The organism is Streptomyces glaucus (genome assembly GCF_039533365.1).
Taxonomy (GTDB): domain Bacteria; phylum Actinomycetota; class Actinomycetes; order Streptomycetales; family Streptomycetaceae; genus Streptomyces; species Streptomyces glaucus.
Genome location: NZ_BAAATK010000020.1, coordinates 57,672 through 113,761 on the forward strand (window position 1 = coordinate 57,672; position 56,090 = coordinate 113,761).

55 protein-coding genes and 2 pseudogenes (2 of these 57 cut by a window edge) are annotated in these 56,090 nt (G+C 73.0%); 42 read left to right on the plus strand and 15 right to left on the minus strand.

Features of this window, described 5'->3' with window-relative positions; translation table 11 throughout:
* On the plus strand, positions 1-1,177 hold the 3' portion of the coding sequence (ftsY, locus tag ABD363_RS16880; protein WP_344604362.1) for a signal recognition particle-docking protein FtsY. Its footprint begins 29 nt before the window's first position; the window shows 1,177 of its 1,206 coding nt (coding positions 30-1,206); its start codon lies beyond the left edge, outside the window; the stop codon is at positions 1,175-1,177.
* Positions 1,178-1,325: 148 nt separating this feature from the next.
* Here ftsY and ABD363_RS16885 read toward each other — a convergent pair whose 3' ends face one another.
* Positions 1,326-1,991: a bifunctional DNA primase/polymerase gene (locus ABD363_RS16885; protein WP_344604248.1), complete on the minus strand. Its 666-nt coding sequence runs from the start codon at positions 1,989-1,991 to the stop codon at positions 1,326-1,328.
* A 443-nt stretch (positions 1,992-2,434) separates the two neighbouring features.
* On the opposite strand from ABD363_RS16885, the gene nsdA reads away from it, so the two are divergent.
* The 5 genes from nsdA (at position 2,435) to ffh (ending at position 10,204) form a co-directional block, all read left to right on the plus strand.
* Positions 2,435-3,919 carry a transcriptional repressor NsdA gene (gene nsdA, locus ABD363_RS16890; protein ID WP_344604250.1) on the plus strand — a complete coding sequence of 495 codons (1,485 nt, stop codon included), beginning with the start codon at positions 2,435-2,437 and terminating at the stop codon, positions 3,917-3,919.
* 325 nt (positions 3,920-4,244) lie between these two features.
* Positions 4,245-5,585, plus strand: a complete 1,341-nt coding sequence (locus ABD363_RS16895; protein ID WP_344604252.1) for an ammonium transporter — start codon at positions 4,245-4,247, stop codon at positions 5,583-5,585.
* Positions 5,582-5,920 (plus strand): P-II family nitrogen regulator, encoded by a 339-nt coding sequence (locus tag ABD363_RS16900; protein ID WP_344604254.1) that lies wholly within the window; start codon positions 5,582-5,584, stop codon positions 5,918-5,920. Before ABD363_RS16895 ends, ABD363_RS16900 begins: the two co-directional genes overlap by 4 nt.
* Before the next feature lie 23 nt (positions 5,921-5,943).
* Positions 5,944-8,439, plus strand: a complete 2,496-nt coding sequence (locus ABD363_RS16905) for a [protein-PII] uridylyltransferase (protein WP_344604255.1) — start codon at positions 5,944-5,946, stop codon at positions 8,437-8,439.
* A 214-nt stretch (positions 8,440-8,653) separates the two neighbouring features.
* Positions 8,654-10,204, plus strand: coding sequence for a signal recognition particle protein (gene ffh, locus ABD363_RS16910; RefSeq protein ID WP_344604257.1), 1,551 nt, complete (start codon positions 8,654-8,656; stop codon positions 10,202-10,204).
* An 86-nt stretch (positions 10,205-10,290) separates the two neighbouring features.
* Here ffh and ABD363_RS16915 read toward each other — a convergent pair whose 3' ends face one another.
* Positions 10,291-11,157, minus strand: coding sequence for an SAM-dependent methyltransferase (locus ABD363_RS16915; protein ID WP_344604259.1), 867 nt, complete (start codon positions 11,155-11,157; stop codon positions 10,291-10,293).
* 198 nt (positions 11,158-11,355) lie between these two features.
* Here ABD363_RS16915 and ABD363_RS16920 point away from each other — a divergent pair.
* The 18 genes and pseudogenes from ABD363_RS16920 to ABD363_RS17005 all read left to right on the plus strand — a co-directional run.
* Positions 11,356-11,622 (plus strand): annotated as a pseudogene (locus tag ABD363_RS16920) (proline--tRNA ligase); the annotation flags it as partial.
* Between the two features lie 369 nt (positions 11,623-11,991).
* Complete coding sequence (locus ABD363_RS16925; protein WP_344604260.1) at positions 11,992-12,594, plus strand: hypothetical protein; 603 nt, start codon at positions 11,992-11,994, stop codon at positions 12,592-12,594.
* A 315-nt stretch (positions 12,595-12,909) separates the two neighbouring features.
* Positions 12,910-13,329, plus strand: coding sequence for a 30S ribosomal protein S16 (rpsP, locus tag ABD363_RS16930; RefSeq protein ID WP_344604261.1), 420 nt, complete (start codon positions 12,910-12,912; stop codon positions 13,327-13,329).
* A 2-nt stretch (positions 13,330-13,331) separates the two neighbouring features.
* A complete protein-coding gene (locus tag ABD363_RS16935) occupies positions 13,332-13,571 on the plus strand; it encodes an RNA-binding protein (RefSeq protein ID WP_003973401.1) in 240 nt (79 codons plus the stop codon).
* A gap of 83 nt (positions 13,572-13,654) precedes the next feature.
* Complete coding sequence (rimM, locus tag ABD363_RS16940; protein WP_344604263.1) at positions 13,655-14,197, plus strand: ribosome maturation factor RimM; 543 nt, start codon at positions 13,655-13,657, stop codon at positions 14,195-14,197.
* Positions 14,197-15,030 (plus strand): tRNA (guanosine(37)-N1)-methyltransferase TrmD, encoded by an 834-nt coding sequence (gene trmD, locus ABD363_RS16945; RefSeq protein ID WP_344604265.1) that lies wholly within the window; start codon positions 14,197-14,199, stop codon positions 15,028-15,030. Before rimM ends, trmD begins: the two co-directional genes overlap by 1 nt.
* Before the next feature lie 135 nt (positions 15,031-15,165).
* Entirely contained in the window at positions 15,166-15,516 is a 351-nt protein-coding gene (rplS, locus tag ABD363_RS16950; RefSeq protein WP_344604267.1) for a 50S ribosomal protein L19, read from the plus strand.
* Between the two features lie 45 nt (positions 15,517-15,561).
* Entirely contained in the window at positions 15,562-16,278 is a 717-nt protein-coding gene (gene lepB / locus ABD363_RS16955; RefSeq protein WP_344604269.1) for a signal peptidase I, read from the plus strand.
* Positions 16,271-17,356 (plus strand): annotated as a pseudogene (lepB, locus tag ABD363_RS16960) (signal peptidase I); the annotation flags it as partial. The gene lepB (ABD363_RS16955) and the pseudogene lepB (ABD363_RS16960), both read left to right, overlap by 8 nt.
* The gene (lepB, locus tag ABD363_RS16965; RefSeq protein ID WP_344604271.1) at positions 17,247-18,230 is read left to right on the plus strand and encodes a signal peptidase I; all 984 of its coding nucleotides are present in this window, start codon (positions 17,247-17,249) and stop codon (positions 18,228-18,230) included. The pseudogene lepB (ABD363_RS16960) and the gene lepB (ABD363_RS16965), both read left to right, overlap by 110 nt.
* Positions 18,231-18,395: 165 nt before the next feature.
* Entirely contained in the window at positions 18,396-19,172 is a 777-nt protein-coding gene (gene lepB, locus ABD363_RS16970; RefSeq protein ID WP_344604273.1) for a signal peptidase I, read from the plus strand.
* Entirely contained in the window at positions 19,162-19,686 is a 525-nt protein-coding gene (locus ABD363_RS16975) for an NUDIX hydrolase (protein ID WP_344604275.1), read from the plus strand. Before lepB (ABD363_RS16970) ends, ABD363_RS16975 begins: the two co-directional genes overlap by 11 nt.
* A gap of 56 nt (positions 19,687-19,742) precedes the next feature.
* Positions 19,743-20,051 (plus strand): DUF2469 domain-containing protein, encoded by a 309-nt coding sequence (locus ABD363_RS16980; RefSeq protein WP_003993268.1) that lies wholly within the window; start codon positions 19,743-19,745, stop codon positions 20,049-20,051.
* Between the two features lie 234 nt (positions 20,052-20,285).
* Positions 20,286-20,648 carry a YraN family protein gene (locus ABD363_RS16985; RefSeq protein ID WP_344604277.1) on the plus strand — a complete coding sequence of 121 codons (363 nt, stop codon included), beginning with the start codon at positions 20,286-20,288 and terminating at the stop codon, positions 20,646-20,648.
* On the plus strand, positions 20,648-22,273 hold the full coding sequence (locus ABD363_RS16990) for a YifB family Mg chelatase-like AAA ATPase (RefSeq protein WP_344604279.1): 1,626 nt from the start codon (positions 20,648-20,650) through the stop codon (positions 22,271-22,273). Before ABD363_RS16985 ends, ABD363_RS16990 begins: the two co-directional genes overlap by 1 nt.
* A complete protein-coding gene (dprA, locus tag ABD363_RS16995) occupies positions 22,270-23,430 on the plus strand; it encodes a DNA-processing protein DprA (protein WP_344604281.1) in 1,161 nt (386 codons plus the stop codon). The genes ABD363_RS16990 and dprA overlap by 4 nt, the downstream gene beginning before the upstream one ends.
* A gap of 286 nt (positions 23,431-23,716) precedes the next feature.
* Positions 23,717-24,559: an RNA polymerase sigma factor WhiG gene (whiG, locus tag ABD363_RS17000; protein WP_344604283.1), complete on the plus strand. Its 843-nt coding sequence runs from the start codon at positions 23,717-23,719 to the stop codon at positions 24,557-24,559.
* A 73-nt stretch (positions 24,560-24,632) separates the two neighbouring features.
* The gene (locus ABD363_RS17005; protein ID WP_344604364.1) at positions 24,633-25,190 is read left to right on the plus strand and encodes a TetR/AcrR family transcriptional regulator; all 558 of its coding nucleotides are present in this window, start codon (positions 24,633-24,635) and stop codon (positions 25,188-25,190) included.
* 127 nt (positions 25,191-25,317) lie between these two features.
* Here the strand turns inward: ABD363_RS17005 and ABD363_RS17010 are convergent, their stop codons facing one another.
* Positions 25,318-25,911 (minus strand): murein hydrolase activator EnvC family protein, encoded by a 594-nt coding sequence (locus ABD363_RS17010; RefSeq protein ID WP_344604285.1) that lies wholly within the window; start codon positions 25,909-25,911, stop codon positions 25,318-25,320.
* Positions 25,912-26,185: 274 nt separating this feature from the next.
* Here ABD363_RS17010 and rpsB point away from each other — a divergent pair, with 274 nt between their 5' ends.
* The 9 genes from rpsB (at position 26,186) to ABD363_RS17055 (ending at position 36,135) form a co-directional block, all read left to right on the plus strand.
* On the plus strand, positions 26,186-27,052 hold the full coding sequence (gene rpsB / locus ABD363_RS17015) for a 30S ribosomal protein S2 (RefSeq protein WP_344604287.1): 867 nt from the start codon (positions 26,186-26,188) through the stop codon (positions 27,050-27,052).
* A gap of 194 nt (positions 27,053-27,246) precedes the next feature.
* Positions 27,247-28,083, plus strand: a complete 837-nt coding sequence (tsf, locus tag ABD363_RS17020) for a translation elongation factor Ts (RefSeq protein WP_344604289.1) — start codon at positions 27,247-27,249, stop codon at positions 28,081-28,083.
* A 191-nt stretch (positions 28,084-28,274) separates the two neighbouring features.
* Complete coding sequence (gene pyrH / locus ABD363_RS17025) at positions 28,275-29,033, plus strand: UMP kinase (RefSeq protein ID WP_344604291.1); 759 nt, start codon at positions 28,275-28,277, stop codon at positions 29,031-29,033.
* Positions 29,034-29,215: 182 nt separating this feature from the next.
* On the plus strand, positions 29,216-29,773 hold the full coding sequence (gene frr / locus ABD363_RS17030) for a ribosome recycling factor (RefSeq protein WP_344604293.1): 558 nt from the start codon (positions 29,216-29,218) through the stop codon (positions 29,771-29,773).
* Complete coding sequence (locus tag ABD363_RS17035; protein WP_344604295.1) at positions 29,773-30,906, plus strand: phosphatidate cytidylyltransferase; 1,134 nt, start codon at positions 29,773-29,775, stop codon at positions 30,904-30,906. The genes frr and ABD363_RS17035 overlap by 1 nt, the downstream gene beginning before the upstream one ends.
* Positions 30,907-31,066: 160 nt before the next feature.
* Positions 31,067-32,173 (plus strand): dual-specificity RNA methyltransferase RlmN, encoded by a 1,107-nt coding sequence (gene rlmN / locus ABD363_RS17040; protein WP_344604297.1) that lies wholly within the window; start codon positions 31,067-31,069, stop codon positions 32,171-32,173.
* Between the two features lie 220 nt (positions 32,174-32,393).
* Positions 32,394-33,473 carry a thiamine ABC transporter substrate-binding protein gene (locus tag ABD363_RS17045; protein WP_344604299.1) on the plus strand — a complete coding sequence of 360 codons (1,080 nt, stop codon included), beginning with the start codon at positions 32,394-32,396 and terminating at the stop codon, positions 33,471-33,473.
* Positions 33,449-35,113, plus strand: coding sequence for an ABC transporter permease (locus ABD363_RS17050; RefSeq protein WP_344604366.1), 1,665 nt, complete (start codon positions 33,449-33,451; stop codon positions 35,111-35,113). Before ABD363_RS17045 ends, ABD363_RS17050 begins: the two co-directional genes overlap by 25 nt.
* 2 nt (positions 35,114-35,115) lie before the next feature.
* Positions 35,116-36,135 carry an ABC transporter ATP-binding protein gene (locus ABD363_RS17055; protein ID WP_344604301.1) on the plus strand — a complete coding sequence of 340 codons (1,020 nt, stop codon included), beginning with the start codon at positions 35,116-35,118 and terminating at the stop codon, positions 36,133-36,135.
* Positions 36,136-36,291: 156 nt separating this feature from the next.
* Here ABD363_RS17055 and ABD363_RS17060 read toward each other — a convergent pair whose 3' ends face one another.
* The 7 genes from ABD363_RS17060 to ABD363_RS17090 all read right to left on the minus strand — a co-directional run bounded on the left by ABD363_RS17060 (position 36,292) and on the right by ABD363_RS17090 (position 43,021).
* A complete protein-coding gene (locus ABD363_RS17060; protein WP_344604303.1) occupies positions 36,292-37,002 on the minus strand; it encodes an LAETG motif-containing sortase-dependent surface protein in 711 nt (236 codons plus the stop codon).
* Positions 37,003-37,163: 161 nt separating this feature from the next.
* Positions 37,164-38,288 carry an LOG family protein gene (locus ABD363_RS17065; RefSeq protein WP_344604305.1) on the minus strand — a complete coding sequence of 375 codons (1,125 nt, stop codon included), beginning with the start codon at positions 38,286-38,288 and terminating at the stop codon, positions 37,164-37,166.
* A gap of 26 nt (positions 38,289-38,314) precedes the next feature.
* Positions 38,315-38,731, minus strand: a complete 417-nt coding sequence (locus ABD363_RS17070) for a VOC family protein (RefSeq protein ID WP_344604307.1) — start codon at positions 38,729-38,731, stop codon at positions 38,315-38,317.
* 107 nt (positions 38,732-38,838) lie between these two features.
* On the minus strand, positions 38,839-40,158 hold the full coding sequence (locus tag ABD363_RS17075) for a hypothetical protein (RefSeq protein ID WP_344604309.1): 1,320 nt from the start codon (positions 40,156-40,158) through the stop codon (positions 38,839-38,841).
* Positions 40,140-40,889, minus strand: a complete 750-nt coding sequence (locus tag ABD363_RS17080; RefSeq protein ID WP_344604311.1) for an ABC transporter ATP-binding protein — start codon at positions 40,887-40,889, stop codon at positions 40,140-40,142. Before ABD363_RS17080 ends, ABD363_RS17075 begins: the two co-directional genes overlap by 19 nt.
* 237 nt (positions 40,890-41,126) lie before the next feature.
* Positions 41,127-42,506 (minus strand): aspartate aminotransferase family protein, encoded by a 1,380-nt coding sequence (locus ABD363_RS17085; protein ID WP_344604313.1) that lies wholly within the window; start codon positions 42,504-42,506, stop codon positions 41,127-41,129.
* Positions 42,503-43,021: an Lrp/AsnC family transcriptional regulator gene (locus tag ABD363_RS17090; RefSeq protein WP_344604315.1), complete on the minus strand. Its 519-nt coding sequence runs from the start codon at positions 43,019-43,021 to the stop codon at positions 42,503-42,505. The genes ABD363_RS17085 and ABD363_RS17090 overlap by 4 nt, the downstream gene beginning before the upstream one ends.
* A 165-nt stretch (positions 43,022-43,186) precedes the next feature.
* Between ABD363_RS17090 and ABD363_RS17095 the strand changes: the two genes are divergently transcribed.
* Together ABD363_RS17095 and ABD363_RS17100 are read left to right on the plus strand one after the other, a co-directional pair.
* Positions 43,187-44,626, plus strand: a complete 1,440-nt coding sequence (locus tag ABD363_RS17095) for a gamma-aminobutyraldehyde dehydrogenase (protein ID WP_344604317.1) — start codon at positions 43,187-43,189, stop codon at positions 44,624-44,626.
* Between the two features lie 171 nt (positions 44,627-44,797).
* Positions 44,798-45,322: a hypothetical protein gene (locus ABD363_RS17100; RefSeq protein WP_344604319.1), complete on the plus strand. Its 525-nt coding sequence runs from the start codon at positions 44,798-44,800 to the stop codon at positions 45,320-45,322.
* Here ABD363_RS17100 and ABD363_RS17105 read toward each other — a convergent pair.
* On the minus strand, positions 45,312-46,475 hold the full coding sequence (locus ABD363_RS17105; protein WP_344604321.1) for a serine hydrolase domain-containing protein: 1,164 nt from the start codon (positions 46,473-46,475) through the stop codon (positions 45,312-45,314). The genes ABD363_RS17100 and ABD363_RS17105 overlap by 11 nt on opposite strands.
* A gap of 133 nt (positions 46,476-46,608) precedes the next feature.
* Positions 46,609-46,992, minus strand: coding sequence for a winged helix-turn-helix transcriptional regulator (locus tag ABD363_RS17110; protein ID WP_344604323.1), 384 nt, complete (start codon positions 46,990-46,992; stop codon positions 46,609-46,611).
* 68 nt (positions 46,993-47,060) lie between these two features.
* Between ABD363_RS17110 and ABD363_RS17115 the strand changes: the two genes are divergently transcribed.
* The gene (locus ABD363_RS17115) at positions 47,061-47,696 is read left to right on the plus strand and encodes an NADPH-dependent F420 reductase (RefSeq protein ID WP_344604325.1); all 636 of its coding nucleotides are present in this window, start codon (positions 47,061-47,063) and stop codon (positions 47,694-47,696) included.
* Here the strand turns inward: ABD363_RS17115 and ABD363_RS17120 are convergent.
* Together ABD363_RS17120 and ABD363_RS17125 are read right to left on the minus strand one after the other, a co-directional pair.
* On the minus strand, positions 47,665-48,378 hold the full coding sequence (locus tag ABD363_RS17120) for a glycerophosphodiester phosphodiesterase (RefSeq protein WP_344604327.1): 714 nt from the start codon (positions 48,376-48,378) through the stop codon (positions 47,665-47,667). The two genes, ABD363_RS17115 and ABD363_RS17120, sit on opposite strands and share 32 nt — an antisense overlap.
* Positions 48,378-49,439: an adenosine deaminase gene (locus ABD363_RS17125; protein WP_344604329.1), complete on the minus strand. Its 1,062-nt coding sequence runs from the start codon at positions 49,437-49,439 to the stop codon at positions 48,378-48,380. The genes ABD363_RS17120 and ABD363_RS17125 overlap by 1 nt, the downstream gene beginning before the upstream one ends.
* 267 nt (positions 49,440-49,706) lie before the next feature.
* On the opposite strand from ABD363_RS17125, the gene ABD363_RS17130 reads away from it, so the two are divergent.
* The gene (locus ABD363_RS17130) at positions 49,707-50,420 is read left to right on the plus strand and encodes a DUF4190 domain-containing protein (RefSeq protein WP_344604331.1); all 714 of its coding nucleotides are present in this window, start codon (positions 49,707-49,709) and stop codon (positions 50,418-50,420) included.
* Positions 50,421-50,595: 175 nt separating this feature from the next.
* Positions 50,596-51,042 (plus strand): DUF4190 domain-containing protein, encoded by a 447-nt coding sequence (locus ABD363_RS17135; protein ID WP_344604333.1) that lies wholly within the window; start codon positions 50,596-50,598, stop codon positions 51,040-51,042.
* A 66-nt stretch (positions 51,043-51,108) separates the two neighbouring features.
* Here ABD363_RS17135 and ybiA read toward each other — a convergent pair whose 3' ends face one another.
* On the minus strand, positions 51,109-51,690 hold the full coding sequence (gene ybiA, locus ABD363_RS17140) for a riboflavin biosynthesis intermediates N-glycosidase (RefSeq protein ID WP_344604335.1): 582 nt from the start codon (positions 51,688-51,690) through the stop codon (positions 51,109-51,111).
* Between the two features lie 549 nt (positions 51,691-52,239).
* Between ybiA and ABD363_RS17145 the strand changes: the two genes are divergently transcribed.
* The 4 genes in view from ABD363_RS17145 to ABD363_RS17160 are tightly spaced (at most 5 nt apart) and all read left to right on the plus strand, a layout consistent with a single transcriptional unit that may run on beyond the window.
* Positions 52,240-53,478, plus strand: a complete 1,239-nt coding sequence (locus tag ABD363_RS17145; protein WP_344604337.1) for a polyamine ABC transporter substrate-binding protein — start codon at positions 52,240-52,242, stop codon at positions 53,476-53,478.
* A 5-nt stretch (positions 53,479-53,483) separates the two neighbouring features.
* Positions 53,484-54,644: an ABC transporter ATP-binding protein gene (locus ABD363_RS17150; protein WP_344604368.1), complete on the plus strand. Its 1,161-nt coding sequence runs from the start codon at positions 53,484-53,486 to the stop codon at positions 54,642-54,644.
* Positions 54,641-55,576: an ABC transporter permease gene (locus tag ABD363_RS17155; RefSeq protein ID WP_344604339.1), complete on the plus strand. Its 936-nt coding sequence runs from the start codon at positions 54,641-54,643 to the stop codon at positions 55,574-55,576. Before ABD363_RS17150 ends, ABD363_RS17155 begins: the two co-directional genes overlap by 4 nt.
* Before the next feature lies 1 nt (position 55,577).
* Positions 55,578-56,090: the 5' portion of an ABC transporter permease gene (locus ABD363_RS17160; RefSeq protein ID WP_344604341.1), read on the plus strand. It continues 303 nt past the right edge of the window; only the first 513 of its 816 coding nucleotides appear in the window; it begins with the start codon at positions 55,578-55,580; the stop codon falls past the right edge of the window.

A 56,090-nucleotide genomic window follows, 5' to 3' on the forward strand; every position in this document is an offset into this window, starting at 1 on the left:
CGCCGTGGTCGTGCTCGGCGCGCTCGGCGGGCTCGTCGTCGGCGGTCTGCGCAGGAAGCAGCTGCCCCCGCCGCCCCCCGCCGCGCCCGACATCACCGCCCCCCCGGCCGAGCCGCACGTCGGCGACGAGGCCGAGACGCCGCAGGAGGAACCGCGGCGCACGATAGAAGAGGTGGATCTCCCGGACGGCGGCACGGCTCCCGTCGTGGTCGAGGAGCCGCCGACCGTCGAGGCCCCCGGGATCGAGATCCCGGAGCCCACCGCGGGGCGCCTCGTGCGCCTGCGCGCCCGCCTGTCCCGTTCGCAGAACGCCCTCGGCAAGGGCCTGCTCGTCCTGCTGTCGCGCGAGCACCTCGACGAGGACACCTGGGAGGAGGTCGAGGACACGCTGCTCACCGCCGACGTCGGCGTGCAGCCCACCCAGGAGCTGGTCGAGCGGCTCCGCGAGCGGGTGAAGGTGCTCGGCACCCGCACCCCCGCGGAGCTCCGCGGCCTGCTGCGCGAGGAGCTGGTCAAGCTGGTCGGCCCCGAGATGGACCGCACGGTCAGGACCGAGCCGGAGACCGGCGGGCCCGGCATCGTGATGGTCGTCGGCGTCAACGGCACCGGCAAGACCACCACCACCGGCAAGCTGGCCCGCGTCCTGGTCGCCGACGGCCGCAGCGTCGTCCTCGGCGCCGCCGACACCTTCCGCGCCGCCGCCGCCGACCAGCTGCAGACCTGGGGCGAGCGGGTCGGCGCCCACACCGTGCGCGGCCCGGAGGGCGGCGACCCCGCCTCCGTCGCCTTCGACGCGGTCAAGGAGGGCAAGGAGATCGGCGCGGACGTCGTCCTCATCGACACCGCGGGCCGGCTGCACACCAAGACCGGGCTCATGGACGAGCTCGGCAAGGTCAAGCGCGTGGTGGAGAAGCAGGCCCCGCTGGACGAGGTGCTGCTCGTGCTCGACGCCACCACCGGCCAGAACGGCCTGGTGCAGGCCCGGGTCTTCGCCGAGGTGGTCGACATCACCGGCATCGTCCTCACCAAGCTGGACGGCACGGCCAAGGGCGGCATCGTGGTCGCCGTGCAGCGCGAGCTGGGCGTGCCGGTCAAGCTGGTCGGCCTCGGTGAAGGACCCGACGACCTGGCGCCGTTCGAGCCGGAGGCGTTCGTCGACGCCCTCATCGGGGAGTGAGCGACCGCCGCCCCGGGATTCCTGGAAGAAGCGCCCGTTTCCGCCTCGTGGCGGGGACGGGCGCTTTTGTTCGCACGGCTGAGCCGGCGCTCCGCGTGCGCGCAGGGGCCCGCCGGAGCCCGGAATCCTCCCGTGGGGACGCCGGGGGTCAGGCCCGCGACCGATGGGCCAGATACGCCAGCGTGCCCAGCAGCAGCCGGGCCGCCGGAGGACGCGTCGCCGAGTCGAGGGCCGGCGGGCGGAGCCAGCGGACCGGGCCGAGACCGGCGCGGTCGGAGGGCGGGACCGTGATGTGCGCACCCGGGCCGAGGCCGCGCAGGTCGAGGGAGGACGGGTCGTCCCAGCCCATGCGGTAGAGCAGCCGCGGCAGCTCGGCGGCGGCGCCGGGGGCGACGAAGAAGTGGGCGCGTCCCTCCGGGGTCACGGTGACCGGGCCGAGGGGCAGGCCCATGCGCTCCAGCCGGGGCAGGGCGCGGCGCCCGGCCGGCTCGGCCACCTCGATCACGTCGAAGGTCCGCCCGACCGGCAGCATCACCGAGGCGCCCGGAACCTCGCCCCAGGCCTCGGCCACCTCGTCCAGCGTCGCCCCGGCCGGGATCTCCGGCGCGAAGCCCAGCGGATGGGCGCCCGGCGCGCTGCAGTCGGGGCGCCCGCAGGAGCAGGCGCCCGCGGCGGCCCGTGCCCCCGGCACGACGTCCCATCCCCACAGCCCGGTGAACTCGGCCACGGCGGTGCACTCCGACGAGCGGCCGCGGCGGCGCGAGCCGGACCGGATGTCACGGATCACCCGACTGCTGCCGATCGTGAAGCCCATACCCCCTCCAACGGGTCCGGCGCACCGAGGGTTACGCAGTGGACGTACGACGTGACTTTCTGTATTCCGCATCCCCGGTGCCGCGCGTTCCAGACAGCGCCTTGAAGCACTCGGGTGACGCGTTCGGTGACACGCGCCCCTGTATGCACCGCTGCGCCCGTTCCCGGTCGCCGGTGTCAAGTGAATCGCGTGGAGGTCGCCATGAGTTCATTCGAAGGGGTGGCGAATGGTGGCGTTTACGCATGGGGCGCGGCTGGACGGGTGATCGTAGAACTACTTTGTGTGCACGAGCCCGGAGGCACATGCATCCGCGAGTATGCCGGAGGCAAGTCGATTTTCCGCCCGAGGGGCGGGAACCGCCGGACACGCGGCCGCGGGCACCGGCATCCTGGCAGGGCTCGGCGCACTCGACGACACGTGGTCTCAGGGATGGGGGCGTTCCAGTGAGCGGCAACGGCGACGGCGGGACGAACGCTTCGGCGACGCACGCCGACAAACGTCCCAACGAGCTGCTCACCTCGTGGTTCGTGCGCAGCGGCTGGTCCAAGGGCGAACTCGCCCGGCAGGTCAACCGCAGGGCACGCCGGCTGGGCGCCCATCACGTCTCCACCGACACCTCGCGGGTGCGCCGCTGGCTGGACGGCGAGATGCCGCGCGAGCCGATCCCCCGCATCCTCTCCGAGCTGTTCTCGGAGCGCTTCGGCGTCGTCGTCTCCGTCGAGGACCTGGGACTGCGCACCGCACGGCAGTCCCCGTCCACGACCGGCGTCGACCTGCCCTGGACGGGCCCGCAGACCGTGGCCCTGCTCAGCGAGTTCTCGCGCAGCGACCTGATGCTGGCGCGGCGCGGCTTCCTCGGGACCTCGCTGGCCCTGTCCGCGGGCCCGTCCCTCATCGAACCCATGCAGCGCTGGCTCGTCCCCACGTCCCCCGCCCCGCGCCAGGAACCCGAGCCCGCCGCACACGCGCGCGGCCGCCTGTCCAAGCCGGAACTGGACCTGCTGGAGACCACCACCGTGATGTTCCGGCGGTGGGACGCCCAGTGCGGCGGCGGCCTGCGCCGCAAGGCGGTCGTCGGCCAGCTGCACGAGGTGACCGATCTGCTGCAGGAGCCCCAGCCCGAGACGACCACCCGGACGCTGTTCAAGGTGGCCGCCGAACTCGCCGAGCTGGCCGGCTGGATGTCGTACGACGTCGGGCTGCAGCCCACCGCGCAGAAGTACTTCGTCCTCGCGCTGCACGCCGCCAAGGAGGCGGGCGACCGGCCGCTCGGCTCGTACATCCTCTCCAGCATGAGCCGGCAGATGATCCACCTCGGCCGGCCCGACGACGCCCTGGAGCTGATCCACCTCGCGCAGTACGGCAGCCGGGACTGCGCGAGCCCGCGCACCCAGGCGATGCTGTATGCGATGGAGGCCCGCGCCTACGCCAACATGGGCCAGCCCGGCAGGTGCAAGCGCGCCGTGCGGATGGCCGAGGACACCTTCGCCGAGGCCCAGGAGTGGGACGAGCCGGAGCCCGACTGGATCCGCTTCTTCTCCGAGGCCGAGCTGTACGCCGAGAACTCCCACTCCTTCCGCGACCTCGCCTACGTCGCCGGCCGCAGCCCCACGTACGCCTCCCTGGCCGAGCCGCTGATGAGCCGGGCGGTGGAACTCTTCGCCGAGGACGGGGAGCACCAGCGGTCGTACGCGCTGAACCTGATCGGCATGGCCACCGTGCACCTGCTGCGGCGCGAGCCCGAGCAGGGCGCGGCCTTCGCCACGCGCGCCCTGCAGGTCGCGCAGAAGGTCCGCTCCGAACGCGTCACCACGCGTATCCGGAAGACGGTCGACACCGCCGTCCGCGACTTCGGCGACCTCGCCGAGATCAGGGACCTGGGCGCGCGGCTGGCCACCGAGCTGCCCGACACCGCGGAAGCGGTCTGACCCCGTGAGCCCCGGCCGCGGCCGGCCCTCCCGCACTGCCCGGCCCGGCCCTCCCGCGCCAGGTCACGGGAGGGCCGCCGCGGCCGGTCCGCGTCACCTCGGACGCCGTCACCCGTGAAGGTTGCGCCACGATAACGATCCGGTCGGCGGACATCTCACGGTTCATCGACCCGTAACACGCACAGCGCCTTCGTCACGGCGGCGAAACAACGAGGGGCTTCCGCCGAAACCGCGCTGCGCCAGTCTCGTGGCGCATAACCGGCCCACCCCTCCATCCGCTCAGGCTTCGCCCGCACGGGGCCGTACCAACGACGAGGAGACGCCGATGGCACCAGCCATCACGCTCGCCGCAGAGACGGAACTCTCTGCCGCCAACACGGGCTTCATGCTCATCTGCTCCGCCCTGGTGATGCTCATGACCCCGGGGCTGGCCTTCTTCTACGGAGGCATGGTCCGCGTCAAGAGCACCCTGAACATGCTGATGATGAGCTTCATCAGCCTGGGCATCGTCACCGTCCTGTGGGTGCTGTACGGCTTCTCCCTCGCCTTCGGCACGGACTCCGGCAGCGTCATCGGCTGGAACTCCGACTGGGTGGGCCTGCGCGACATCGGCCTGACCGAGCTGTGGGACGGCTACACCATCCCGGTCTTCGTGTTCCTGGTCTTCCAGCTGATGTTCGCCGTCCTCACGCCGGCCCTGATCAGCGGCGCCCTCGCGGACCGCGTCAGGTTCACCGCCTGGGCGCTGTTCGTCGCCCTGTGGGCCACGGTCGTCTACTTCCCGGTCGCGCACTGGGTGTGGGGCGCCGGCGGCTGGGCCTTCGAACTGGGCGTGATCGACTTCGCCGGCGGCACGGCCGTCCACATCAACGCCGGTGCCGCGGCGCTCGGCGTGATCCTGGTCATCGGCAAGCGCGTCGGCTTCAAGAAGGACCCGATGCGCCCGCACAGCCTGCCGCTGGTGATGCTCGGCGCGGGCCTGCTGTGGTTCGGCTGGTTCGGCTTCAACGCCGGCTCCTGGCTCGGCAACGATGACGGCGTCGGCGCGCTGATGTTCGTCAACACCCAGGTCGCCACCGCCGCCGCCGTGCTGGGCTGGCTCGCCTACGAGAAGATCCGCCACGGCGCGTTCACCACGCTGGGAGCCGCCTCCGGCGCGGTCGCGGGCCTGGTCGCCATCACCCCGGCCGGCGGCGCGGTCTCCCCGCTCGGCGCGATCGCCGTCGGTGTCGTCGCCGGCGTGCTGTGCGCCATGGCCGTCGGCCTGAAGTACAAGTTCGGCTACGACGACTCTCTCGACGTGGTCGGCGTCCACCTCGTCGGCGGCATCCTCGGTTCCCTGCTCATCGGCTTCTTCGCCACCGGCGAGGGCCAGTCCGACGTCGCGGGCCTGTTCTACGGCGGCGGCCTGGACCAGTTCTGGAAGCAGTGCGCCGGCGTCTTCGGCGTCCTCGCCTACTCCCTGGTCGTCTCCGCGGTCCTCGCCCTCCTCCTCGACCGGACCATCGGCATGCGGGTCTCCGAGGACGACGAGATCACCGGTATCGACCAGGCCGAGCACGCCGAGACCGCATACGACTTCAGCGGCGCCGGCGGCGGAGCCGCCAGGACCGCCGCCGCCCCGGCCGCCGTGGCCGGCGCCGAGAGCAGGAAGGTGGACGCATGAAGCTCATCACCGCCGTCGTGAAGCCGCACCGGCTCGACGAGATCAAGGAGGCCCTGCAGGCCTTCGGAGTGCACGGCCTCACGGTCACCGAGGCCAGCGGCTACGGCCGTCAGCGGGGCCACACCGAGGTCTACCGGGGCGCCGAGTACACCGTCGACCTCGTTCCCAAGATCCGCATCGAGGTGCTGGTCGAGGACGAGGACGCCGAGCAGCTGATCGACGTCGTCGTCAAGGCGGCCCGCACCGGCAAGATCGGCGACGGCAAGGTCTGGTCCCTGCCGGTCGAGACGGCCGTGCGGGTCCGGACCGGCGAACGCGGCCCGGACGCGCTCTGACGAGGGAAGACGGGAGTCGCCGGGTGACGCGTGCGGATGTGCGGGAAGAAGCGGAGGACTCGGGACCCGGCGGCTACGCGGCGGCCCGGCTGCGCCTCCTCACCGAGGGGGCGCGGTCCGGGCCGCCGCGCCGTGCGGCCCTCGCGGACCTGACCGACGAGTGGCTGGCCGGCCTGTTCGCCGGGGCGGCCGAGGGACTCGGGGGCGTCTCGCTGGTCGCCGTCGGCGGCTACGGCCGCGGCGAGCTGTCCCCGCGCAGCGACCTGGACCTGCTCCTGCTGCACGACGGCAGCGACGCCAAGGCGGTCGCCGAGCTCGCCGACCGCCTCTGGTACCCGGTCTGGGACCTGGGCCTGGCCCTCGACCACTCCGTACGCACCCCGGCCGAGGCGCGCAAGACGGCCGGCGAGGACCTCAAGGTCCAGCTCGGCCTGCTGGACGCCCGGCACCTCGCCGGCGACCTCGGCCTCACCACCGGGCTGCGCACGGCGGTCCTCGCCGACTGGCGCAACCAGGCCCCCAGGCGCCTCCCCGAACTCCGGCAGCTGTGCGCCGAACGCGCCGAGCGCCAGGGGGAGCTGCAGTACCTCCTGGAGCCGGACCTGAAGGAGGCGCGCGGCGGGCTGCGGGACGCCACCGCCCTGCGCGCCGTCGCCGCCTCCTGGCTCGCCGACGCCCCGCGCGAGGGCCTCGCCGACGCCCGGCGCCGGCTGCTCGACGTCCGCGACGCGCTGCACCTGGCGACCGGGCGCGCCACCGACCGGCTCGCGCTGCAGGACCAGGACCAGGTGGCGGCCGGGCTCGGGCTGCTCGACGCCGACACGCTGCTGCGGCAGGTGTACGAGGCCGCGCGGGTCATCTCGTACGCCGGCGACGTCACCTGGCGTGAAGTGGGGCGTGTGCTGCGGTCGCGCGCCGTACGGCCGCGGCTGCGCGCACTGGCGGGGGAGCGCGGCGACTTCCTCAGAAGGGCGGTGGCGGGCGACAGGAGGACGCCGGGTGGGAAGCAGCCCGCCGAGAGGTCCCCGCTGGCGGAAGGGGTCGTGGAGCAGGACGGCGAGGTGGTGCTCGCCCGCGCCGCGCGCCCCGAGCGTGATCCCGTGCTTCCGCTGCGTGCCGCGGCCGCCGCCGCGCAGGCCGGACTTCCGCTCTCCCGGCACGCCGTCCGGCACATGGCGGCCGCCGTGCGCCCCCTGCCCACGCCCTGGCCCGCCGAGGCCCGCGAACAGCTGGTGACCCTGCTGGGCTCCGGCCGCCCCGCCGTCGAGGTCTGGGAGGCGCTGGAGGCCGAGGGCCTGATCACCCGGCTGCTGCCCGACTGGGAGCGGGTGCGCTGCCGCCCGCAGCGCAACGCCGTGCACCTGTGGACCGTCGACCGGCACCTCGTCGAGACCGCCGTCCGCGCCTCCGCGTTCACCCGCCGGGTCGGCCGCCCCGACCTGCTGCTGGTCGCCGCGCTGCTGCACGACATCGGCAAGGGCTGGCCCGGCGACCACTCCGTGGCCGGCGAGATCATCGCCGAGGACGTCGCCGCCCGCATCGGCTTCGACCGCGCCGACGTCGCCGTCCTCGCCACCCTCGTACGGCACCACCTGCTGCTCGTCGAGACCGCCACCCGGCGCGACCTGGACGACCCGGCCACCGTGCGGTCCGTCGCCGAGGCGGTCGGCACGCAGGGCACCCTGGAGCTGCTGCACGCCCTCACCGAGGCCGACGCCCTCGCGACCGGGCCGGCCGCCTGGTCGTCCTGGCGCGGCTCTCTCGTCGCCGACCTGGTGAGACGGGTCTCGGCGGTCCTCGCCGGGGACGTCCCCGAGGAGCCCGAGCCCGCCGCGCCCACCGCCGAGCAGGAGCGGCTCGCCCTCGAGGCGGCCGCCACCGGCGGGCCCGTGCTGGCCCTGCGCGCGCAGACCGGACCACCGGCCGAGGAGCCGGCCGGGGACTTCGAACCGCTCGGCGTGGAGCTGCTGATCGCCGTACCGGACCAGCCGGGCGTGCTGCCCGCGGTGGCCGGCGTGCTGGCCGTGCACCGCCTGACGGTCCGCGCGGCCGAGCTGCGCGCGATGGACCTCCCGGCCGGCGTCGAGGGCTCCGTGCTGCTGCTGGACTGGCGGGTCGCCGCCGAGTACGGCTCCCTGCCGCAGGCCGCCCGGCTCCGCGCCGACCTGGTCCGCGCCCTGGACGGCTCCCTGGACGTCGCCGGCCGGCTCGCCGAGCGGGACGCCGCCTACCCCCGGCGCCGGGGCGTGGTCGCGCCCCCGCCGCGGGTCACCGTCCACCCGGCCGCGTCCCGCCTGGCCACGGTGATCGAGGTGCGCGCGCAGGACGCGCCGGGGCTGCTGTTCCGCATCGGGCGGGCGCTGGAGGACGCGCGGGTCCGGGTGCGCAGCGCGCACGTGTCCACGCTGGGCGCCAACGCCGTCGACGCCTTCTACGTGACGGATCCCACGGGCGCGCCCCTGCCGGGCGAGGAGGCGGACGCGGTGGCGCGGAGGCTGGAGGGGGCGCTGCGGGGATGACCGGCGGCCCGCCCCGGGCCGCGTTCTCCCGCCGCGGCCCGGGGCGGGGGCGGTCCGCGGCGCGGCACGGGCCGTCGGCCCGGGACCGGTCCCGGACCGGCGGCGGACCGGCTCCCCGCCGGTCGCACGCGGCGGGCGGGGACCATTCGCTTGCCGGGCCGGATACCCTGGAAGACGCTCAGAACTGCCCCCGACTCCGAGGACCGACGCCGCCGTGTTCGACACTCTCTCCGATCGCCTTTCAGCGACCTTCAGGAATCTGCGCGGCAAGGGGCGCCTGAGCGAAGCGGACATCGACGCCACGGCGCGCGAGATCCGCATCGCGCTGCTCGAGGCGGACGTGGCGCTGCCGGTCGTCCGGAGCTTCATCAAGAACGTCAAGGAGCGCGCCCTCGGCGCCGAGGTCTCGCGGGCGCTGAACCCGGCCCAGCAGGTCCTCAAGATCGTCAACGAGGAACTGGTCACCATCCTCGGCGGCGAGACCCGCCGGCTGCGCTTCGCCAAGCAGCCGCCGACCGTGATCATGCTGGCGGGCCTGCAGGGCGCCGGCAAGACCACCCTCGCGGGCAAGCTCGGCAAGTGGCTCAAGGAGCAGGGCCACTCGCCGCTGCTGGTCGCCTGCGACCTGCAGCGCCCGAACGCCGTGAACCAGCTCGGCGTGGTCGCCGAGCGGGCCGGGGTCGCGGTGTACGCGCCCGAGCCGGGCAACGGCGTCGGCGACCCGGTCAAGGTCGCCCGGGACTCCATCGACTTCGCCAGGTCCAAGGTCCACGACATCGTGATCGTGGACACCGCCGGCCGCCTCGGCATCGACCAGGAGATGATGCAGCAGGCCGCGGACATCCGGGACGCGGTCTCCCCGGACGAGATCCTGTTCGTCGTCGACGCGATGATCGGCCAGGACGCCGTCAACACGGCCGAGGCCTTCCGCGACGGCGTCGGCTTCGACGGCGTGGTGCTCTCCAAGCTCGACGGCGACGCCCGCGGTGGTGCGGCCCTGTCGATCCGCCAGATCACCGGCAAGCCGATCATGTTCGCGTCGAACGGCGAGAAGCTCGACGACTTCGACGCCTTCCACCCGGACCGGATGGCCTCCCGCATCCTCGACATGGGTGACCTGCTCACCCTGATCGAGCAGGCGGAGAAGACGTTCAGCCAGGAAGAGGCCCAGAAGATGGCCTCCAAGCTGGCGTCCAAGAAGGGCCAGGAGTTCACGCTCGACGACTTCCTGGCCCAGATGGAGCAGGTCCGCAAGATGGGCTCCATCTCCAAGCTGCTCGGCATGCTGCCGGGCATGGGCCAGATCAAGGAGCAGATCAACAACATCGACGAGCGGGACGTCGACCGTACGGCCGCCATCATCAAGTCGATGACCCCGGCCGAGCGCCAGGACCCGACGATCATCAACGGCTCGCGCCGCGCCCGTATCGCGCGTGGTTCCGGCGTCGAGGTCAGCGCGGTGAAGAACCTGGTCGAGCGGTTCTTCGAGGCCCGCAAGATGATGTCCCGCATGGCCCAGGGCGGCGGCATGCCGGGGATGCCCGGGATGCCGGGCATGGGCGGCGGCCCCGGCCGGGCGAAGAAGCAGCAGAAGAAGGCCAAGGGCAAGCAGCGCTCCGGCAACCCGATGAAGCGCAAGCAGCAGGAGCAGGAGGCCGCCGCCCGGCGCGCCGCCGCGGCTCAGGGCGGCAACGCCTTCGGGCTGCCGCAGCAGGGCGGCAAGGACTTCGAACTGCCCGACGAGTTCAAGAAGTTCATGGGCTGACACCGTCCCGCCCGTACGCTCACGTCACCGGGGGCGCCCCCGCGCCGCGCGGGGGCGCCCCCGGTGACGTGAGCCCGTCCGGCCCGCTACGGCACCCGCGCGATCAGGTACCGGAACACGTTCGGCATCCACACCGTCCCGTCCGGGCGCTGGTACGGATGCAGGGCCTCGGTCAGCTCCTTGTCGACCTGCTCCCGGCCCGCCGCGGCGACCGCCGCGTCGAACAGCCCCGTCGACAGCAGCCCGCGCACCGCGCTGTCGGTGTCGGCGTACCCGAAGGGGCACGCCACCCGGCCGGAGCCGTCCGGCCTCAGCCCGGCCTGCCGGGCGGCCTCCTCCAGGTCGTCCCGGGCGGCGGGCCGCCAGCTCCTCGCGCCGCGCAGCGGGTCCGCCGGCCCGGTCGCCACCCGCAGCACCGCCGACGTGGCGCAGCGCTCCGGCGGCCCCCAGCCGGCCAGCACCACGGGCGCCCCCCGCTCGGCGAGCGGCGTCGCCTCCGCGAGCAGCTCACCCAGTCCTTCGGCGTCGCCCGCGCGGCACCCGACCGGCTCGAACGCGGTCACCAGCGTGTACGCGGGCGCGTGCGGGTCCTCCACGTCCCGGGGGGACCCGTCCACGATCCGGGCGTCCGCCCCCGCGCGCGTGTCCCAGGTCCCGGACGCCCCGGGCAGCAGCCGCTCCCGCGCGAGGGCCAGCCGTTCCGGGGAGGCGGTGTCGACACCGGTGACCGCGGCGCCCCGGGAAGCCGCCATCAGCAGGGCGAGCCCGGAACCGCAGCCGAGGCCCAGCACCCGTGCGCCGGGGCCCACTTCCAGCCGTTCGTAGACGGCCTCGTAGAGCGGTACGAGCATTCTCTCCTGTATCTCGGACCAGTCACGCGCGCGGGCCCGCAGGTCCACGCGGGGGGCGCCCCCCGCGTGAGGTGGATGCTGCCGCACGAGCGTAGGTGTCATATGTAAGCGCCCCATTCCGACGAGAGTTGCCCTGTGCACCATGACGTGGCCTCTGTGCAGTGCGCCCGCACACCCCCCGTATGCCAGGAAACTCCGGGCCCGGCGTGTCGTCCAGGGGTAGCGGGGCCCGGTTTACGGGATGCTCGGCCATATGGCGAGATTTCACATCCCGGCAACCTGGACCCGTACCATCGCGCCATGGCCAAGGCACCCGTTCCCACGCCCCGGGCGGACGGCTTCCCGCGCCGGTACCGGGACCTGATCGGCAAGGCCGGGCCGGCCGGCGACGGGCCGGTGCGCGGCACCCTGGTCATCCGGCCGTACGGCTACGGGCCGTGGGAGCGGATGCAGGCCGAGACGGACGCCCGGAGCGAGCGGACCGGCGCCCGGAACGCCTGCTTCCCCCTGCTGGTCCCCCTGCCGTACCTCACCCGGGAGGCCGGCCACGTCGAGGGCTTCGCGCCCGGGCCGGCCGGACACGCGGTGACCGTACGCTGTCTGGCCGCCGAGGACGGGTCGGTGCCGGACGACGGCGACGCACCCGGTAACGTCGCGATCGTCGCCCGCGCCCACCGAGACGGCGCCTTCCTCGCGGGAGCGGCCGAAAGGCCTCTTGCGCCCCCGCGGACACGGCCGCCCCGGCGCGCACGCATCGGCCACGCGCCGGGGCGTACGTCAGGCTACGCACCGGCTTGGCACGAGCTGTGAGGCTTCTCCGCGGTTCGGCGCACCCGCCCTCGTCGGGGCGCATCGGCGGCAACTGACGGGTACGTGCAAATTATTTGGGATGCCCCGGAATAGGAACACAGCGGCACCCCGGCTCGTTGCCGTTACGTGAGCACGACACCACCTGTTCTCGCCGCAGAGCTGGCGCAGGCGTGGGCCGACATTCAGCGGTACCACCCCGAGCTGCCCGATCTTGCCGCGCCCGAGTCCCTGATCGGAGAGTCGTCGTCCGCCTGCGGGCACGAGCTCTCCTTCGAGCGACTGCTCCATGAGGCAGTCCACGGCATCGCCGCCGCGCGCGGAGTCCGCGACACCTCCCGCGCCGGCCGCTACCACAACCGCAGATTCCTCGCGATCGCCGAGGAGCTGGGCCTGGACCACCCCGAGGAACCGCATCCCAGCAGCGGCTTCTCGCTGGTCACGCTCACCCCCGAGGCGAAGCGCCGCTACCGCACGACGATCGAACGCCTCCAGCGCGCGCTGAAGGCCCACTCGGCCGCGACCTCGTCCGACACCTCCCGCACCTTCCGCGGCCCGGCCGCCCGCCACGGTTCCTCCGGCGGCGGCGTCCGCGTCAAGGCGGTCTGCGACTGCGGCCGCAACGTCCGGGTCGTCCCGTCGGTCCTGGCCCAGGCCCCGATCGTGTGCGGCGGCTGCGGCAAGCCCTTCCGCATCCCGGAACCGGAGGTCGTGGGCGCGGGGGCGCGCTGACGTGCTCGACCGGCATCTCGTGGCTGCCGGTCGAGCACGCGACGCGTGGGGCGCCGTCGGGGGGCGCCCCGCGGCCCCGGGCCGCGCACCCGGCGTACGGTCACCGCGACGCCGGGTGCCTCTCCCGTCTGCCCCGCCGCGCCCCCTCGGCTCGGAGCGGCTCGTGGGGTATGGCACAATGGCTAGCTGTACTCGACAGCCGCACAGGACCCCTCTCTCCTCCGGCTGACGCGTCCATCGGGCACTCGGGTACCGCAACCCCACGCGGCCGTCTCGCCGTGCCCCACCACGTCAATTCCAGGAGAACCCACTCCCGTGGCAGTCAAGATCAAGCTGAAGCGTCTGGGCAAGATCCGTTCGCCTCACTACCGCATCGTCGTCGCCGACTCCCGTACCCGCCGTGACGGCCGGGCCATCGAGGAGATCGGCAAGTACCACCCGACGTACAACCCGTCGGTGATCGAGGTCGACAGCGAGCGTGTGGCGTACTGGCTCTCCGTCGGCGCTCAGCCCACCGAGCCCGTGCTCGCCATCCTGAAGAAGACCGGCGACTGGCAGAAGTTCAAGGGCGAGCCCGCCCCCGCGCCGCTGCTGCAGCCGGCCGAGAAGCCCGCGCGTCCGTCCTTCGAGGCGCTCGCCGGCGAGGACGAGGGCAAGGGCGAGGCGATCACCCAGAAGAAGAAGGCTGATAAGAAGGACGAGGCGTCCGCCGAGTCCGAGTCGACCGAGGCCTGAGGATGCTCGAGGAGGCTCTTGAGCACCTCGTGAAGGGCATCGTCGACAACCCTGACGATGTGCAGGTCGCCTCGCGCAACCTGCGTCGCGGACGTGTGCTCGAGGTCCGGGTGCACCCGGACGACCTCGGCAAGGTGATCGGCCGCAACGGCCGCACCGCACGTGCTCTGCGCACCGTCGTGGGCGCCATCGGCGGCCGCGGTGTCCGGGTCGACCTCGTCGACGTGGACCACGTCCGCTGACGCTTCGCAGCACCGGCTCGGGCCGGGGAGGGCCGCTGGGCCGTCCCCGGCCCGTAGTCGTTCCAGACAGGAGATCTTCACAAGTGCAGCTGGTAGTCGCACGGATCGGCCGCGCCCACGGCATCAAGGGCGAGGTCACCGTGGAGGTACGTACCGACGAGCCGGAGCTCAGGCTCGCCCCCGGCGCCGTCCTGGCCACCGATCCCGCGTCCGTGGGACCGCTGACCATCGCGAGCGGCCGTGTGCACAGCGGCCGTCTCCTCCTGCGCTTCGAGGGCGTCGCCGACCGCAACGCGGCCGAGGCCCTGCGCAACACCCTCCTGATCGCCGACGTCGACCCGGACGAACTGCCCGAGGGCGAGGACGAGTACTACGACCACCAGCTGATCGACCTCGACGTCGTCACCAAGGACGGTGCGGAGGTCGGCCGGATCACCGAGATCTCGCACCTGCCCGCGCAGGACCTGTTCGTCGTGGAGCGCCCGGACGGCAGCGAGGTCTTCATCCCGTTCGTCGAGGAGATCGTCACCGAGATCGACCTCGACGAACAGCGGGCGGTCGTCGACCCGCCGCCCGGCCTGATCGACGACCGGGCCGAGATCGCCTCCTCCCGGGAAGAAGTCTGATGCGGCTCGACGTCGTCACGATCTTCCCCGAGTACCTGGACCCCCTGAACGTCTCCCTGGTCGGCAAGGCCCGCGCGCGCGGGCAGCTGAACGTGTACGTGCACGACCTGCGCGACTGGACGCACGACCGGCACCACACCGTCGACGACACGCCGTACGGCGGCGGACCCGGCATGGTCATGAAGACCGGGCCGTGGGGAGAGGCGCTGGACTCCGTCCTGGCGGACGGCTACGAGACGGGCTCCCGCGAGCCCGCCCTCGTCGTGCCCACGCCCAGCGGCCGCCCCTTCACCCAGGAACTCGCCGTCCACCTCTCCGAGCGGCCCTGGCTGATCTTCACGCCCGCCCGCTACGAGGGCATCGACCGCCGCGTCGTCGACGAGTACGCCACCCGCATGCCCGTCTACGAGGTCTCCATCGGCGACTACGTCCTCGCCGGCGGCGAGGCGGCCGTCCTGGTCGTCACGGAGGCCGTGGCCCGGCTGCTGCCCGGAGTCCTCGGCAACGCCGAGTCCCACCGGGACGACTCCTTCGCGCCCGGCGCCATGGCCGGCCTCCTGGAGGGGCCCGTCTACACCAAGCCGCCCGAGTGGCGCGGCCGGGGCATCCCGGAGGTGCTGCTCAGCGGCCACCACGGAAGGATCGCCCGCTGGCGCCGGGACGAGGCCCTGCGCCGCACGACGGTCCACCGGCCCGACCTCATCGAGCGCTGCGACCCCAGGGCTTTCGACAAGAAGGACCGGGAGACGCTCTCCGTCCTGGGCTGGGAACCGGACCCGGAGGGGGAGCCGTACGGCCGATTTTGGCGCAGGGTCGACGGCGTGGAAGAATAGGCCGCTGCTGTGCGCCCGTCCGGCGCGCGTCCCTGCCGCAGGGGGACACGACGCCCGCCCCGACCCGCGCAGCCCTGATCCGACACCCCTAGTTTCCGTTGATGACCTGCGGCATCAGCGAAGAAAGCAGACGAAATGTCCCACCTGCTCGACACCGTCGACGCCGCGTCGCTGCGCAGCGACATCCCGGACTTCCGCCCGGGCGACACCGTCAACGTCCACGTCCGCGTCATCGAGGGCAACCGCTCCCGTGTGCAGCAGTTCAAGGGCGTGGTCATCCGCCGCCAGGGCTCCGGCGTGCGCGAGACCTTCACGGTCCGCAAGGTCTCCTTCTCCGTCGGCGTCGAGCGCACCTTCCCGGTGCACACCCCGATCGTGGAGAAGATCGAGCTCGTCACCCGGGGTGACGTGCGCCGCGCCAAGCTGTACTACCTGCGCGAGCTGCGCGGCAAGGCGGCGAAGATCAAGGAGAAGCGCGAGAGCTGAGCGCTCTCCGGGGTTCACGGCGGGGCCGGATAGCATCTGGCCCCGATGGACACCGAAGCACAGCCGACGGAGCGCGACCGCTCCTCCCGCCCCTCCGGCTCCGAGGAGATCCCGGAGCCCGAGGGGCCGGGGGGACGGTCGCGTTTCGCGTTGGCGGCGCGGACCGCCGATCGGCTCCCGGGCGGCGGGATCTCCCTGACCCTGCTGGTCTGCCTGCTGTTCCTGCTGCTGTTCAGCACGTTCGTGGCGCAGCCGTTCCAGATTCCCAGCGGATCCATGGAGCGCGGACTGAGGATCGGCGACCGCGTCCTCGTGAACAAGCTGGCGTACCGTTTCGGTGCCGAGCCGCACCGCGGCGACATCGTCGTCTTCGACGGCACCGGCACCTTCGGGCACGGCGACTACGTCAAGCGCGTCGTCGGCACGGGGGGAGACCACGTGGTCTGCTGCGACAGGGAGGGGAGGATCGAGGTGAACGGCCGGTCGGTCGACGAGTCGGCCTTCCTGTACCCCGGTGACAGCCCGTCCACCGTGCGCTTCGACGTCGTCGTGCCGGACGGCACCCTCTTCGTCCTGGGCGACCACCGCAGCGACTCCAGCGACTCGCGCGACCACCTGGGCTCGCCGGGCGGCGGCATGGTCCCCGTCGACGACGTCATCGGCCGCGCCGAGGCGATCGTGTGGCCGCTCGGCCACGCCACCCGGCTGCGCCGGCCCGACGCCTACGCGCGCGTGCCCGCCGCGGAGGGCGCCCATGGGTAACCGCGGCAAACCGCGCGGGGCGCCGGCCGGCCCCGCGGAGCACCCGCCGCCCGCCGGGGCCCGGCGCGCCGGCGGCCCGGCCCGCGGCCGCACCCGCGCGGAGCGGCGCAGACTGCAGCGCAAGGTCAAGCGGCGCCGCAGGCGCAGCGCGGTCAAGGAGATCCCCCTGCTCGTCGGCGTCGCCGTCCTCATAGCGCTCGTTCTGAAGACGTTCCTCCTCCAGGCCTTCGTCATCCCGTCGGGTTCCATGGAGCAGACGATCCGGATCGGCGACCGGGTGCTGGTGGACAAGCTCACCCCGTGGTTCGGCGCCAGGCCGCAGCGCGGGGACGTCGTCGTCTTCCGCGACCCCGGCGGCTGGCTCCAGGACGAGCAGCCCGCCGGGAAGGACGACCCGGTCGTCGTCAGGCAGGCCAAGGAGGCGCTCACCTTCATCGGCCTGCTGCCGTCCGAGGACGAGCAGGACCTGATCAAACGGGTCGTCGGCGTCGGCGGGGACCGCGTCATGTGCTGTGACGCACAGGGGCGGGTCACCGTCAACGGCGTTCCCCTGAACGAGGACTACCTGTACCCCGGCAACGCCCCGTCCGCGACGCGGTTCGACGTCACCGTCCCCGAGGGGCGCCTGTGGGTGATGGGCGACCACCGGTCCAACTCCGCCGACTCGCGCTCCCACCAGGACACCGGCCACGGCGGCACGGTCTCCGAGGACGGCGTGGTGGGACGGGCCATGGTGATCGCCTGGCCGATGGACCACTGGAGCACGCTGCGGGAGCCGGAAACCTACGCGGCCGTGTCCGACTCGGCCGCCGGGTCGGCCGCTGCTCCCCGGCTGTCGCATAGGGTTGCCTCCGACGATTCGAACAGAATGATCCAGCTCCCGAGCCCTGCGGAACTCCCGCTCGTTATGGGAGTGGTGGGCCTGCGCCGCATACGGGGCAGGCGGCGGCACAGAGTAAGGAGTTGGCGTGGGGGATGTGGCGGTTGGCGCACGGTCCGGACACGACGGAGAGGAACACCGTGGACGCCCCGGGGAGGCGGCCCCCCCGGCCGCGGACGGCGCCGTCGCCTCAGGGAACGACTCCAAGGCGGCCGAGGACGGCACGATGACGGACGAACAGACCAGGGGCGAGGGCGGACGGGAACCGGACCGGACGTCCTCCCGGCAGAGGAAGCAGCGTTCCTTCTGGAAGGAGCTGCCCATCCTGATCGGTATCGCGCTGGTGCTGGCGCTGCTGATCAAGACGTTCCTGGTGCAGGCGTTCTCGATCCCCTCCGACTCGATGCAGAACACCCTCCAGCAGGGTGACCGGGTCCTGGTGGACAAGCTCACCCCGTGGTTCGGCTCCGAGCCCGAGCGCGGCGAGGTCGTCGTCTTCCACGACCCCGACGACTGGCTGGCGGGCGAGCCGACCACCGAGCCGAACGCGCTGCAGACCTTCCTCAGCTGGATCGGCCTGATGCCGTCCCCGTCGGAGAAGGACCTGATCAAGCGGGTCGTCGGGGTCGGCGGCGACACGGTCGAGTGCAGGAACACCGGCCCGCTGAGGGTCAACGGCAAGGCGCTGAACGAGCCGTACGTCTACCCCGGCAACACGCCGTGCAGCATGGACGACCAGGGCGGCCAGTTCAAGGTGAAGGTGCCCGAGGGCTACATCTGGGTCATGGGCGATCACCGGCAGAACTCGCGGGACTCGCGCTACAACCAGTCCGACCGGCACAGCGGCATGGTTCCGGTGAAGGAGGTCGTCGGACGGGCCGTCGTCATCGCCTGGCCGGTCACCCGCTGGAGCACCCTGCCGGTTCCGCCCACGTTCGACCAGCCCGGCCTGGACGAGCAGGCGTCGGCGGCCGCCGCCCTGACGGTCGCGCCCCAGGGACTCGCCCTCGTCGGCGTGGTGCCGGTGGCGCTGTGGCGCCGCCGGCGGATCACGGTGGCGAACACGCGCTGAGGAAGCGTCTTCGGACGGGGCCGGGCAGCGGTGCGCGCCGTACCGCCCGCTCCCGGCCGTTTCCCCCGGCTGCGGCCGGTCCCGCGAGGGCCGCGCGGAGCGCGTGGCCCGGTTCCCGCCGGGAGGGCTGACCGGGTCGGGTACCGCCGGGTAGGGTGCGGATCCATGGGTGGTGAGAGCACGACGCGTACGGCCCCGCGCGGCGGCGGCACGAACACGGGCCCGGCGGGCGGCCGGACCGGACAGCGGCTGTCCGGGCTGGCCGTCGCGCTGGGCCTGGTGATGTTCCTCGGCGGGTTCGCCTGGGGGGCGGTGCTCTACCGGCCGTACACCGTGCCGACCAGCTCCATGACGCCGACGATCGACGCGGGCGACCGGGTGCTGGCGCAGCGGATCGACGGCGACGCGGTCCGGCGCGGCGACGTCGTGGTCTTCAAGGACGCGACCTGGGCCGACGCGCCGATGGTCAAGCGCGTGGTGGCCGTCGGCGGCGACACCGTCTCCTGCTGCCAGGACGGCAGGCTGCGGGTCAACGGCAAGGAGATCGACGAGCCGTACCTGCCCGAGGGCACGCCGGCCGAGCTCGGCGACTTCCCGGCGGTGACCGTCCCCGAGGGGCGGCTGTTCCTGCTCGGCGACGAGCGGGACACCTCCGTGGACTCCACCGCCCACCTCACGGACGCCGCCGGCGGCACGGTGTCGCGCGACGCCGTGGACGGCCGGGTCGACGCCGTCGTCTGGCCCATGGGCGGCATGCTGGAGCGGCCCACCGGTTTCCGGGCGATCGGCGCGCTCTCCTCGCCGGGACCGCTGCGCACGATCGTCGCGCTGGTGGTCGCCGGGGCCGTGCTGATCTTCGCCGGGGCCGCGTACGGCCCCCTCGCCCAGCGGATCGGAGCCGCCCGCGGCCGGGCGAGGACGGAGCCCGCCGGTGCCCGCTGAGGCGACGCGGACGGGCCAGGACGCGTACGAGGGCGGACTGCGCAAGGTGGCCCGGGTGGTGCTGCTCGATCCGCAGGACCGCATCCTGCTGCTGCACGGCCACGAGCCGGACGACCCGGCCGACGACTGGTGGTTCACGCCCGGCGGCGGAGTGGAGGGCGACGAGACCCGTGAACAGGCCGCTCTGCGGGAACTCGCCGAGGAGACCGGCATCACCGAGGTCGAGCTCGGCCCGGTGCTGTGGCGGCGGAGGTGTTCCTTCCCGTTCGCGGGCCGCCGCTGGGACCAGGACGAGTGGTACTACCTGGCCCGGACCGCCCGGACGGCGACCACGGCAGCGGGCCTGACCGAGCTGGAGCGGCGCAGTGTCGCCGGAGCGCGCTGGTGGACGTGTCAGGAACTGACCGGGACACATGAGACGGTGTATCCGACCAGACTCGCCGAGCTGCTGCGCACGCTGCTCGACGAAGGTCCTCCCGCCCGGCCCGTGACCCTGGACACGGAAATCGTCTAGGGGTTCACGGGACTGGCGCACAATGGTGGGACCGCACGGCTGAAGGGGAACATGCCATGAGCGCCGAGGACCTCGAGAAGTACGAGACCGAGATGGAGCTCAAGCTCTACCGGGAGTACCGCGATGTCGTCGGTCTGTTCAAATACGTGATCGAGACCGAGCGGCGCTTCTATCTGACCAACGACTACGAGATGCAGGTGCACTCGGTCCAGGGCGAGGTGTTCTTCGAGGTGTCCATGGCGGACGCCTGGGTGTGGGACATGTACCGGCCGGCTCGCTTCGTGAAGCAGGTGCGTGTCCTCACGTTCAAGGACGTGAACATCGAGGAGTTGAACAAGAGCGATCTGGAGCTGCCGAGCGGGTGAGGCCTCCCGGCCGTGAACACGCGCTTCCGGATCGTGGGCGAGCGCTTCCGCGAAGTGGAAGCGCGCCTCCGGGTCGTGGATGTGCGCTTCCGGGCCGCGGGTGGCCCTCCCCGGGCCGCGGGCCCGGACGTCGCTCGTACGGGTGGCGGAGTTGTCCACAACCGCGGACCCGTCCACCAAGATCCCACGGCTCGCTGAGCCGCCCTCATCGTTGGCGCCGGAGGTGGTGCCGAGATGAACGCACGAGGTGCGATGGGCAGGTACGGCGAGGACCTGGCCGCGCGGCGGCTGGGCGAGGCCGGGATGACGGTCCTGGAGCGCAACTGGCGCTGCGGCAGGACCGGCGAGATCGACATCGTGGCACGGGACGGGGACGTCCTGGTCGTCTGCGAGGTGAAGACCCGCAGGGACGGCGGCTTCGAACACCCCATGGCGGCGGTGACCCCGCGGAAGGCGGAGCGGCTCAGGCGCCTCGCCGAGCGCTGGATCCAGGCCCACGGAGGAGCGCCGCCCGGCGGGGTGCGCATCGACCTGGTCGGCGTGGTCCTCCCGCAGCGCGGCGCGCCCGTGGTCGAGCACGCACGGGGGGTGGCGTGATGGGTTTCGCGCGCACGTGCTCCGTGGCACTGGTCGGTGTCGAGGGCGTGGTGGTCGAGGTCCAGGCCGACCTGGAACCGGGCGTGGCCGCCTTCACCCTGGTCGGGCTCCCGGACAAGAGCCTGACGGAGAGCCGGGACCGGGTGCGGGCGGCGGTGGTGAACTCGGGGGCGTCCTGGCCGCAGAAGAAGCTGACGGTGGGGCTGAGCCCGGCGTCCGTGCCGAAGGCGGGCAGCGGCTTCGACCTGGCGGTCGCCTGCGCGGTCCTCGGCGCCGCCGAACGGATCGACCCGGAGGTGCTCGCCGACATCGTGATGATCGGGGAGCTGGGCCTGGACGGGCGGGTACGGCCCGTCCGGGGCATCCTGCCGGCGGTGCTGGCCGCGGCGGACGCGGGCTGCGAGCAGGTGGTCGTGCCGGAATGCGCGGCCGCCGAGGCCTCCCTGGTCCCCGGCGTGTCCGTGCTGGGCGTCCGCAGCCTGCGCCAGCTGATCGCCGTCCTCGCCGACGAACCCGTGCCCGACGAGGAACGGGACGGACCGGGCCGCCCGGACCCGCTTCTCACCGGTCTCCGGGCGCCCGGCACGGGCGTGGCCACGGGGCTGCGCGGCATGGGCGCCGCGCAGCCGGACCACGGGCACGACCTCGCCGACGTCGTCGGCCAGATCTCGGCGCGCACCGCGGTGGAGGTGGCCGCGGCGGGCGGGCACCACCTGTTCCTGGAGGGCCCGCCGGGCGCCGGCAAGACGATGCTGGCCGAACGGCTGCCCGCCGTCCTGCCCCGGCTCGGCCGGGAGGAGTCCCTGGAGGTCACGGCGGTGCACTCGGTGGCCGGACTGCTGCCCCCGGGCAAACCCCTGATCGACGTGGCTCCCTACTGCGCCCCGCACCACTCGGCGACGATGCAGTCGCTCGTCGGCGGCGGCCCCGGCATCGCCCGGCCCGGTGCGGTGTCCCTCTCCCACCGAGGCGTCCTCTTCCTGGACGAGGCACCCGAATTCAGCGGCCACGCCCTCGACGCCCTGCGGCAGCCCCTGGAGGCGGGGCACGTCGTGATCGCGCGCAGCACGGGCGTCGTGCGCTTCCCCGCGAAGTTCCTCATGGTGCTCGCGGCCAACCCCTGCCCCTGCGGCCGTTTCTCGCAGCGGGACGGTCTCTGCGAGTGCCCGCCCTCGGCGATCCGCCGCTACCAGGCCCGGCTGTCGGGACCGCTGCTGGACCGGGTCGACCTGCGCGTGGAGGTGGACCGGGTCACGCGCACCGAACTGGCCCGGCGCGGCACCCCGGGCGAGTCCACCGCAACGGTCGCCGCGCGGGTGCGGGCGGCCCGGGAACGGGCCGCGACGCGGCTGGCCGGCACTCCGTGGCGCACCAACGGCGAGGTTCCCGGACATGAGCTGCGCAGCCGCTGGCAGGCCGCTCCCGGTGCGATGGACGAGGCGGAGCGAAGCCTGGAACGGGGCGTCCTCACCGCCCGTGGACTCGACCGCGTGCTGCGGGTCGCCTGGACCGTCGCGGACCTCGTCGGGCACGACCGGCCCGACGCGACGGACGTCGCCCTGGCGCTGCAACTGCGCACCGGCGTGCCGCGGGGCGTGCCGATGACCATCGGGGCACTGACGTGATCCCCGAGGAGGACGCGGACGGCGAGCTGCTCCGGCGGGTCTTCCTCACGCGGGTCATCGAACCCGGTGACGAGACCGGTGGGCGGTGGGTGCGGGAATGGGGGACCGGCGAGGTGGTGCGGCGGCTGCGGAACGGGGGACCGCCGTTGCCCGGGGTGAGCGGGAAACGGTGGGAAGGGCTGCGGGCGCGGGCCGAGCGGGCCGAGCCGCGCCGGGACCTCGCCGTCGCACGGCGGGCGGGCGCGCGGTTCGTCCGCCCCGGGGACGCCGAGTGGCCGGGACAGCTCGACGACCTGGGGGACGCCCGGCCCCTCGGGCTATGGGTCCGGGGCACGCCCAGTGTGCGGATGTGGGCGCTGAGGTCCGTCGCCGTCGTGGGCGCCCGGGCCTGCACCGGGTACGGGGCCCACATGGCGGCCACCCTCGCCGCCGGCCTCGCCGAACGCGGCTGGGTCGTGGTGTCCGGCGGCGCCTACGGAATCGACGGCGCCGCCCACCGGGGCGCCCTCGGCGCGCGCGGCGCCACCGTCGCGGTCCTCGCCGGCGGCGTCGACCGGCCCTACCCGCGCGGACACACCGAGTTGATCACCAGGATCGCGGAACAGGGACTGGTGATCGGTGAGCTGCCGCCGGGGGACCACCCGACACCGAGCCGGTTCGTCCTGCGGAACCGGGTGATCGCCGCGCTCACCCGGGGCACCGTGGTCGTCGAGGCCGCCTACCGCAGCGGCTCCCTGGCCACGGCACGGGCCGCGCAGCGTCTGGGCCGTCACACGATGGGAGTACCCGGTCCGGCCACCAGCGGGCTCTCCGCCGGGGTGCACGAACTCCTGCGGGGGGAGGCCGTGCTCGTCACCGACGCCGCGGAGGTCGTCGAGCTGGTCGGCGACATGGGGGAACTGGCCCCCGACCGGCACGGGCCGGTACTGCCCAGGGACCTGCTGGAGCCGTCCGCCCGCCAGGTGCTGGCCGCGCTGCCGGCCCACCGGACGGCGACGGCGGCCGAGATCGCACGCGGCGCGCAGACCAGTGCGGACGACGCGATCGCGAGACTGTACGAGCTGCGCGCACTCGGATACGTCGAACGACATGGCGACGACTGGAAGTTGACACGCCAGGCGATGAGCTCCGTCCGGGCCGGCCGGCACCCCGGCTGACCACGCCCGTTCGGCCGTCCGGGGGATCCCGACACCCTTGCGAATTCGCGCAGTTGGGTTATTCGCGGATTCCCTCCCCGCCGTGGCGGTGCCCTGTAGGGGCGTCCAGATGAACGTATCTGCGCATGGCCGGAGCGCCGTCCTTAGCGCACCGCCACGCTCCAGTCACGCTACGCTCACAAGGATTCCGACCGACGACAGACATCTCCCCACCCGGCGACAGCGCCCCAGGAACCACCAGTCCGCGACAGACACCAGTTCACGGCAGAACGGCACAAGGCGACGAATGCCCCAGCACACCTCCGGGTCCGACCGGGCGGCGATCCCCCCAGCCGCCCGCGACGGTGGCAGCGTGCGGCCGCCCGCTCCCTCGACGCTCGACGAGCTGTGGCGGTCGTACAAGGCGACGGGGGACGAGCGGCTGCGGGAGCAGCTGATCCTCCACTACTCGCCGCTCGTGAAGTACGTCGCGGGCCGGGTCGGCGTGGGCCTGCCGCCCAACGTCGAGCAGGCCGACTTCGTCTCCTCCGGGGTGTTCGGGCTGATCGACGCGATCGAGAAGTTCGACCTCGACCGGGAGATCAAGTTCGAGACGTACGCGATCACGCGGATCCGGGGCGCGATGATCGACGAACTGCGGGCACTGGACTGGATCCCCCGGTCGGTCCGGCAGAAGGCGCGCAACGTCGAGCGGGCGTACGCCACGCTGGAGGCGCGCCTCAGGCGGACGCCGACGGAGAGCGAGGTGGCCGCCGAGATGGGGATCGCGGTGGAGGAGCTCCACGCGGTCTTCAGCCAGCTGTCGCTGGCGAACGTGGTGGCCCTGGAGGAGCTGCTGCACGTCGGGGGCGAGGGCGGCGGCCGGCTGAGCCTCATGGACACGCTGGAGGACACCGCCGCCGACAACCCGGTGGAGGTGGCCGAGGACCGCGAGCTGCGGCGGTTCCTGGCCCGGGCGATCAACACGCTGCCCGAGCGGGAGAAGACCGTCGTCACGCTGTACTACTACGAGGGGCTCACGCTCGCCGAGATCGGCAACGTGCTGGGCGTCACGGAGAGCCGGGTCAGCCAGATCCACACCAAGTCCGTGCTGCAGCTGCGGGCGAAACTCTCCGGCTTCGGGCGCTGAACGGAGCAGCGACTCCCGCCGCGGATGGTCCGTCCGTAAAGTGGTCGACGTGCCAAGGATTCGAGCGGCCTCCGTGGCCGAGCACCGGTCGATGCAGCGAGCCGCCCTGCTGGACGCGGCTCGCTGCCTGCTGTCCGAGGGCGGGACGGAGGCGCTGACCTTCCCGGCCCTCGCCGAGCGGACAGGGCTCGCGCGGTCGAGCGTGTACGAGTACTTCCGGTCGCGGGCGGCCGTGGTCGAGGAGCTGTGCGAGGTCGACTTCCCGGTCTGGGCGGCGGAGGTCGAGGCCGCGATGGCCGCGGCCGACGGGCCCGAGGCGAAGGTCGAGGCGTACGTGCGCAAGCAGCTGGAACTGGTCGGTGACCGGCGGCACCGCGCCGTGGTCGCCATCTCCGCGAGTGAGCTGGACGCCGGGGCGCGGGAGAAGATCCGCGCGGCGCACGGCGGACTGGTCGCCATGGTCGTCGAGGCACTGGGGGCGGTGGGGCACGAGCAGCCCAGGCTGGCGGCGATGCTGCTGCAGGGGGTCGTGGACGCGGCGGTGCGCCGCATCGAGCTGGGCGCGGCGGAGGATCCCGCGGTGATCACGGAAGCAGCCGTGGCCATGGCGCTGCGGGGCGTGCGCGGCTGAGACCGGCCGGCTCGCCGGGGGCGCGCGGCTGCGGCCGCAGCCGCGCGGGGCCGGCACCGGGGCGCCGCCGGGCGCGGACGGCTGCGGCGGCGTGCATGCGGCCGGTGCCCGCCGGCGGTGCACCGTCTCACGGCGGCAGCGGTACGCCCAGGACCGGCAGCAGCCTCGACGGGCCCCTGCGCAGCAGCCACGGCGGCAGCAGGGAGAGCGGGTCCAGGTAGGCGTCACCCCGGCGCAGGCCCCAGTGCAGGCAGCCCCCCGGGCAGTGCGCGCCCGCCGCCTCCACCGTGCCCAGCACCTCCCCGGCGGTCACCTCCCGTCCCTTCTCCACCGACGCCCGTACCGGCTCGTACGTCGTCCGCAGGGGCGGCTCGCCCGTCCCCGTCAGTTCCACCGAGACGACCCCCCTGCCCGCCACCCGGCCGGCGAAGGACACCCTGCCGGGCGCCACCGCCCGGACCGGTGCGCCGGGCGGCGCCGCGAGGTCCGCTCCGCGATGGCCCCGGCCGTAGGGGGCGGGCGGAGGTTCCCAGGGCCGCAGGACGGCGGGGCGGGCGCCGACCGGCCATACGCGGGCGACGGCGGGCACCGCCGGGCCGCCCGGTGACGGCGGGGGACCGCCGCCCGCCGCCGCAGGCTCCGCCCCCGGCAGGGAAGCCGGCACCAGCAGCGCCAGCAGCCCCAGCCCCGCACAGACACGCACACGTCGCTTCGCTCGCATGGGGGAACCGTGCCGCGAACCGCGTGATCACGGCCGGGACCTGTGGACCATTCACCGATTGTGGACAACGGCGTCACCCGGCGCCTCGTCGGTCCCGTACACTTCTGGTGGCGACCCGGGCCACCGGGTCGACTTCGCACGCCCCGGTACGAGGCCACCACACGGCTCGTATCAGCGCCTCTCGGTCCTTCGCGGCACGGCGCACCGCGGGCGTCAGGCGCGGAAGCCGTCCGGCATCCGCGGCACAACCGGGAAACACGAGGAGAGTACGGCCATGGCCGTCGTCACGATGCGGGAGCTGCTGGAGAGCGGCGTCCACTTCGGTCACCAGACCCGCCGTTGGAACCCGAAGATGAAGCGCTTCATCTTCACCGAGCGCAACGGCATCTACATCATCGACCTGCTCCAGTCGCTGTCGTACATCGACCGCGCCTACGAGTTCGTCAAGGAGACCGTCGCCCACGGCGGCACGGTCATGTTCGTCGGTACGAAGAAGCAGGCGCAGGAGGCCATCGCCGAGCAGGCCACCCGCGTCGGCATGCCCTACGTCAACCAGCGCTGGCTGGGCGGCATGCTCACCAACTTCTCCACCGTCTACAAGCGTCTGCAGCGCCTGAAGGAGCTCGAGCAGATCGACTTCGAGGACGTCGCGTCCTCCGGTCTGACCAAGAAGGAGCTCCTGGTCCTCTCCCGCGAGAAGGCCAAGCTGGAGAAGACCCTCGGCGGTATCCGCGAGATGCAGAAGGTGCCCAGCGCCGTCTGGATCGTGGACACCAAGAAGGAGCACATCGCGGTCGGCGAGGCCCGGAAGCTCAACATCCCGGTCGTCGCCATCCTCGACACCAACTGCGACCCCGACGAGGTCGACTACAAGATCCCGGGCAACGACGACGCGATCCGCTCCGTCACCCTGCTCACCCGCGTGATCGCCGACGCCGTCGCCGAGGGTCTGATGGCCCGCTCCGGTGTCGCCGAGGCCGGCAAGGGCGAGAAGGCCGCGGGCGAGCCGCTCGCCGAGTGGGAGCGCGACCTGCTCGAGGGCGAGAAGAAGGCCGACGAGGCTGAGAAGCCGGCCGAGGCCGAGCAGGCCGCCGAGGCTCCGGCTGCCGAGGCTCCGGCCGCCGAGGCCGAGCAGGCCTGACCGACCCGTCAGCGTCAGTGATGACGGCGGGAGCGGCGACATGATCCTCCCCTGCCCCGGGGCAGGGGAGGCGTCCCCACCGCTCCCGCCGTTCACCCGTAGGTCGGCGGCGCGTCACGGCCCTACAGCTTCATAGAGGCCGCGGACCCCGCAGATCTTCGATCTTCCAGACTTCGAGAAAGATTCACAGACTCATGGCGAACTACACCGCCGCCGACGTCAAGAAGCTCCGCGAGCTCACCGGCGCCGGCATGATGGACTGCAAGAAGGCGCTGGACGAGGCCGAGGGCAACGTCGAGAAGGCCGTCGAGGCGCTCCGCATCAAGGGCCAGAAGGGCGTCGCCAAGCGCGAGGGCCGCTCCGCCGAGAACGGCGCCGTCGTCTCGATCATCGCCGACGACAACTCCTCCGGCGTCCTGGTCGAGCTGAAGTGCGAGACGGACTTCGTCGCCAAGGGTGAGAAGTTCCAGGCCGTCGCCAAGGCCATCGCCGAGCACGTCGCGAAGACCTCCCCGGCCGACATCGAGGCCCTGCTCTCCTCCGAGATCGAGCCCGGCAAGACCGTCCAGGCGTTCGTGGACGAGGCCAACGCCAACCTCGGCGAGAAGATCGTCCTGGACCGCTTCGCGCAGTTCTCCGACGGTTTCGTGACCGCCTACATGCACCGCACGATGCCCGACCTGCCCCCGCAGATCGGTGTCCTCGTCGAGTTCGACAAGCCGAACGCCGAGGTCGCCAAGGGCGTCGCCCAGCACATCGCCGCCTTCGCGCCGAAGTACCTCTCCAAGGAGGACGTCCCGGCCGAGGTCGTCGAGGCCGAGCGCCGCATCGCCGAGGAGACCACCCGCGCCGAGGGCAAGCCCGAGGCCGCCCTGCCGAAGATCGTCGAGGGTCGCCTCAACGGCTTCTTCAAGGACGCCACGCTGCTCGGCCAGCCGTACGCGCTGGACAACAAGAAGTCCGTCCAGAAGGTGCTGGACGAGGCCGGTGTCACCCTGAAGCGCTTCGTGCGCATCAAGGTCGGCATCTGAGTCCGTCCCGTGACGGGCGCGCGACCCCGATAGGGTCGACAGCGGTCGTCCGGGTACGCGGTCGAGCACGCGCGCGTGCCGGACGACAGCAGATCTGACGAGGAGGCCATTGCCGCGCATGGGATGCGAACCACGCCCCACCGGCAATGGCCTTCTTCGTATGTGCAACACGTAACAGAGGCGGGATCTCCATGACCACCAAGGCCGAGAAGAGCGACGACGGCAAAGTGCGCGGCCGGTTTCTGCTGAAGCTGTCCGGAGAGGCCTTCTCCGGCGGCGGGGGCCTGGGCGTCGACCCCGACGTGGTGCACGCCATCGCGCGCGAGATCGCGGCCGTCGTACGGGACGGCGCGCAGATCGCGGTCGTCATCGGCGGCGGCAACTTCTTCCGCGGCGCCGAACTGCAGCAGCGTGGCATGGACCGGGCCCGCTCCGACTACATGGGCATGCTCGGCACCGTGATGAACTGCCTCGCCCTGCAGGACTTCCTGGAGAAGGAGGGCGTCGACTGCCGCGTGCAGACCGCCATCACCATGGGGCAGGTCGCCGAGCCGTACATCCCGCTGCGCGCCGTGCGCCATCTGGAGAAGGGCCGCGTGGTCATCTTCGGCGCGGGCATGGGCATGCCGTACTTCTCCACCGACACCACCGCCGCGCAGCGCGCCCTGGAGATCGACGCCGAGGCACTGCTGATGGGCAAGAACGGGGTCGACGGGGTCTACGACTCCGACCCCAAGACCAACCCCGACGCCGTGAAGTTCGACCACCTCGGCTACGGCGAGGTCATCACGCGCGACCTGCGGGTCGCCGACGCCACGGCCATCACGCTGTGCCGCGACAACAAGCTCCCGATCGTGGTCTTCGAACTTCTGGCGGAGGGCAATATCGCCCGCGCCGTCAAGGGTGAGAAGATCGGCACGCTGGTGGGTGACCAGGGCAGCCGGAACTGACCGGTGAACCGTCCCGTCCACCGGACGCCACCTGTCCGGGGGACGGGCGGGACGGCTCCGGGCCGGGGGATGGACAATGTCCTGCCGGTCGGGAACCGTGCAGGAAGAAGACGCGACGCAGCCGGCCGCCGCCCCGAAGAGGAACCGCAGCCGGGCCTACTCAAGACACGCAGGAGCAAGTGGTGATCGAAGAGACCCTCCTCGAGGCCGAGGAGAAGATGGAGAAGGCCGTCGTGGTCGCCAAGGAGGACTTCGCCGCGATCCGCACCGGCCGTGCGCACCCGGCGATGTTCAACAAGATCGTGGCCGATTACTACGGCGCGCCGACGCCGATCAACCAGCTGGCCTCGTTCTCCGTGCCCGAGCCGCGCATGGCCGTGGTGACCCCCTTCGACAAGAGCGCGCTGCGCAACATCGAGCAGGCCATCCGCGACTCCGACCTGGGCGTCAACCCGAGCAACGACGGCAACATCATCCGCGTGGTGTTCCCCGAACTCACCGAGGAGCGCCGCCGCGAGTACATCAAGGTGGCCCGGCACAAGGGCGAGGAGGCCAAGATCTCCATCCGCTCCGTGCGCCGCAAGGCCAAGGACGCCATCGACAAGCTGGTCAAGGACGGCGAGGTCGGCGAGGACGAGGGCCGCCGTGCGGAGAAGGAGCTCGACGACACCACCGCGAAGTACGTCGCCCAGGTGGACGAGCTCCTGAAGCACAAGGAAGCGGAGCTGCTCGAGGTCTGATGAACGACTCTTCCTGGGGGGCGCCGCCACAAGCCGGGTACTGGGGGCCGTCCGAGCAGGGACCCGCTCCGGGGGCGGCCCCGGCGGGTCCCGCGTACGATGCGCGTGACGCGCAGCAGACTCGCCCCATGCCCATCGTGCCCGACGTACCCGACCACGGCGGAGACCAGGATGACGACCGGGGGGCCGCTCGGCTGAGCGGCCCCTTGTTCCGCGACGAGACGCACCAGACCCCGCCGGCGCAGGCCTTCGCGGCGGGGCCGCAGAATCCGGAGCCCATGCCCGACGCCTCCCAGCCGGCACCCCCGCCGCAGAAGAAGAGCGCGGGGCGCGACCTGAGCGCCGCGATAGGGGTCGGGGTCGGACTCGGCGCGGTGATCGTCGCGTCGCTGTTCATCGTCAAGGCCGTGTTCGTCGGCGTGATAGCGGTCGCCGTCGTGGTGGGCCTGTGGGAGCTGACCAAGCGGCTGGAGGAACGCAAGGGCATCAGGGCGCCGCTCGTGCCGCTCGCGGTCGGCGGCGCCGCGATGGTGGTGGCCGGGTACGTCCGGGGCGCCGAGGGCGCCTGGGTGGCGATGGCGCTGACGGCGCTCGCGGTGCTGGTCTGGCGGATGACGGAGCCGCCGGAGGGCTACCTCAAGGACGTCACGGCGGGCGTCTTCGCGGCGTTCTACGTGCCGTTCCTGGCGACGTTCGTCGCGATGATGCTGACGGCCGAGGACGGGCCGTACCGTGTGCTGACGTTCCTGTTGCTGACGGTGGTCAGCGACACCGGCGCGTACGCCGTCGGCTGGCGCTTCGGCAGGCGCAAGCTCGCCCCGCGCATCAGCCCCGGCAAGACCCGCGAGGGCCTGGTCGGCGCCGTCGCCTTCGCGATGGCGGTGGGCGCACTGTGCCTGCAGTTCCTCATCGACGACGGCACCTGGTGGCAGGGCCTGCTGCTCGGCCTCGCGGTCGCGGCCAGCGCCACGCTCGGCGACCTCGGCGAATCCATGATCAAGCGGGACCTCGGCATCAAGGACATGGGCACGCTGCTGCCCGGTCACGGCGGCATCATGGACCGGCTGGACTCGCTGCTGCCCACGGCGCCGGTGGTGTGGCTGCTGCTCGTCGTCTTCGTGGGATCCGGCTGAGCGGACACCGCCTCCGGAGCCCGGTCCGGCGGACCGCGTGAGCCCCCGCCTCGTGCAGGCGGGGGCTCTTCCGCGTCCGCGACCGGGCCGCCGCGCCGGTCCCGGGGGCGGCGGGCACCGGAACGGGCCACCGCGGACGATCTGCGACACTGGTAGGACCATGCCCAAGCCCGGAGAACTCACATTCGTCGCCCCGCGCGGAGCCAAGAAGCCGCCGCGGCACCTTGCCGACCTCACGCCCGCCGAGCGCAAGGAAGCCGTCGCCGCGATCGGCGAGAAGCCGTTTCGCGCCAGGCAGCTCTCGCAGCACTACTTCGCGCGGTACGCGCACGACCCGGAGCAGTGGACCGACATCCCGGCCGCCGCACGCCCCCGGCTCCAGGAGGCGCTGCTGCCGGAGCTGATGACGGTCGTCCGGCACCTGTCGACCGACCAGGGCACCACCCGCAAGACGCTGTGGCGGCTCTTCGACGGCACGCTCGTGGAGTCGGTGCTGATGCGCTACCCGGACCGGGTGACGATGTGCATCAGCTCCCAGGCGGGCTGCGGCATGAACTGCCCGTTCTGCGCCACCGGGCAGGCCGGCCTGGACCGGAACCTGTCCACCGCCGAGATCGTGCACCAGATCGTGGACGGGATGCGGGCGCTGAGGGACGGCGAGGTCCCCGGCGGCCCGACGCGGCTGTCCAACATCGTCTTCATGGGCATGGGCGAGCCCCTCGCCAACTACAACCGGGTCGTCGGCGCCATCCGCCGGCTCACCGACCCCGAGCCCGACGGGCTCGGGCTGTCCCAGCGCGGCATCACGGTCTCGACGGTCGGCCTCGTCCCGGCCATCCACCGCTTCGCCGACGAGGGCTTCAAGTGCCGCCTGGCCATCTCGCTGCACGCCCCCGACGACGAACTGCGCGACACCCTCGTCCCCGTCAACACCCGGTGGAAGGTGCGGGAGGTCCTGGACGCGGGCTTCGCGTACGCGGCCAAGTCCGGCCGGCGGCTGTCCATCGAGTACGCCCTCATCCGGGACATCAACGACCAGGCGTGGCGCGGCGACCGGCTCGGGCGGCTGCTCAAGGGCAGGCCCGTGCACGTCAACCTGATCCCGCTCAACCCGACGCCCGGGTCCAAGTGGACCGCCTCCCGGCCGGAGGACGAGAAGGCGTTCGTGGAGGCGATCGCCGCCCACGGGGTGCCGGTGACGATCCGGGACACCCGTGGTCAGGAGATCGACGGGGCCTGCGGTCAGCTCGCCGCGAGCGAGCGGTAATCTGACCGTCGTCGAACCACCGCAAGCACATCCGCATATTCCGACAGGGGAGCGCCACAGCGCTGAGAGTGCGGCACGGGCCGCAGACCCTCCGAACCTCGCCCAGGTCATTCTGGGTAGGGAGATCGGTCATCACTCGAGCTGTTGCGCCCTGCCCGCAGCCCCGCCAGGGGTTCCGGGCAGGGCCGCGTCTCTTCCTGGTCACCCCAGGAGGAATCCGGTGAACATCACCAAGAAGGTCACGATCCTGGCCGTCGGACTCGGTCTGGCCGGCGGCCTGGCCGGGTGCGGGTCGTCCGGCGAGCAGGCATCCGGCGGCACCCGGACCGTGACCCTCGTCAGCCACGATTCGTGGGCCGCGTCGAAGAGCGTCATCGCCGCCTTCGAGAAGGAGTCCGGCTACCGGGTCAGGGTCCTCAAGAACGGCGACGCCGGGCAGGCCGTCAACAAGGCCGTCCTGACCAAGGACAACCCGCAGGGCGACGTCTTCTTCGGCGTCGACAACACGCTGCTGTCGCGCGCCCTCGACAACGGCGTGTTCCAGCCGTACCGGCCGCAGGGCTCCGACCGGATCGAGCCGGAGTACCGCGTCGACCAGGACAAGCACCGGGTCACGCCCGTCGACACCGGCGACATCTGCGTCAACTACGACAAGGAGTACTTCGCCGAGCGCGAGCTCGACCCGCCGCGGACCTTCGACGACCTGGTCGAGCCCGCGTACAAGAACCTCCTCGTCACCGAGAACGCCGCCGCCTCCTCGCCCGGCCTCGGCTTCCTGCTCGGCACGGTCGCGGAGTACGGGGACGACGGCTGGGCGGACTACTGGAAGAAGCTCAAGGCCAACGGCGTGAAGGTGGTCGACGGCTGGGAGCAGGCCTACAACGAGGAGTTCTCCGGCTCGGCCGGCGGGAAGAAGGCGGGGGGCGACAGGCCGCTCGTCGTCTCCTACGCCTCCTCCCCGCCCGCCGAGGTCGTCTACGCCGACCCCCGGCCCGGCACGGCCCCGACCGGGGTGGCCACGGGCACCTGCTTCCGCCAGGTCGAGTACGCGGGACTGCTCGCGGGCGCGAGGAACGCCGAGGGCGGCAAGGCGTTCCTGGACTTCCTGCTCACGAAGCGGTTCCAGGAGGACATGCCGCTGAACATGTTCGTCTACCCGGTGCGCGAGGACGCGCGGGTGCCGCGGGAGTTCGCGGAGTACGGGCCGCAGGCCGAGGATCCCGAGACCATGGCCCCGGCGAGGATCGCCGGGAACCGTGACCGGTGGGTCAGGTCGTGGACCTCGCTCGTACTGAAGTGACCCGGCGCCGGACGGGGAGCGCGGCGCGGCTCGGACTGATGGCCGTGCCCGTCGCGTTCTTCGCGGTGTTCTTCGCCTACCCCGTCGCCGCGATCGTCGCGCGCGGGCTCAGGGCCGACGGGGCCTGGCACCCCGGGCGGATCGGCCAGGTGCTGGCGCAGTCCGACGTGCGGCACGTGCTGTGGTTCACCACCTGGCAGGCGCTCGTCTCCACCGCCCTCACGCTGCTGGTCGCGCTGCCCGGCGCGTACGTCTTCGCGCGCTTCGCCTTCCCGGGCAGGCAGCTCCTGCGGGCGGTGGTCACCGTCCCGTTCGTCCTGCCGACGGTCGTCGTCGGCACGGCGTTCCTGGCGCTGGCCGGGCGCGGCGGGCTGCTCGACGAGCTGTGGGGCCTGCGGCTGGACACCACCGTGTGGGCGATCCTGCTCGCGCACGTCTTCTTCAACTACGCGGTCGTCGTCCGCACCGTCGGCGGGCTGTGGGCGCAGCTCGACCCGCGGCAGGAGGAGGCCGCGCGGATGCTGGGCGCCTCACGGCTCGCGGCCTGGCGGACGGTCACCCTGCCCGCGCTCGCGCCCGCCGTGGCCGCCGCCGCGCTGATGGTCTTCCTGTTCACCTTCACCTCCTTCGGCGTCGTGCAGATCCTCGGCGGGCCCGCCTTCTCCACCCTCGAGGTCGAGATCTACCGGCAGACCTCCGAGATCTTCGACCTGTCCACGGCGGCGGTGCTGACGCTGGTCCAGTTCGCCGCGGTGGGCGCGATCCTCGCCCTGCACGCCTGGACCGTACGGCGGCGGGAGACCGCGCTGCGGCTGGTGGACGCGTCCGTGACCGCGCGCCGGCCGCGCGGGGCCGGGCAGTGGACGCTGCTGGCCGGGGTGCTCGGCACCGTCGCCGTGCTGCTCGTGCTGCCGTTGGCGGTGCTGGTCGGGCGGTCGCTGGACGCGCCCGGCCTCGGCTACTACCGGGCGCTGACCCGGCAGGACGGCGGCACGTTCCTGGTCCCGCCGATCGCCGCGGTCGGCAACTCGCTGGCGTACGCCGTCGCCGCCACCGTCATCGCCGTGCTGATCGGCGGCCTCGCCGCCGCCGCGCTCACCCGGCGGGACGCGGGCCGGTTCGTGCGCGGCTTCGACGCGCTGCTGATGCTGCCGCTCGGCGTGTCCGCGGTGACCGTCGGCTTCGGCTTCCTGATCGCGCTGGACGAGCCCCCGCTGGACCTCAGGAGCTCCTGGATCCTGGTGCCGCTCGCCCAGGCGCTGGTCGGCGTGCCCTTCGTGGTGCGGACCATGCTGCCGGTGCTGCGGGCGGTGGACCAGCGGCTGCGGGAGGCGGCGGCGGTGCTGGGGGCGTCGCCGTGGCGGGTGTGGCGGGAGGTGGACCTGCCGCTGGTGCGGCGGGCGCTGCTGGTCGCGGCCGGGTTCGCCTTTGCGGTGTCGCTGGGCGAGTTCGGGGCGACCGTGTTCCTCGCCCGGCCCGACGAGCCGACCCTGCCGGTCGCCGTGGCGCGGCTGCTGGGACGGCCGGGCGACCTCAACTACGGGCAGGCGATGGCCCTGTCGACGATTCTGATGGTGGTGTGCGCGGTGGCGCTGCTGGTGCTGGAGCGGCTGCGGACCGACCGGACCGGGGAGTTCTGAGGATGCTGCTGAGCCTGCAGGGCGCCACCGTCCGCTTCGGCGGGCGGGCGGTGCTCGACGCCGTCGACCTCGAGGTCGCCGAGCACGAGATCGTGTGCGTGCTCGGGCCCAGCGGCAGCGGCAAGTCGACGCTGCTGCGGGCGGTCGCGGGGCTGCAGCCGCTCGACGCCGGGCGGGTGCTGCTCGACGGACGGGACCAGGCGGGGGTGCCCGCGCACCGGCGCGGTCTCGGGCTGATGTTCCAGGACCACCAGCTGTTCCCGCAGCGGGACGTGGGCGGCAACGTCGCCTTCGGACTGCGGATGCAGGGGGAGCCGAGGGACCGCCGGGAGGAACGCGTCCGGGAGTTGCTGGACCTCGTCGGGCTGCCGGGCGCAGGCCGCCGGGCGGTGGCCGCGCTGTCCGGCGGGGAGCAGCAGCGGGTGGCGCTGGCGCGGGCGCTGGCGCCCCGGCCGCGGCTGCTGATGCTGGACGAGCCGCTCGGCCAGCTCGACCGCTCGCTGCGGGAGCGCCTGGTGGTCGAGTTGCGGGAGCTGTTCGGGCGGCTGGGCACCACCGTGCTCGCCGTGACGCACGACCAGGGCGAGGCCTTCGCGCTCGCCGACCGGGTGGTGGTGATGCGGGACGGGCGCATCGCCCAGGCCGGTACGCCGCTGCAGGTGTGGCAGCGCCCGGCCGACGCCTTCGTGGCCCGCTTCCTCGGCTTCGAGAACGTCGTCGAGGCGACCGTCACCGGGCAGGCCGCGAAGACCCCCTGGGGCAAGGTGCCGGTTCCGGAGAACGCCCCGCAGGGCGCGCGCACCCTGCTGGTACGGCCCGCCGGCGTGCGCCTGGTGCCCGCCGGCACGGGCCTGCGCTGCACGGTCGCCGCCCGCTCCTTCAAGGGCACGCACGTCGCCGTGCACCTGCAGCCGCAGGACGCGCCCCGGCTGGAGGCGGCGTGCCCGCTGCGGTCGGCGCCGGAGGCCGGGGACGCGGTCGGGGTGGAGTTCGACGCGGCGGAGATCGTCGTACTGGGGTGACCGGCCCACCCGCGGGGCTGACGCGCCCGGCGTGAGCGGCCCCCTCCCGCCGGCCGGCGCCGGCCCGCCGGGAGGGGGCGCGGCCCGGTCGTCCGGAACGCGTGGTGGCCCGCCTCCGCGGACGGCGGAGACGGGCCACGACGGGGTGTGCGGGGATCAGCTGCCGCTGTTCGCCCCGCGGCGGCGCATGCCGAGGAAGACCGCGCCACCGCCGACGACGACCAGGACGGCCGCGATGCCGGCGATCAGGCCGGTGCTGGAGTTCGCACCGGTCTCGGCGAGGTTGGAGTCACCGGTCGCGGGCGACGGGGCGTTGCCCGCCGTGTCCGCGGGGGCGGCGCTCCCGCTCGCGGGGGCCGACGGGGCCGGCGCCGTGGTCTCCTCGGACGGAGCCGGGGCGGCGGACTGCGACGGCGTCTCGCTCGGCGCCGTCGCCGTGGGCGTCGGGACCGGGGCCGGGGACTCCTCGGACGTCGTGCAGGCCGTGGCCGGGGTGACCAGGTTCGGCTTGATGTCCTCGTCGACGTAGGGCTCGGCCTTGACGTGGATGCGGTACTCGGTGTTCGGCTTCCAGTCCTCGGCGAAGGTGATGGTGGTGCCCTCGCGCGAGCCCTTGACCACCTGCTGGCCGATCTGCTTGTCCTGCAGGTAGACGGTGACGGTCGCCGGGACGCCGGCCGGGTCCACGTCGGTGACGGTGATGACGCCCTTGTCGCCGTCGCACGTGGCTTCGGCCGAGAACTCGTTGATGTTGCAGGCGAAGGAGGTGCCGGCGACACCGAGCGCGAGCGCGGCCGAGGCCGAGGCGACGCCGAGAACGCGCGCGGAACGCGCCACGGTACGGCGGGATATGGACAGGACTGTCACGTTTGTCCTTTACAGAATGCCCAAATGCGGGGGGTGGAGGGAGTGCTGACGGTCCATCACCTTGCGGACACCGGCACTCCCAAGAGACTCACAGGTCTATAAGCGGCGCATAAGCAGTGTCAACGCGTATGCAGTCAACGGATGTTGGCTTTGCCCTCTTATTAACCGGCGAGACGTTTCAACGCCTGCGGAGCCTCGTCGATCCGGTCGACCAGCGCGATGCGCGCCTCCATCGACCGCCCCCGGGCGAGGGAGCGCAGCAGCGGCCAGGCCGGCAGCCGCTCCGTCCAGTGGGCCCGGTCCACCAGCACCATGGGCGTGGGCGCGCCCCGCGACTCGTAGTAGTTCGGCGTCGCGTTGTCGAAGATCTCCTGCACGGTGCCGGCGGCGCCCGGCAGGAACACCACGCCCGCGTTCGAGCGGGCCAGCAGGCCGTCCTCGCGGGTGGCATTGGCGAAGTACTTGGCGATGTGCGCGGCGAACGGGTTCGGCGGCTCGTGACCGTAGAACCAGGTGGGGACACCGACCGAGGCGCCGCCGCCCGGCCAGCGCTCGCGCACCTCGAACGCGGCGCGCGCCCACTCGGTGACCGACGGCACGAACGACGGGGCCTTGGCGAGGAGCAGCAGGGCCTCCTCCAGCATCCTGTCGCCGAACGGGGCGGCGTACGCGCCGAGGTTCGCCGCCTCCATCGCGCCCGGCCCGCCGCCCGTGGCCACGGTGAACCCGGCGCGCGTCAGTTCCCGGCCGAGGCGCGCGGCACCCGCGTACTCCTGCGTGCCGCGCGCCATGGCGTGGCCGCCCATGACGCCCACCACCTGTGCGCCGGCGAGGAGTTCGTCGAGGGCGTCGGAGACGGAGTCGTCGTGGACCGCGCGCAGCATCGAGCCGAAGACGTCCCCGTCGGCCCTGGTCCGCCGGAACCAGGCGTACGCGCGGGCGTCCGGCGTCGCCTCGTACCCCTCGTCGAGGGAGGCGAACAGCTCCTCGGGGGAGTAGACGTGCCCGCGGTAGGGGTCGAACGGCAGGCCCGGGACCGGCGGGAACACCAGGGCCCCGGCGGCCCGCACCCCGGCCGCCGCCCGGGGGTCCATCGGGCAGCCGAGGAAGACGGCGCCGGTGGTGTCGACGCTCAGCAGGACGTCCGTACGGTCCGTCAGGTCGACGGCCTGGACGCGGTGGTGGGCGAGGGTGCCGTGCGCGGAGACGACCTCGTCGAACTCGGCGAGGGTCTCTATCTCACGGTCGCGGGAGCCGTCGTACGGCTGGGCGGGCGTCGGATGCACCCGCCCATGCTAGGCATCCGGTCCGGTCAGCCCTGCACCGCCGACGGGTCCATCCACACGACCTCCCAGGTGTGGCCGTCCAGGTCGTCGAAGGAGCGGCCGTACATGAAGTCCAGCTCCTGGACCTGCTCCGAGGCGGTGCCGCCGGCGGCGACGGCCTTCTCGACCAGCTCGTCGACCTTCTCGCGGCTCTCGGCGCTCAGGCACAGCAGCACCTCGCTGGTCCGCGTGGCGTCCGCGATCTCCTTCTTGGTGAAGGTCGCGTAGAACGGCTTGGTCAGCAGCATCGCGACGATGGTGTCGCTGATCACGACCGAGGCGGCGTTCTCGTCGCTGAACTGCGGGTTGATCGAGTAGCCCAGCTCCGTGAAGAACTTCTTCGACGCGTCGAGGTCGTCCACGGGCAGGTTGACGAAGATCATCTGCTGGTATGCCGTGGTCATCGGGTCTCTCCCATCCGGTTCAGGGTGTTCGGTGGGGTAGACCGGCGGCCGGGGCGGAACTCATCGGCGGGCGCGGACTTCTTTCGCCCGGATGCCGGCCGCGCCGCTCAGCGGGTCAGCGGCAGCGCCGCCAGCTCCGCGACGAGCAGGGTCACCGGGCCGCACAGCGCCAGCAGCGCGGCGGCGCGGAGGGCGGCGGCGCCGCGCAGCACCGCCGCGGGCGCGCCGAGGCGCACCAGCGCGGCCGTGATCTCGGCCCGGGCGTGCCCGGTCTCCGCGGCGGTGGTGAGCAGGGTGGCCAGCGCGCAGCCGGCCACCAGGAGCGCGCCGAGGGCGCCGAGCGGACCGAAGAAGGGGCCGTCGGCGCCGTACAGGACCGCCGTCGCGTACGCCGCCGACCCCACCGCGCAGACGATCCCGAGGGGACGGCCGATACGGGTCGCCTCCGCCATGAGGACACGGCCGGCGAGCAGGCGCAGGGCGCCGGGGCGGACGCTCTGCAGCAGCCGCCCGCACAGGTGGGTGAGGCCGGGCCCGGCCAGGGCGAGACCGAGGGCGGTGAGGGCCCACCCGACGAGGACGCCCGCGGGGCCGCCGGCGGGATCGGCGGTGAGGACGGGGGCGGTGGCGGTACGGCTCGTGTACGTCTCCACGGCGAGGCCCGCGGCGAGTACGGCGACGCCCCACGGAAGGCTCGCGGGCGCGCCGCGGGGGAACGGGGGCCCGGAGGCGAACGGGGGCCCGGAGGCCGGGCCGGCGGCGGTGTCCGGGAGGTCCCGCCGGCCGTCCGCGGGCTGCGGCGCGGCGGCCCGGCGCTCCGTGTCCCCGGCCCGCGCACGGGAGCGCGTGGGCGCCCCGGCCGTCTCCCCGGCGGCGTCGGGGCGGCCGGCTCCGCCGGGGGACGCGGCGGGGCGGGGGTCGCGGGGGCGCAGCACCAGGGCCACCGCCAGCGACGCGCTCGCCGGGACCACGGTGAGCAGGGTCAGGGCGGCCGGGAGGGGGAGGGGCCGGCCGGCGGCGAGGACGTCGGGGGCCGGGCCGGCGAAGGGCGGGCCGCCCAGGTCGCCGCGGAGGTGGAGGAACAGCAGCAGGGCGAGCAGCGAACCGAGCGTGCAGGCGAGGGCCGTGACCGTCGCCGAGACGGCCATCAGACGGCCGGGGCCGAGGCCGATCGCCGACAGGCCGGGGCGGGGCCGGGTGGCCGGGTCGGTGCGGGCGGCGGCGACCGCGAAGTGCACGGTGGCGGCCAGCGGGGCCGCGCACCAGGCCAGGCGGAGGGCGGAGGCGCCCGGCGCCCCGGGATGGCTCAGGGCGTGGCCGAGGCTGCACAGCAGCAGGAATCCCGTGCCCGCCGACGCCGTCGTGAGCAGGAGGCGGCGCAGCCGGACGGCGAGGCGGGCGCCGCGGGTCAGGCGGAGAGCGAGCACGCGGCCCGGCCTTCCGTCCCGGTGGTCTCGGAGACCGGGGGCAGGTGCACCGTCTTCACGCGCCGCCCGTCCAGCAGCGACACCGTGCGGTCGGCGAGGGCGGCCGTCTCCGGGTCCTGCGTGGCCAGGACGACCGTGACGCCGTGCGCGCGGACGGCCGCCAGCAGCGTGCGCAGGACGTGCCGGCGGTCCGCGCGGTGCAGGGGGGCCGTCGGCTCGTCGGCGAAGAGCACCGAGGGGGCGGGGGCGAGCGCGCGGGCGATGCAGACGCGCTGCCGCTCGGCCTGGCGCAGTTCGTGCGGGCGGCTGCGGGCCGCCCCGCCGACGTCCAGGCGCTCCAGCCACTCCAGGGCGGTGGCCTTGGCGCGGCGGCGGCCGGCGCCGCGCAGCATCAGGGGGAGGGCGGTGTTCTCCCAGACGTTCAGCTCCGGGACGAGCACGGGGGCCGGGTCGATCCAGCCGAAGCGGTCGCGGCGCAGCCGCTCGCGGGTGAGCGGGCCCATGGTGTGCACCGGCACGCTGTTGAACCACACCTCGCCGCGTGCCACGGGCACCTGGCCGGACAGGCACCGCAGCAGGGTCGTCTTGCCGCTGCCGCGCGGTCCGCTGACGGCGAGGATCTCGCCCTCCCGGACGCCGAGCGAGACGCCGCTGAGCCCGGGCGAGCCGTCGCCGTGCCGGAAGTGCAGGGCGTGTGCCCAGAGCACGTCGTTGTCCGGTGGGACCTCCATGGGCGTACACCTCGGTTCAGATCCGTAGTTCCCGTGCCGTTCCCCCGTACGGGGGAACGAAGGCGAGGCCGATCGGTCACTGGCACGCTAGGCAGAAGACGGCGGGAGGCCGGACAGCACGCGGCCCCGGGCCGCCGTTTCTCACTCGAACGGGCGGCACCGGGGCCGGTTCCGATCATCCAGGACGATGATCACAGAGCGTCCAGGATGATGATCACAGAGCGTCCAGGGCGATGATCACAGCTTCGTCCACGCCTCCGACAGCGTCGCGCGCAGGATCTGCTCGATCTCGTCGAAGGTCGACTGGTCGGAGATCAGCGGCGGGGCGAGCTGGACGACCGGGTCGCCGCGGTCGTCGGCCCGGCAGTACAGGCCGTTCTCGAACAGCTTCCCGGACAGGAAGCCGTACAGGACCCGCTCGGTCTCCTCCGCGTCGAAGGACTCCTTCGTGGCCTTGTCCTTGACCAGCTCGATGCCGTAGAAGAAGCCGTTGCCGCGGACGTCGCCGACGATCGGCAGGTCGTGCAGCTTCTCCAGCGTGGCCCGGAACGCGGCCTCGTTGTCGAGGACGTGCTGGTTGAGGTTCTCCCGCTCGAACAGGTCGAGGTTGGCCAGGCCCACCGCGGCGGAGACCGGGTGGCCGCCGAAGGTGTAGCCGTGCAGGAAGGTGTTGCCGCCCCGGTAGAACGGCTCGGCCACGCGGTCCGAGACGACGCAGGCGCCTATCGGGGAGTAGCCCGAGGTCATGCCCTTGGCGCAGGTGATCATGTCCGGGACGTAGCCGAACTTGTCGCAGGCGAACATGGTGCCGAGCCGGCCGAAGGCGCAGATGACCTCGTCCGAGACCAGGAGCACGTCGTGCCGGTCGCAGATCTCGCGGACCCGCTGGAAGTAGCCGGGCGGGGGCGGGAAGCAGCCGCCCGCGTTCTGCACCGGCTCCAGGAAGACCGCGGCGACGGTGTCCGGGCCCTCGAAGAGGATCTGCTGCTCGATCTGGTCGGCGGCCCAGCGGCCGAACGCCTCCGGGTCGTCGCCGTGGACCGGGGCCCGGTAGATGTTGGTGTTCGGGACCTTGTGCGCGCCCGGCACCAGCGGCTCGAAGGGGGCCTTCAGGGCCGGCAGGCCGGTGATGGACAGGGCGCCCTGGGGGGTGCCGTGGTAGGCGACCGCGCGGGAGATCACCTTGTGCTTGGTGGGCTTGCCGACCAGCTTGAAGTACTGCTTGGCCAGCTTCCAGGCGGTCTCGACCGCCTCGCCGCCGCCGGTGGTGAAGAAGACCTTGTTCAGGTCGCCCGGCGCGTGGTGGGCCAGGCGCTCGGCCAGCTCGACGGCCTTGGGGTGGGCGTAGGACCACACCGGGAAGAACGCCAGCTCCTGCGCCTGCTTGAAGGCGGTCTCGGCCAGCTCGACGCGGCCGTGACCGGCCTGGACCACGAACAGGCCGGCGAGGCCGTCGAGGTAGCGCCTGCCCCGGTCGTCGTAGATGTGGGTGCCCTCGCCCCGGACGATGGTGGGCACGGGGGAGTTCTCGTACGAGGACATGCGGGTGAAGTGCATCCACAGGTGGTCGTACGCGGCCCTGCTGAGGTCCTTCGGGCGGTCGGTGCTCACGTTCATCGGGTTCCCCACATGTAGGTCTGCTTCTTGAGCCTGAGGTAGACGAAGCTCTCGGTGGAGCGCACTCCGGGGACGGCCCGGATGCGTTTGTTGATGACGTCCAGCAGGTGGTCGTCGTCCTCGCAGACGATCTCCACCATCAGGTCGAAGGAGCCTGCGGTCATCACCACGTACTCGCACTCGGACATGGCGGTCAGCGCGTCGGCGACGGTCTCCACGTCGCCCTCGACATTGATGCCGACCATCGCCTGCCGGCGGAAGCCCACGGTGAGCGGGTCCGTGACGGCGACGATCTGCATCACGCCCTGGTCGAGCAGCTTCTGGACGCGCTGGCGCACGGCCGCCTCGGACAGGCCCACGGCCTTGCCGATGGCGGCGTACGGCCGGCGGCCGTCCTCCTGGAGCTGCTCGATGATGGCGAGGGAGACGGCGTCCAGCTGGGGGGTGCCGCCGTTCCTGGACTCGCGGGAGTCCCTCTGGTCTGCGCTTCGACTGGCCACGAGCTCACTGTGCACGACGTCTCGACAGTTTCGCAAGGCTCGATCGATGAAATCCGTTGTTTACGAAGTCCCAGCCTGCGGATTCCGCACTCCTGGCGGGAGCGGGGGTGTTGAAAACGTGGCCCCACTGGCTAGGGTGGGTGTCTCAGTGATTGGGACACCCGAACTTGGAGGGCCGCAGTGAGCACCGAGCTGCGTCGGCTGCGCAATTACATCGCCGGTGAGTTCCGGGACGCCGCCGACGGACGGACCACCGAAGTGGTCAACCCCGCGACGGGCGAGGCGTACGCCACCGCTCCGCTGTCCGGGCAGGCGGACGTGGACGCCGCGATGACGGCCGCCGCCGCGGCCTTCCCCGGCTGGCGCGACACCACCCCGGCCGAGCGCCAGAAGGCCCTGCTGAAGATCGCGGACGCGTTCGAGGAGCGCGCCGAGGAACTCATCGCGGCCGAGGTGGAGAACACGGGCAAGCCGATCGGGCTGACCCGCTCCGAGGAGATCCCGCCGATGGTCGACCAGATCCGCTTCTTCGCGGGCGCGGCGCGGATGCTGGAGGGCCGGTCGGCCGGCGAGTACATGGAGGGGATGACCTCCATGATCCGCCGCGAGCCGGTCGGCGTCTGCGCGCAGGTCGCGCCGTGGAACTACCCGATGATGATGGCCGTGTGGAAGTTCGCCCCGGCGATCGCGGCGGGCAACACGGTCGTCCTCAAGCCCTCCGACACCACCCCGGCCTCCACGGTCCTCATCGCCGAGATCCTCGGCTCGATCCTGCCCAAGGGCGTCTTCAACGTCATCTGCGGCGACCGCGAGACCGGCCGCATGATGGTCGAGCACCCCGTCCCGGCGATGGCCTCCATCACCGGCTCGGTACGCGCCGGCATCCAGGTCGCCGGGTCCGCCGCCAAGGACGTCAAGCGCGTCCACCTGGAGCTGGGCGGCAAGGCGCCGGTCGTCGTCTTCGAGGACACCGACATCGCCAAGGCCGTCGAGGACATCTCCGTCGCCGGTTTCTTCAACGCCGGCCAGGACTGCACGGCCGCCTGCCGCGTCCTGGTCCACGAGGCGATCCACGACGAGTTCGTCGCGGCGCTCGCCAAGGCCGCCGCCGACGCCAGGACCGGCATGCCGGACGACGAGGACGTGCTGTTCGGCCCGCTCAACAACCCCGACCAGCTCGCCCAGGTCGAGGGCTTCATCGAGCGGCTGCCCGCCCACGCGCGGGTGGAGGCCGGCGGCAAGCGCGTCGGCGACAAGGGCTTCTTCTTCGCGCCGACCGTGGTCTCCGGCGTCCGGCAGGACGACGAGATCATCCAGAAGGAGGTCTTCGGCCCGGTCATCACCGTGCAGTCCTTCCGCGACGAGGACCAGGCGGTGGAGTGGGCCAACGGCGTCGAGTACGCGCTGGCCTCCTCGGTGTGGACCAAGGACCACGCGCGCGCGATGCGGATGTCCAAGAAGCTCGACTTCGGCTGCGTGTGGATCAACACGCACATTCCGCTGGTCGCCGAGATGCCGCACGGCGGCTTCAAGAAGTCCGGCTACGGCAAGGACCTGTCGGGCTACGGCTTCGAGGACTACACGCGGATCAAGCACGTGATGACGTCGCTGGACGGGTGAGCCGCGGGCCGCGCTCCCGGTGCGGCCCCGGGCGGGTGACTCCCGTCCGGGGCCGCGGCCCTGCGTCCGCCCGCCGCCCCGGCCGCGGGTGCCGGCGGCCCGGACGGCGGGCCGGCCCGGACCGCCCGAGGTCTTTTTGAACGTGTTCAGTCGCGAGCGTAGAGTGGGCCCGTGAGCGACAGAGCCGCCCTGCTGAAGGGCATTCGCGCATGGCTGGTCTTCTTCGTCGTCTGCCTGGTCCTCAGCGGTGCCACGGCCTTCCCCCTGGTGCACGAACTGCGGTGGGCCGAGGAGCTGTTGCACGCGCTCTCCGCCGACGCCCACCTGCCCGGGCTGACGGGCTGGATCGAGCGGGTCCGGGCGGGTCTGGACGAGGCCGACGCCGAGTACCCGTTCCTGCTGTACGGCACGGACTGGCTGGCCTTCGCGCACCTGGTGATCGCGGTCGCGTTCTACGGGCCCTACCGCGACCCGGTCCGCAACATCTGGGTCGTGGAGTTCGGGATGATCGCCTGTGCGGGCATCGTCCCGCTCGCCCTGATCTGCGGACCGATCCGCGGCATCCCCTTCTGGTGGTCCCTGATCGACATGTCGTTCGGGGTGTTCGGGATCATCCCGCTGGCCGTCGTCCGGCAGAAGATCAAGCGGCTGGAGGCGCTGACCGCGCCGGTGACCAGCCTGATGCTCAGCCGCTGAGCGCCGCCTCGACGATCCGCGCGGCCACCGGGTTCATGTCCTCGTCCTTCGCGTCGGTGGCGTTGACCGAGTACACGAGGGTGCGGGACAGGTCCTCGGCGGCCGCGACGAGCGTGGCGTAACCGGGCCGGGCGCCGCTCTTGGCCCACACGACGCGGCCGTCGGGGAGGGACTGGGGCCTGAGGCCGCCCGCGCTCATGACGGCCCCGTGCCCGATCGCCGGGAGGGTGAGCATCTCCGCGACGAGCAGGGGTTCCGGCACGATCTCGCCGCCGAACAGCGCGACGACGAACTTCTCCAGATCCTCCGCCGTCGAGATCATGTCCCCGGCCGCCCAGCGGTCGGACATGTTCCACTCGGTGGCGTCCACCAGCCTGCCGTCCGCGAGGAGCTGGTAGCCGCGGTTGTGCGGGCCGTGGATGCGGGGATCGGGGCCGCCGGGGAAGGACGTGTGCCGCATGCCGGCCGGCCCGAACACCCGTACCGCCGCCTGGTGTTCGTAGGTGTCGTCCGTCACTTTCTCGATCAGCAGGCCCAGCACGGTGTAGTCGATGTTGCCGTAGCGCTGCCGCTCGCCGGCCACGAAGGCGGGCCCCTGGGCGACGGAGGAGGCCACGACCTCCTCGGGGGTGAGCGTCGCGTAGCGGTTCTCGTAGCCCTCTCCGCCGACGTCGCCGAGCGAGGTGCCCGGCCGCAGTCCGCTGCTGAAGGTCAGCAGGTGCCGCACGGTGACCGGTGCGGTGAAGACGTCCGGCAGCAGCCCCGGCAGGTATCCGCGCACGTCCGCGTCCAGGTCCACATCGCCCTCGGCGGCGAGCTGCAGCACGATCGCGGCGGTCACCAGCTTGGTCGTCGAACCGGCCCGGAAGCGCCCGTCCTCCAGAGCGGGCCGGTGCGTGCGCAGGTCGCGCACGCCCGCGGTGCCGCGCCAGGTCCCGTCGGTGCCGCCGACCCGCACGAGCGCGGCCGTCGCGTCGGCGTCCGGCAGCCCCTCGATCGCGTCGCACAGTGCCTCGAACCTCCCCCGGTCGGTGCAGTGCACGGGGACCGTCGGGGAGGGCGAGGCGAGGGCGGGGGCCGCGGCCAGGGTGTTGGCCGTGAGGGCCAGGGTGAGGGACGCGGCGAGGCAGGGGGCGCGGTGGCGTGTGCGCATCGGGTGCTCCTGAGGCGATCGGTGACGGGGCGTGATCATCCTCGGGCCGTGCGGTCCCGGCCGGATCGCCGGCGAGGAGGACACCGGGCCCTGACGGGCCCCCGAGCACATCGCGCGCCGGGTGGGGGAGTCGTCAGGGATGTTCCCCAGGGGCGTCGGCGCGGCCGGCAGCGTGGCGTTCCTGAGCTGCCGTCACCTCGTCGCCGTGCTCGAACGCCCAGGCGCCGAGCGCGTCGATCGGGTCGAGCAACGTCCGGCCCAGATCGGTGAGCTGGTACTCGACGCGGGGCGGTGAGCCGCCGTGCGCCCGCCGTGCGACGAGCCCGTTGGCCTCCAGCCGGCGCAGCGTCTCGGTCAGCACCTTCTGGCTGATGCCGCCGATCCGGCCGCGCAACTCGCCGTGCCGCACCGGGCCGTGGCGCAGGGCCCACAGCGTCACCGCGTTCCAGGTGTTGGCCAGCAGGTCGAAGGCGAGGCGGGCACGGCAGTCGGCGAGGAACACGTGGTCGGTGGTCACGTACCGAATGGTGCCCGAGCGGCTCCCTACTGTCGTGGTGAATCCGACGGCGAAGGGAAGCGGGGACCATGCGGATAGGCATTCTCGGCACGGGCGGCATGGCGGACGCGCTCGGCACGCAGTGGGCGCGCGCCGGGCACGAGGTGCGCGCCGGGGGACGCCGCTCGGGCGGTCTGCGGGAGGCGGCGGAGCACGGGACGGACGCGGTGCTGCTGGCCGTGCCGTACGAGGCCGCCGTCGACGTCGTCGCCGGGCTGGCGGAGACGCTGCGGGGGCGGACGCTGATCGACTGCACCAACCCGGTGGGGCCGGGCTTCACGCTGCGCACGGCGGGCGGCCCCTCGGCGGCCGAACGCATCGCCGCCGCTGCCCCCGCCGCCCACGTCGTCAAGGCGTTCAACCTCTGCCACGTCGACGTCTGGCGGCTGACCCCGCCGGTCTTCGACGGCCGCCCGCTGGCGGTGCCGCTGTGCGGGGACGACGAAGGAGCCCTGGCCGTCGTACGGCGGCTCGTCCGCGATCTCGGTTGCGAGCCGCTGAACGCCGGGGGACTGGACCGGGCCGGACTGGTGGAGGCGACGGCGGCGCTGTTGATCGGGCTGTGGGTGGGGGAGGGGGCGGACGCACAGGCGATCGCGCCGCCGGTGGCGTACTCCGGTGGCCGGGCGGCGCCTACGCCGGTTCCGCCGGAAGGCCCCTCCTGAGCGCGCACAGCGTGTCGATGCGGTTGGTGGTGATCGAGTCGACGCCGTGGGCGAGCAGGCGGCGCATGGAGCGGCGGGTGTCCGGGGTCCAGACGGACAGCAGGTGGCCGCCGGCGTGGACGCGGTCGGCCAGGGCCCGGTCGACCAGCGAGAAGCGGTAGTTGAGCCAGCGCGGGCGGACCGCCGCCAGCAGGACGGGCCGGGGCGGGGCCAGGGTCGTCCAGGTCAGCGCGATCTCGGCGGCCGGATCGGCGGCGCGCACGGCGAGCATGGCGGGGGCGCCCGCGCAGTAGTACACGCGGTCCCGCGCCCCGCACTCGCGCACCACGCCCGCGATCCGGCGCACCGCCGCCGGGTCCGGCGCGCCGGGCAGGTCCAGCATCACCCGGCTGCCGTCGGTCGCCTCCAGCGCCTCCGCCAGCGTCGGCACCAGACCGTCCGTCAGCCCGCGCACCTCGGCCGCCGACAGCGCGCACAGCGGCCGGTCCCGCTCCCACAGCCGTTTCAGCGTCTCGTCGTGCAGCAGCACGGGCACGCCGTCCCGGGTGAGCCGGACGTCGATCTCGACGGCGTCCGCGCCCCGGCGGAGCGCGGAACGCAGTGAGCCGACCGTGTTCTCGCGGACGCGGTAGGGGTCGCCGCGGTGGGCGACGGCGGTCACCCGGCGAAGGGCGGGGGACATCAGGCGGCGAGCCAGGAGGAGGTGTACGCGTCGATCTCGGCCTTGATCCGGGCCTTGCCGGCCTCGTCCAGGAAGGACGCCTCGACCGCGTTCTTCGCCAGCTCCGCCAGGCCCCGCTCGTCCAGGTCGAGCAGGCGGGCGGCGACCGCGTACTCGTTGTTCAGGTCGGTGCCGAACATCGGCGGGTCGTCGGAGTTGACGGTGACCGGCACCCCGGCCCGTACGAACTCCTTGAGGGGGTGCTCGTCGAGGGTGCGCACCGCGCGGGTGGCGATGTTCGAGGTCGGGCAGACCTCCAGCGGGATGCGGTGCTCGGCGAGGTGCGCGAGCAGCTTCGGGTCCCGCGCGGAGCTGGTGCCGTGGCCGATGCGCTCGGCCCGCAGGTGGGTCAGCGCGTCCCACACCGTCTCCGGGCCGGTGGTCTCGCCGGCGTGCGGGACGGAGTGCAGCCCCGCGGCGAGGGCCCGGTCGAAGTACGGCTTGAACTGCGGCCGCGGCACGCCGATCTCGGGCCCGCCGAGCCCGAAGGAGACCAGCCCCTCGGGGCGCAGCCGGTCGTCGGTGGCGAGCCGGGTGGTCTCCTCGGCCGCCGTGAGCCCGGCCTCGCCGGGGATGTCGAAGCACCAGCGCAGCACGGTGCCGAACTCGGCCTCCGCCGCCTTGCGGGCGTCCTCGATGGCGTCCATGAAGGCCCGCTCGTCGATGCCGCGGCGGGTGGAGGAGTACGGGGTGACGGTCAGCTCGGCGTACCGCACCTGCTGCCGGGCCAGCTCCCGGCCCACCTCGTAGGTCAGCAGCCGCACGTCCTCCGGGGTGCGGATCAGGTCGACGACCGACAGGTACACCTCGACGAAGTGGGCGAAGTCCGTGAACGTGAAGTAGTCGGACAGGGCCTCGGGGTCGGCGGGGACCCTGGAGTCGGGGTGGCGGGCGGCCAGCTCCGAGACGATGCGGGGGGAGGCGGAGCCGACGTGGTGCACGTGCAGTTCGGCCTTCGGCAGTGCGGCGATGAAGGCGCGCAGGTCGCGCGGGGCGTGCGCGTCGACGAGGTGGTCGGTCAAGGTTCCTCCCCAAAACGGCGTCCGGCCCGTGGGGTGCGGCGGACGGGACGCGGTGATCGGCTGATCGGTGGGCCGGGATCATCGTAGGCGGTGGGACGGCGCGGGGGCAGAGCGTTCGGGCAGGGGCCGGGACAAGGGCCGGGGGAGAGAGGGGGGCGGGGCGGTGTCCCGGCTGGTGGGGAAGGGCGCGGGGCGGGGGCCGGGCGGCGGCGGGCGGCGGGGGTGGCCGTAGCATGGCGGCACGATCGACCCACGGGGGGAAGCGACATGACGGACACACCGCGGCCGGGCGGGGACAGCGCGGGCGACTACGACCCCTGGGCGCCCCCCGGGAGCAGGCCCTCGCCGGAGAAGGACCGGGCCCCCGCCGCCGGGCAGCCGCCGCAGGCGCCCCCGGCGCAGCCGCCGTCCGTGCACGACCAGGCCACGATGGCCTCGATGCCGTCCGCCGGCTTCCCCCCGCCCGGCTTCCCGCCGCCCGGCCACGTCCCGCCCGGCGGATCCGCCCCGGTGGGCGGCCCGCCGCCGTACGACGGCTCCGGCTCCGCGGTGCCGCCCCCGCCCGTCGCGCCCACCGGCCCGGGAGCGCCCGGCGGATACGGCTACCCCGCCTACCCCCAGGGCTACGGCTGGGCCGGCATGCCGATGGCCCCGCAGAACGGCACGGGCATCGCGGCGATGGTGCTCGGCATCCTGTCCTGCTGCCTGTTCTGCATGTACGGCGTGGTCTCGGTCGTGCTCGGCATCCTCGCCGTGGTCTTCGGCATCAAGGGCCGCAAGAAGGCCGAGCAGGGCCTGGCCGACAACCACGGCCAGGCCCAGGCCGGCCTGATCATGGGCGTCATCGGCCTCGTCCTCGGTGTCATCGTGATCGTCCTGATCGCCGTCGGGATCACGGCCGCCATCAACGAGGAACAGGACGGCCACGACCCGTACTACGGCGCCCTCACCCCGACGGCCACGGTGCTCGCCGACCGCTGAGCCCCGGGCGGCCGCGGCGCCCGGCCGCCGGACCAGGGCCCGTGCCCCCGCCCGACCACCGAACCCACCGACGCCCCCGGCCGAAACGCCTCCGTACCAGCCCCGCGAAAGGGGGCTCTCCGCGGCGAACAGGCCACTACCATGCCTCGTCTGTCAACGGAGGGGAGACCGCTTCATGTCCCACACCAATCCCACGCCCGGCGGATTCGGGCCGCCGTCCCAGCCCCCGCAGCAGCCGGCCCCGGGCTACGGCTACCCGCAGTCCGGCCCGGGCTACGGCCGGCCGGCGGGCCCCGGCTGGCCGGCCGCGCCCCACCCGCAGGCGCCCGGCTACACCCAGCCCCTGCAGCCGAGCAACGGCATGGGCACCACCGGGCTGGTGCTGGGCATCATCGGCGTGGTGTGCAGCCTGACCTTCTTCCTGTGGTTCTTCGGCGTCGTCCTGGGCATCCTGGCGATCATCTTCGGCGCCATCGGCCGGGGAAAGGCGAACCGCGGCGAGGCCACCAACAAGGGGGCGGCGACCGCCGGCCTGGTCTGCGGCATCGTGGCCACGGTGTTGCTTCCGCTGCTGGGCTTCCTGCTCTTCGCCGGCATCATGGGCGGGATCGGCGCGTCCTGACCCCCGGCCCGCCGCGAGGGGCCGGCCCGCGCACCGGTCCCGTTCCCCGCGGCGGGCCTTCCCCGCTCACCCGGCCCGCAGCCGCTCCCGCGCCGCCATCAGGGCGAACCCCAGCGGATTCGGTCCCCGCCACCGCTCGGGATCCTGGGCCGCCTCGTCGGCCGCGGCCAGCCCGATGCCCCACACCCGGTCCACCGGGCTCGCCTCCACCCGTACCCGATCCCCCGTGTTCAGCAGAGACTCCCGCAACCCGGCGTGCGCGCCGAACTTGTGCCCGGTGCCCTCGACGACGATCCGGAACCGCTCCCGCCGCCATGTCGCCTCGTCGAAGCCGCGCACCAGCCGCCCCGCCTTCTCGGCCTCGGCGGAATGCGCCGCGCCGAGCACCCGCCGCTCCCCCTCCGCGTCACCGAACAGCCGGGCCTTGCCCGCCGTCATCCAGTGCTCGGCGGTCGCGTACGCCACCCCGTCGACCGTGAACGGCGAGGGCCACCACCGGCTCGGGCAGCCCGGCCCGAGCCGGCCGTCCGGCCGCGGCCGGTGTCCCCAGAAGTGCAGGTACCTGACCCTGGCTCCCGCGCGGACCGCCCTGATCAGCGCCTGCCGGGAATCGACCGTCCCGGTGACCCGGTCCGTCCCGTCCGTCATGCGATCCCTCGCCTCCCGCGATCCGTTCGCCCCCGTGATCCGTCCGATGCGGCCGAGTCCGGCACCCGCCCCTGACGCTCCGTCTCCTCTTTCGGGCCGCACCCGACGGCTGATCAACAGATTTCGTCGCGTAACCAAAAGGCAACAACGGAATCACTTGTTGGAGTCTCATTGCTCTGTCAGGATCGGCGCTCAAGTCGAGCTTGAGCCACGTCGGCCCTCTCGCGGGGACAGGGAGGAGAGCGACATGCGCGACCCGGGCAGCGCCACCCCGGCCGCCCCGGACCGGTTCGCCGCCGGGCCGGCCGGCCGCGCCGGGGACCCGGCCCGCGCCGAGCCCCTCCGGTGCGGCAAGCCGCTGCAGCCGGCCCGTGGGTCCGACGGGCCGGGACGACCGACGACACCGCGTCCTTCGCCGGTGCCGCCCGCCACTTCGGGGCCCGGCGGCCACCGCCGCCCGGCGACGACCGGACCGTGACCGGCCACCGCCGCATGTGACGAACGGCCGCCGACCACGACCACCAACCCTCCCGAAAGGGCACCACGCGCATGGAGCAGTACGAGCCCGACCGCCTGTCCCCGGCCCGAGCGGCCGCCGTGCGGCGCAGTCTCCGCAACGGCAGGGCGGCCCTCACCCGCCGTTCCCTGCTGCGCGCCGGCGCGCTCGCGGCCGGCGGGTCCGCGACGCTGAGCGCCTGCGGCATCCCCGCGGCGGGCGGGCCCCGGGACGGCGTCTCCGCACAGGACCGCTCGGCGCAGGAGAAGACCGTCACCTTCTCCAACTGGACCGAGTACATGGACGTCGACGACAGCGGCAGGCGCCACCCGACGCTGGAGGCGTTCACCGAGCGGACCGGCATCACGGTCCGGTACACCGAGGACATCAACGACAACGGCGAGTTCTTCGGCAAGATCAAGCCGCAGCTCGCCGCGGGCCAGGACACCGGCCGCGACCTCGTCGTCCTCACCGACTGGCTGGCCGCCCGCCTCATCCGCCTGGGATGGGTGCAGAAACTGGACCCGTCCCATCTGCCGCACGCCTTCGCCAACCTGGCGCCGCAGTTCCGCAGCCCCGACGGGGACCCGGGACGGGCGTACTCGTACCCCTGGCAGGGCATCTCCACCGTCATCGCCTACAACAAGAAGGCGCTCGACGGGATCGAGGTGACGTCGCTCTCCGACCTGCTCGACAACCCCCGGCTCAAGGGCCGCGTCGGCCTCCTCACCGAGATGCGCGACACCGTCGGCATGACCCTGCTCGACATGGGCAAGGACCCGGGCGACTTCACCGACGACGACTACGACGCGGCGATCGCCCGCCTGCAGAAGGCCGTGGACCGGGGCCAGATCCGCCGCTTCACCGGCAACGACTACACCTCCGACCTCGCCAAGGGCGACTTCGCGGCCTGCCTGGCCTGGGCCGGCGACGTCGTCCAGCTGAAGGCGGACAGTCCCGACATCGACTTCCTGGTCCCCGACAGCGGCTACCTGACCTCCAGCGACGACCTGCTGATCCCCAACAGGGCCCGGCACAAGACCAACGCCGAGCGGCTGATCGACTACTACTACGAGCCGAGGACCGCCGCCCGGCTCGCCGCCTACATCAACTACGTCTGCCCGGTCGACGGGGTGAAGGAGGAGCTCGCGAAGATCGACGCGGCGGCGGCGGACAACCCGCTGATCCTCCCCGACAAGGCCATGCAGGCGAAGTCCCGTGCCTTCCGCTCCCTGAGCGCGCAGGAGGAGACGGCCTGCGAAGAGAAGTTCGCGAAGCTCATAGGGGCGTGACCACCATGACGAACGACGGCAGCGGCGACGTCCGCCTCCGCGGCATCAGCAAGACCTACGGCTCCTTCACCGCCGTGCACCCGCTCGACCTGACCGTGCCGCAGGGCTCCTTCTTCGCCCTGCTCGGCGCCTCCGGCAGCGGCAAGACCACCACCCTGCGGATGATCGCCGGCCTGGAGGAGCCCACCAGCGGCACCGTCCACCTCGGCGACCAGGACGTCACCCGTCTCCCGCCGTACAAGCGGCCGGTGAACACGGTCTTCCAGTCGTACGCCCTCTTCCCGCACCTGGACGTCTTCGAGAACGTCGCCTTCGGCCTGCGCCGGCGCGGCGTCAGGAACGTGAAGAAGCAGGTCGGGGAGATGCTGGAGCTGGTGCAGCTCGGCGCGCAGGCGCGCAGGAAGCCGCACCAGCTCTCCGGCGGCCAGCAGCAGCGCGTCGCGGTCGCCCGCGCGCTGATCAACCACCCCCGGGTGCTGCTGCTCGACGAGCCGCTCGGCGCCCTCGACCTGAAGCTGCGCCGCCGGATGCAGCTGGAGCTCAAGCGCATCCAGACCGAGGTCGGCATCACCTTCGTGCACGTCACGCACGACCAGGAGGAGGCCATGACGATGGCCGACACGGTCGCCGTGATGAACGCGGGCCGCGTCGAGCAGCTCGGCTCGCCCGCCGACCTGTACGAGAACCCCAGGACCCGGTTCGTCGCCGACTTCCTCGGCACCTCCAACTTCATCGAGGCCGAGGTCGCCTCCGCCGGCGGCGGCGAGATCGTGCTGAGGGCGGGCGGCGGCAGGCTGGTGCTGCCCCGGGCGCGGTGCGGCGCGCCCACGGCGGCCGGCGGCAGGGTGCTGGTGGGGGTCCGTCCGGAGAAGGTCTCCCTCACCCACGCCGACGACGCCGGCGGGATCCCCGCCGGGCGCAACCGGATCACCGGGACGATCGCCGACTCCAGCTTCACCGGCGTCTCCACGCAGTACGTCGTCGACAGCCCCGTCTGCCCCGCCTTCGAGGTCTACGCCCAGAACATCGACCGCGACCCCCGGCTGGCGCCCGGCGCCGAGGTCGTCCTGCACTGGAACCCGGCCCACACCTTCGGTCTCGACGCCGCCCGGTTCGCACCGGACGGGGAAGGGAGCCCGGCCGCGGAGGAGGCGGCCGCCCGATGACGACGCTCACCGAGGCGCCCCCGCCGCTCACCCCCGCCGCCGTCCCCGGGGAGCGGCGCCCGCCGCGCGGGCGGGGCCGCCGCACGCCGTACCTGCTGCTCCTGCCCGGCGTGCTGTGGCTGCTGGTCTTCTTCGCGCTGCCGATGGTCTACCAGGCCTCCACGTCCGTGCAGACGGGCTCCCTGGAGGAGGGCTACCGGGTCACCTGGCACTTCGCCACCTACGGGGACGCGCTGGGCGAGTACTGGCCGCAGTTCGTCCGCTCGGTGCTCTACGCGGGCACCGCGACGGTCCTGTGCCTGCTGCTCGGCTACCCGCTCGCCTACCTCATCGCCTTCCGCGCGGGCCGCTGGCGGACCCTGATCATGATCCTGGTGATCGCGCCGTTCTTCACCAGCTTCCTGATCCGCACCCTCGCCTGGAAGACGATCCTCGCCGACGGCGGCCCGGTCGTCGGCGCCCTCGACGCGCTGCACGTCCTGGACGTCACCGCCCGGCTCGGCTGGACCTCCGGCGACCGCGTGCTGGCCACGCCGCTCGCCGTCGTGTGCGGACTGACGTACAACTTCCTGCCGTTCATGGTGCTGCCGCTCTACACCTCGCTGGAGCGCATCGACCCCCGGCTGCACGAGGCGGCGGGCGACCTGTACGCCAGGCCCTGGACGACCTTCCGGAAGGTCACCCTCCCGCTGTCCGCGCCGGGCGTGGTCTCGGGCACGCTGCTGACCTTCATCCCGGCCTGCGGCGACTACGTCAACGCGGACCTGCTGGGCGCCACGGACACGCGCATGGCCGGCAACGTCATCCAGACGCAGTTCCTGCGCGTGCTGGACTACCCGACGGCCGCGGCCCTCTCCTTCATCCTGATGGCCGCGATCCTGCTCGTGGTCACCCTCTACATCCGCAGGTCCGGGACGGAGGATCTGGTCTGACATGCCCTTCGCCGACTGGCTCAAGCGCCGTCTCGTCGTCATCGCGGGCCTGGGGACGCTCGCCTACCTGCTGCTGCCCAACGTCGTGGTGGCGGTGTTCTCCTTCAACGCGCCGAAGGGGCGCTTCAACTACGAGTGGCAGCGGTTCTCGCTCGACGCGTGGCGGGACCCGTGCGGCGTCCCCGGCCTGTGCGGCGCGCTGTCGGTCAGCCTGCGGATCGCGTTCTGGGCGACGCTCGGCGCCACCGTCCTCGGCACGACGACCGCCTTCGCGCTGGCGCGCCACCGCTTCCGCGCGCGGGGCGCCGTGAACGCGCTGATCTTCCTGCCGATGGCGATGCCCGAGGTCGTCCTGGCGGCCTCGCTGCTCACCCTGTTCCTCAACATGGGCGCCGAGCTGGGTTTCCGGACGGTCCTGATCGCCCACGTCATGTTCTGCCTCAGCTTCGTCGTGACGGCGGTCAAGGCGCGCGTGATGTCGATGGACCCGCGGCTGGAGCAGGCGGCGCAGGAC

What these genes read in the sequence shown, in the direction of transcription:
- ABD363_RS16885 (WP_344604248.1), bottom strand. Translation starts at nt 1,991, where the DNA reads ATGGGCTTCACGATCGGCAGCAGTCGGGTGATCCGTGACATCCGGTCC.
- ABD363_RS16895 (WP_344604252.1), top strand. Translation starts at nt 4,245, where the DNA reads ATGGCACCAGCCATCACGCTCGCCGCAGAGACGGAACTCTCTGCCGCC.
- ABD363_RS16900 (WP_344604254.1), top strand. Translation starts at nt 5,582, where the DNA reads ATGAAGCTCATCACCGCCGTCGTGAAGCCGCACCGGCTCGACGAGATC.
- ABD363_RS16915 (WP_344604259.1), bottom strand. Translation starts at nt 11,157, where the DNA reads ATGACACCTACGCTCGTGCGGCAGCATCCACCTCACGCGGGGGGCGCC.
- ABD363_RS16935 (WP_003973401.1), top strand. Translation starts at nt 13,332, where the DNA reads ATGCTCGAGGAGGCTCTTGAGCACCTCGTGAAGGGCATCGTCGACAAC.
- trmD (WP_344604265.1), top strand. Translation starts at nt 14,197, where the DNA reads ATGCGGCTCGACGTCGTCACGATCTTCCCCGAGTACCTGGACCCCCTG.
- rplS (WP_344604267.1), top strand. Translation starts at nt 15,166, where the DNA reads ATGTCCCACCTGCTCGACACCGTCGACGCCGCGTCGCTGCGCAGCGAC.
- lepB (WP_344604269.1), top strand. Translation starts at nt 15,562, where the DNA reads ATGGACACCGAAGCACAGCCGACGGAGCGCGACCGCTCCTCCCGCCCC.
- lepB (WP_344604273.1), top strand. Translation starts at nt 18,396, where the DNA reads ATGGGTGGTGAGAGCACGACGCGTACGGCCCCGCGCGGCGGCGGCACG.
- ABD363_RS16980 (WP_003993268.1), top strand. Translation starts at nt 19,743, where the DNA reads ATGAGCGCCGAGGACCTCGAGAAGTACGAGACCGAGATGGAGCTCAAG.
- ABD363_RS16985 (WP_344604277.1), top strand. Translation starts at nt 20,286, where the DNA reads ATGAACGCACGAGGTGCGATGGGCAGGTACGGCGAGGACCTGGCCGCG.
- ABD363_RS16990 (WP_344604279.1), top strand. Translation starts at nt 20,648, where the DNA reads ATGGGTTTCGCGCGCACGTGCTCCGTGGCACTGGTCGGTGTCGAGGGC.
- whiG (WP_344604283.1), top strand. Translation starts at nt 23,717, where the DNA reads ATGCCCCAGCACACCTCCGGGTCCGACCGGGCGGCGATCCCCCCAGCC.
- ABD363_RS17010 (WP_344604285.1), bottom strand. Translation starts at nt 25,911, where the DNA reads ATGCGAGCGAAGCGACGTGTGCGTGTCTGTGCGGGGCTGGGGCTGCTG.
- rpsB (WP_344604287.1), top strand. Translation starts at nt 26,186, where the DNA reads ATGGCCGTCGTCACGATGCGGGAGCTGCTGGAGAGCGGCGTCCACTTC.
- tsf (WP_344604289.1), top strand. Translation starts at nt 27,247, where the DNA reads ATGGCGAACTACACCGCCGCCGACGTCAAGAAGCTCCGCGAGCTCACC.
- pyrH (WP_344604291.1), top strand. Translation starts at nt 28,275, where the DNA reads ATGACCACCAAGGCCGAGAAGAGCGACGACGGCAAAGTGCGCGGCCGG.
- ABD363_RS17035 (WP_344604295.1), top strand. Translation starts at nt 29,773, where the DNA reads ATGAACGACTCTTCCTGGGGGGCGCCGCCACAAGCCGGGTACTGGGGG.
- rlmN (WP_344604297.1), top strand. Translation starts at nt 31,067, where the DNA reads ATGCCCAAGCCCGGAGAACTCACATTCGTCGCCCCGCGCGGAGCCAAG.
- ABD363_RS17055 (WP_344604301.1), top strand. Translation starts at nt 35,116, where the DNA reads ATGCTGCTGAGCCTGCAGGGCGCCACCGTCCGCTTCGGCGGGCGGGCG.
- ABD363_RS17070 (WP_344604307.1), bottom strand. Translation starts at nt 38,731, where the DNA reads ATGACCACGGCATACCAGCAGATGATCTTCGTCAACCTGCCCGTGGAC.
- ABD363_RS17080 (WP_344604311.1), bottom strand. Translation starts at nt 40,889, where the DNA reads ATGGAGGTCCCACCGGACAACGACGTGCTCTGGGCACACGCCCTGCAC.
- ABD363_RS17085 (WP_344604313.1), bottom strand. Translation starts at nt 42,506, where the DNA reads ATGAACGTGAGCACCGACCGCCCGAAGGACCTCAGCAGGGCCGCGTAC.
- ABD363_RS17105 (WP_344604321.1), bottom strand. Translation starts at nt 46,475, where the DNA reads ATGCGCACACGCCACCGCGCCCCCTGCCTCGCCGCGTCCCTCACCCTG.
- ABD363_RS17115 (WP_344604325.1), top strand. Translation starts at nt 47,061, where the DNA reads ATGCGGATAGGCATTCTCGGCACGGGCGGCATGGCGGACGCGCTCGGC.
- ABD363_RS17120 (WP_344604327.1), bottom strand. Translation starts at nt 48,378, where the DNA reads ATGTCCCCCGCCCTTCGCCGGGTGACCGCCGTCGCCCACCGCGGCGAC.
- ABD363_RS17130 (WP_344604331.1), top strand. Translation starts at nt 49,707, where the DNA reads ATGACGGACACACCGCGGCCGGGCGGGGACAGCGCGGGCGACTACGAC.
- ABD363_RS17135 (WP_344604333.1), top strand. Translation starts at nt 50,596, where the DNA reads ATGTCCCACACCAATCCCACGCCCGGCGGATTCGGGCCGCCGTCCCAG.
- ybiA (WP_344604335.1), bottom strand. Translation starts at nt 51,690, where the DNA reads ATGACGGACGGGACGGACCGGGTCACCGGGACGGTCGATTCCCGGCAG.
- ABD363_RS17145 (WP_344604337.1), top strand. Translation starts at nt 52,240, where the DNA reads ATGGAGCAGTACGAGCCCGACCGCCTGTCCCCGGCCCGAGCGGCCGCC.
- ABD363_RS17150 (WP_344604368.1), top strand. Translation starts at nt 53,484, where the DNA reads ATGACGAACGACGGCAGCGGCGACGTCCGCCTCCGCGGCATCAGCAAG.
- ABD363_RS17155 (WP_344604339.1), top strand. Translation starts at nt 54,641, where the DNA reads ATGACGACGCTCACCGAGGCGCCCCCGCCGCTCACCCCCGCCGCCGTC.